This window comes from Rufibacter sp. JT20002 (genome assembly GCF_056491185.1).
Genome location: NZ_JBSZJY010000002.1, coordinates 403,701 through 461,371, shown reverse-complemented (window position 1 = coordinate 461,371; position 57,671 = coordinate 403,701). Strand labels below are relative to the sequence as shown.

Sequence of the window (57,671 nt, the reverse complement as noted above, 5' to 3'; positions counted from 1 at the left end):
ATTTCAAATGAAGGCTTGTCACTGATCCCAAAACCGATCAGCAGCGGATTTTTCAAACCTAGGTTTTTGACTTTGGAGAAATAGGCTTGTTGGGCTTCTCCGGTCTGTACTTGGCTACCGGTGGTGCTGGCGCTGGACACCATGTAAATAAAGGAGTTGGTGAGCGCGTCAATTTGCTTGATGCGGGCCTCAGAGGTTTGCGGCGTAATCAGGAAAATGAGGCTGAGCCCGTGTTTCTCCAGAATAGGTTTGTACTCTTCCTCGTACTCGGCAAAAGGCAGGTCTGGCAATATGAGGCCGTCTACCCCCACGCGGGCGGCATCTTCGCAGAAGCGCTCAAAGCCGTACTGCATCACCGGATTCAGGTAACCCATCAGAATAATAGGGAGTGTTACCCGGTTCCGTACCTCCGCCAATTGCTGCAATAACATCTTGATTGACATCCCGTTTTCCAGCGCTACTTGGTTGCTCGCTTGAATGGTAGGGCCATCGGCTAAGGGATCAGAGAAAGGCATGCCTATCTCCACCAGGTCTGCCCCGGCGGCTTCCAGTTCCTCCAGAATGGTGACGGTGTCTTCCAATTTTGGGTAACCGGCGGTGAAGTAGATATTGAGTAGATTTCCGCTTTTCTCCTGGAACAGGCGCGTGAGTCTATTTTGATGCATCTTGTTGTTCAAAGTAAGTGAGGATGGTATTAAGGTCTTTATCGCCGCGGCCCGAGAGGTTCAGGACCACCACGTCATTTGGGCCAGCTTGTATTTCTTTGAGAGCTGCCAAGGCATGGGAACTCTCAATAGCCGGAATAATCCCTTCCAAGCGACTCAGTTCCCGCAGGGCTTCCATGGCATCGGCATCGGTGATGGCGATGAAACGGGCACGACCGGTTTGGGCCAAATGCGCGTGCTGCGGACCTACCCCAGGGTAATCCAAGCCGGCAGAGATGGAATAAGGCTCCGTGATCTGGCCGTCTTCGGTTTGCATGAGCAGGGTTTTGCTGCCGTGGATGATCCCGGTTTTACCCAGCACGGAGGTGGCGGCTGAATGGCCGGAGTCTACCCCTAAGCCCGCCGCTTCTACGGCTATCAGTTTCACTTCTGGTTCATCCAGGAAATGGAAGAAGGCACCAGCGGCATTGGATCCACCGCCTACACAAGCCACCACGTAATCGGGTAACTCGCGTCCCTCCTTCTCCAGCATTTGTTTTCTGATCTCTTCTGAAATAACGGACTGAAAACGGGCAACCATGTCTGGGTATGGGTGCGGGCCCACCACCGATCCGATGATGTAGTGGGTGTCTTCTGGGTGGTTGATCCAGTCACGGATGGCCTCGTTGGTGGCGTCTTTAAGAGTCTGGGAACCGGAAGTCACCGGTACCACAGTAGCACCAAGCAAACGCATCTTCTCTACGTTGGGGCGTTGCCTCTCGGTGTCAATTTTGCCCATGTACACAATGCACTCCAAACCGGCCAATGCGCAAACAGTAGCGGTAGCGACCCCATGCTGACCAGCCCCGGTCTCTGCGATGATGCGTTTCTTGCCTAGGCGCTTTGCCAGAAGAATCTGCCCTACGGTGTTGTTGATTTTATGGGCACCGGTATGGTTCAGGTCCTCACGCTTGAGGTAGATCTTGGTGTTGTAGCGCTCAGACAAGCGCTTGGCATGATACAACGGGGTGGGCCGGCCCACATAGTCTCTGAGCAGTTCCTGCATCTCCTGCTGGAAGTCAGCCTCCTGAATGATGGACAAATATTTCTCCCGCAGTTCCTCTACGTTGGGGTACAGCATTTCAGGGATGAAAGCCCCGCCAAATTGGCCATAATAGCCGCGTTCATTTACTCCGTATTCCATTCCTTCAGTAGTAAAGTTAGGGGATGAACCAGAAAGGCTTACCCATGTAACCTGTTAAAAGCTAATACTTACGATTTAATATCTTCAATAAACTGTTTCAGTCGGGTGATGTCTTTCAAGCCAGGCTGAATCTCAAACTTGCTGTTCAAATCTACCCCATGCAGTTGCGGCAAATGAAGGGCTTTAATCTCTTCTATGTGCTCCAGGTCAATGCCACCGCTTAAGAAAAAAGGAACTTCAAGGGTATAGTTCTGCAGGAGTTCCCAGTTGAACCGCACCCCATTACCCCCAGGGTTAGCGCCACTGGCATCAAACAGGAAGTAGTCACAGCTTTGCGCGTAGGCCTGTAACTGGGCAAAATCAAAATCATTTCCAACCCTGAAGGCCTTCATCACCAGAAGCCCGGCGTCTTTCAACTCATGGCAAACCTGCGGCGATTCATGCCCGTGCAACTGCACCATTCCCAAGCCCAAATCGGTTACCTTCTGCAAAATCACATCTGCTGCCTCGTCTACAAACACGCCCACTTTTTTAGTCTCTTTCGGGAAAACGGCCGAGAAAACCGCCCACTGGGTGGAAATGTACCGGGGTGATTTCTCGTAGAAAATGAACCCTACATACTCTGGTTGAAGCAGCAGGAGTTCCTGAATGTTCTCGCTGTACTTCATGCCGCATACCTTTATTTTAAGGTGACTCTCTGGCATCCTGTGTTTTATTTATTTCTGGTCAGGAAGTGAAAAGTTTAACGCTTACCCCCTGTGTTCATTCTATGCAAATCTTTAGGCCGAAAAAGAAAGGCTTTTAACAGTTTGCAGTTTCTTCAGCTCCTCCACAAAGGCAGCGCAGGCTTTCTCCGGGCGGTTCTGGCGCATGAAGGTCTCTCCCATCAGGAAGCCTTCATAGCCGTGCTGCCGCAATTCCAGGATGCTGCTAGCCTCGCTCAACCCGCTTTCAGAAACCTTCACAAACTCATTAGGGATGTGCAAAGCCAAGTCAAAGGAAGTTTGCAGGCTAACGGAGAAATCATGCAGGTTGCGGTTATTCACCCCAATCAAGTCTACGTGCGGGGTGATGGTGCGCTCCAGTTCCTCCTGGTTATGTACCTCTAACAGTACCTCCAATCCAAAAGAATGGGCAAACTGCGCCAATTGGCTTACTTCCTCTTTAGACAACACGGCCGCAATCAGCAAAATGGCGTCGGCACCAATAGACTTGGCTTCCAGGATCTGGTACTCCTCCACCACGAAATCCTTCCGCAGAATTGGGCAGAAATTGAATTTACGGGCGGTTGTCAGGTCTTCATTTTTACCCCCGAAGAAGTTAGTGTCCGTCAGGATTGACAAGGCGGAGGCACCGGCCTGCATGTAGCCAATAGAGGTGCGCTCTACCGGGGCATAAGCATTGATGGTTCCTTTAGAGGGCGATTTCCGCTTGAATTCGGCAATAATTCCGGTCAGGTCAGGGCGCTGCACATACTTGCGGAGCGACACCGGCTGCGTAGGAAAATAAATGCTACGCTCCAGTAAGGCAGTTGGAACCAGGCTTTTGCGGTCGGCCACTTCCTGGCGTTTATGGGCGATGATCTTATCTAAGATGGTCGAAGATGACATATAATGTGTTAAGCTAAAAGCGTAGTAAATGTTTTCAGGGCTAAGCCGTTTTCAAGGGAATAACGGGCTTTCTGGATAGACTCCTGCAGGGAAAGCTTTTCATCAGCGCAGTAGATTCCTAATCCGGCATTCGCCACCACCGCATCTTGTTGGGCGCCAGTTCCCTGGCCTTGCAGGACATTCATAAAGATTTCAGCCGAGGCCTCTACGGTGCTGCCACCGGCCAGGTCACTTTCGTGGTAAGTAGGCAACCCTAAATCCGAAGGCTGGAGAATCTGCTCGCCTTGTGGTGTTACAATCTTGAACGGTCCGGTGAGGGAAACCTCATCATAACCATCCAATGCGTGCAACAGCACAAAGCGTTTGCCGGTTTGCTGGTACAGGTAGGTATAAAGGCGCAGCAACTCCAGGCTGAACACCCCCACCATCTGGAAATGCGGCTTGGCCGGGTTAATCATAGGTCCCAGCATGTTGAAGAAGGTTTTTACGCCCAGGTCCTTGCGGATAGGCGCTACTTCTTTCATAGCCGGGTGAAAAAGCGGCGCGTGCAGAAAGCAGATATTAGCAGCCTCTAGCTTTTGCCGAAGCACGGTGCTGTCGTTTGTAAAAGTATAGCCTAAATGCGCCATTACGTTGGAAGAGCCGCAGATAGAGGAAACGCCATTGTTGCCATGTTTGGCTACTTTATACCCGGCCCCTGCTACCACAAAAGAAGCCAGCGTGGAAATGTTGAAGGTGTCTTTTCCGTCTCCGCCGGTACCGCAAAGGTCAATCACTTGGTCAGTGCCTAGTTCTGGGAGCAGGCAAAGCTCCAACATGGCTTCCCTAAACCCTTCCAGTTCTTGGACGGTAATGTTGCGCATGAGGTAAACGGTCATGAACGCGGCCATCTGGCTGCTGTTGTACTGCCCCCTACCAATGTTGAGGAGTACTTGCTTGGCCGTTTCCTTGGAGAGCGCTTTGTGTTCAATGAGTTGCTGCAGTACCTGTTTCATAAGGCAAGGGAGGCAGCAAAAGTAGTCCATTGGTTTACAGGCTTGGTGGGATTCAGCAACCAATTCTGGAGCATTTCCTTGCCGAAATCGGTAAGGATGGATTCTGGGTGGAACTGTACGCCGCACACATCATATTTGCTATGGCGCAGGGCCAATACCTCCCCGGTTTCGTCTACCGCCGTGATGCGCAGATCAGCAGGCACCGACTCCGGAACCACAGTCCAGGAATGGTAACGGGCGACGTTGAAGGTAGCCGGCAATTGCTTGAACATAGGTTCTTTGTTATTCACCACCCGCAGCGTAGCCGACACGCCATGGAATACTTCTTTCAGGTTAGACAATTCGGCCCCAAAAGCCTCAGCAATGGCCTGATGCCCCAGGCAGACTCCCATGATGCGCTTGGTGGGCGCGTACTTTTTCAGCAAGGCGGGCATGATGCCGGCTTCACTGGGTACGCCTGGTCCCGGAGAAAGCAAGATTATATCGTATTTGTCTACCTCCTCCAGGCTGATCTGGTCATTGCGGTGTACTTCCAGTTTGTCTCCGTAGCCCAGCTCCCGAAGCAATTGCACTAGGTTGTAGGTAAAGGAATCGTAATTATCTAAGACAAGAATTTTCATGGCACTAAGGGTTTGTTGTCTGTCTGGGTCAGTTCTTCGTGTTGGTGTTTCTAGCTCCTTTTTGAGAAAACAGGCTTAAAAACAACTTTTACTTTAATTATATAGTGGCAGCTTTTTATATAGTGGCAGCTTTTTCCAAAGCTTTGCGCAAGGCTGCCAGTTTATGATGCACTTCATTGAGTTCGCTGTTGGTGTCTGACTTGGCCACTACCCCGGCGCCCGCCTGGAAATGCAATTTGTTCTGCACGCTCAGGAAAGACCGGATCATAATCGCGTGGTTAAAATCGCCGCCAAAGCCCAGGTACCCGATGCATCCGCCGTAATAACCCCGCCCGGTGGGCTCAAGTTCATCAATCAGGGTAAGGGCTCTGTGTTTTGGGGCACCAGAGAGGGTACCCGCCGGAAAGGTATCTGCCACCATCTGAACGGAGCCGTGCGCCTGGGGAAGGTTCGCGGTCACCTTTGACACCAAATGGATCACGTGGGAATAGTACTGCACCTCTTTGAAGACTTCTACTTTCACGTTATCTCCGTGGCGACTTAGGTCATTGCGAGCCAAGTCTACCAACATCACGTGCTCTGAGTTCTCTTTCGGGTCGTCGTAGAGTTTCTGGGCCAGCTCGGCATCAGCGGCATCATTGCCGGTGCGTTTGAACGTGCCCGCGATGGGGTAAATGGTGGCTACTTCGTTCTTAATAGTGAGCTGCGCCTCGGGCGAGGACCCGAAGATCTTGAAATTGCCGTAGTCAAAGTAGAACAGGTACGGTGAGGGATTGATGGAGCGCAAGGCCCGGTATACATTGAACTCATCGCCCTGAAAGGCCTGCGAAAACCGGCGGGAAAGGACAATCTGAAACACGTTGCCCAAATGGCAGTGGCGTTTTCCTTCTTCAATCACCCGCAGGAACTCCTCATCGGTTTGGTTGGTGACTTCCTCGCCGGTGGCGCTGAAATGGAATACCGGGAAGTTCTTGTTACGGATATGAGTCTCCAGTTCATCTAACCCACCGTTCTGGGGCTGATTTCCGAAAGAGTGCTCAAAGATGTAGAGCTCGTTTTTGAAGTGGTCAATAGCGATGACAAACCGGAAGGCCTGGTACAGGATCTCGGGCAGTTCTGGATGGGTGGTTTCTTTCTCGCGCAGGTCCAGGGTCTCATAATACTGCACCGCCTCAAAAGACATGTACCCAAACAACCCGTTCTGGATAAACCCAAACGGACCTTCCTCGGTCTTGAACGACTCACAATACGTTTGCAAAAGTTGAACCGCGTCCCGCTTCTGCTCCAACACCTGCTCATCTATGGTACCGTCTGGGTACGTACGCCGAAGCACATTGGCTTTCAATTTGAACTCCGCAATAGGCTCGCAGCAGATGTAGGTGAAACTGTTCTCGTGGCCATGGTAGTCAGAACTTTCCAACAGGAGGCAGTTGCGGTACTTGTCTCTGAGTTGCAGATAGATGCCCACCGGGGTAACCGTATCGGCGAGGAGTTGGCGGTATTGCGTTTGTAAGGTGTAGGTCTTCATAAAACGTATAAAAAAAGGCTTGCCGTTTTGGTTGAACAGCAAGCCTTTTAGAGTATTGGCAAGTTTAGTTTAGGCAATGGCCTGCTGTTCACATATCGTTAGATTGTGCCACCACCACTTCATTCCGCTAAACATTACTTTTTTCATTTTGCTTTTCTTTTGATTAAAACGCATTAAAACACCAAAGGCCCGGGTGAATCCGAGCCTTGTCAATTTAGCATTTCTGCACAGCAAGCGGTTCACCCATCAGTTTTGACGTGTGTGCCACCAGGCGATGTGCGTAAATTGCGTCTTGTTCATGTTGCAAATGTAGGGGCCAGAAAATGATTTGCAAGAAAAGCCTGAAAAAAAGATGCTTTTTTCTGCCTTGAGACAAAATGCAGGGCTTTCCGTACTTTTAACCCGTGCTGACCAGAACCATCTTCCGTTATTTTCTTTTTCTGCTGCTGACTTGTCGGTTGGGTTTTCTGCCTTTTGCCGCAAAGGCCCAGTCAACCTACGTCTATGAAACCGAGGACACCGCCGCCACTGAAAATCCCTTCAGCCGTCGTCTCCCCTACCTGGCAGCTGGAGGCGCCACCTTGTACGTTGGCGGATTGGTCCTGCTCAACCAGGCTTGGTACCAAGACAAGGAACAAACCCGTTTCCATTGGTTTAACGATGCCCATGAATGGAAGCAGTTAGACAAAGCCGGTCACCTGTGGGGGGCCTTCCATGAAAGCCGATTAGGGGTAGATTTGCTACGGAAAGCCGGAGTGCCCCAGAAAAAAGCAATTTGGTACGGAGGCGCACTGGGCTTTGTGCTGCAAACCCCCATAGAGTACTTTGACGGCCGATCCCCAGAGTACGGCGCCTCCCTGACAGACATTGCCGCAAATGCCGCCGGTTCCCTCGCCGTTATTGGGCAACAACTAGCCTGGGGCGAAATCAGGCTTACTCCTAAATACTCGTTCCACCGTACCCGCTACGCTGCCCTGCGCCCCAACGTGTTGGGCAAAGGTGCTTCTGAGGAGTTTTTGAAAGACTACAACGGACACACTTATTGGCTCACCCTAGATTTGGCAAAGTTCCTTTCAAAGGAGAGCAGGTTTCCCAAATGGCTCAACCCTTCCCTTGGTTATGGTGCCGAAGAAATGGTATACAATGACGCAGATGCAAACCGAGCCATCGAACTGGAGGCGTACCGGCAATATTATTTGAGCATTGACCTTAACTGGCAGGCCATTCCTACTCACAGCCAGTTTCTAAAGAGTGCCTTTTACGTATTATCCATCTTCAAATTTCCGGCCCCGGCCTTGGAGTACAATAAACGGCAGGGTTGGAAAATGCATGCCATTTATTTTTGACCTTAAAACGGTTTATTACTCCCTTATAAAATCTGGGCTTTCGGGAAAACCATTTTGAAGTCACTCAATGAAACCGTTGCCAAAGGCTTTAACCGTTGAACGGGCGGAAAGTACCGGGCATCACTGGTGATTTTGAACGTGGAGGCGAACTGGGCATGTCCATGGGCTTCGGGTTTGGTGTAAAGCAAATGCCCTTGTAGTTGCTGCACAATTCTGGTCAAAGGAAAAAGCCGGGTAGTGAAGGGCAACCTGGGGCTCCAAGGCTTCATCTGTGCCGAAAAGAAGGGATGGTCTCCTTTGCTTACCTCAACGGTTTTAGTGCCTTCCTTGAAATTAAGCCACCGGAAATCTGCCACCTCCTTGGGAATACCCCAATTAAAACGTCCGCTCAGGGCACTTGCCTCCGTGGAAACGTAAATCTTGGAAACGGAAAAAGTCAGCTTGCCCTTTATCCTGAATATAGATGGCAAATATAGTAGCTCCTGGTATGGCCCCACATCAGAGGTTTTGTAGTTCATGAGCATCACGGCCCCTATGCCACCTAGGTAAGAAGCAGTTTGATAGTCGGCTAAAAACGCCTGCTTGAGGTTGAACCACTTGGGGAAGGAATACAGCCAAACCACTCCGTCGCCGGTTAACTCCCAAGGGGCTGGGGTAATCTGATGAACGTTTGACATCTGCGTGAACAGTTTGGTCCTGGCTAATAGAACGGTTCCTTTTCCCCTCAGTTGCTATCTATCAAGAAAACAGAAGATGATCACTTCACTTTATAGAGGCAGGTATTGTGCTTACTTTGTTAAACCAAGCACAAAATGGGTCGTCCTGAACTCTTTCCTTTACTCCCCTTTCAATTCCGTATCTTTGTCCAAGGGCTTCCTTTTTTAAGCCTGAATTTTCCAAAACTGATCTAAACAAATATGAATATAGGAGACCGCGTGCGGTTGATGCACGGCAAAGAACAAGGCGTGATTACCCGTTTTCTGGACAATAATCTGGTAGAGGTGGCCATTGACAATGACTTTACCATTCCGGTGATGCGCCGCGAGGTGGTAGTGGTAGCCCCTGAGGAAGAACAGATGTTCCGGAATGCCCCGGCTCCAGAGCCGGTAAAGAAAAAAGAAGCTCCGGTGGTGCCATCCACCGCCGTGGCGGGCATTTACGTGGCGCTGGTACATCAAACCCCTGAGCTATTGGCCGTGCACATCGTGAACAACTCTGAATTTGACCTGCTGTTTACCTACGGCGAGGAAACGGAGAAAGGGTACCGCGCCCAGAACAACGACAAACTGACGCCTAAGAAAACTAAAGCGGTGGCCCACCTGCACCTCAATGACTTTGAGAAATGGCCCGATCTGGTGGTTCAGTATCTGCAGCATAAAACCAGCTCTAACACCCTGCTGGAGCCTGTTACCCGTAAGCTTAAGTTCAAGGCCTCTTCTTTCTACAAGAGCAAGAAAACAGCGCCGGTCCTACAGAAAGAAGGGTATGTTTTCCAACTGGATTCAAAACCGTCCCTCATCAACCCAGACCAGATTCAGGAGCAATTGGTAGAGTCTGCCGCTCAGGCCGAGAACATCAAGGTGGCGGTACCCAACCACGAGGTAGACCTGCACATTGAGAAATTGCTGCCCAACCAAGATCCCAAGCAGATGAGCAACTCTGAAATCCTGCGCCACCAATTAAGCGTTTTCCAGGACAATCTGGACCGGGCCATCGCGTCTAACATGCACGAGATCATCTTCATCCACGGAACTGGAAACGGGGTTCTGAAGAAGGAAATCCAGAAGGTACTGAGCCGTAACCCGCACATCAAGTTCTATGAAGACGCCCGGAAAGAGAAGTTTGGGTACGGAGCTACCAAGATTTCACTGAAGTAGATTCCTAAATCCAAGAGTGTTTTAAATTTTTAGAGAGAAGCGTTTGTAGGTTGGTTTATCAAAATCGCCCTATAAACGCTTCTCTTTTTTCCATGAAGTAAAGTTTTTCAAATAAGACTCTTCCAATATGCCCAAGAGATCCTTTCAGGATGACATATTTAATAGGCTGAAGTATGCAGAGTTAAAGGGGGAAAGCCTTACCGGACACAGAGAAGAAAAGTTAACCCTTTTCCCCTTTGGAGGTATGGAATGTTAAGCACAACTCACTCACTCATTTGACCATCCAGTTCTGACACGTGCAGCATTCTAAGCAGCGATGTTTTTTTGTATTGGTGTTCCTGCATGCGCTTCATGATATCATCCAGCACAGCGATTGATTTAAGGATGAAAGGGCCTTTGTTTAGCATGACGCAGTCGGCGCGTTGGGCCATGGCGGCATCGGTGATCTCGGCACGAGAGGGTCTGCCCTTCTTGGTGAGTTTCTCCAGTACCTGGGTGGCCCAAACCACGGGCAGGTGGGCGGCTTCGGTTATCCAGAGGATTTCTTCCTGCACCTCGGCCAAGCGTTTCCAGCCCAGCTCAACCGCTAAATCGCCGCGGGCGATCATAATACCGGCGGGGTGCTTGCGCATCAAAGTGAGCAGCAGGTGGGGTAAGTTGCTGAAGGCGGCCTTGGTTTCAATCTTGAGCATGATGCCAATGTGCCCGGCCCCGTGTTCTTCCAGCACCTGCTGCAGTTCTTCCACCATCTCGGGATGGCTTACAAAGGAAAGATTTACCACATCGGCGTGTTGAACTACAAAGGCAAGGTCTTCATGGTCTTTCTCGGTGAGTTGGTGCAGGTTTAAATCACTTTCGGGAAGATTGATGCCTTTGTCGGGCCGTAGTTTGCCTCCACCTTCATCGGCGGCGGTAATCCTTACCCGCAAGAAATCAGGGGTCACTTCTTCAATCACGCCTTCAATCTCGCCGTCATCAAACAAGATGGGCTCCCCTTTCTTTACCCTATTGAATACCTCAGGCAAGGTGCAGGAAATGTGGGCGGGTTTGGTTTCGTTTCCCTCTTTGTCATACTGGGCAGGTTCACCGGGGATGGATTCCCGGTTCAGGATTATTTCCTGGCCGTTTTTCAGGTTCAGGGGAGTAACCATAGGTGGCAACTCCCCAATGGTTTCGGCAAGGATTTCCCCGGAAGGCTGCACCAGATGAAGTTGGGTGCCGGTACTCACATACGCCGATTGCCGAAGGTGCACCAAGGCGCCCCCCTGCTTTACCTGCTCCACGGTGAATGTCCGTTTCCGGCGCCTTGTATCTTTGAAGGTAATCTCATCCCCTTTTTTCACTTGGGCAATCCATTCCTCTGACACCAGGAAAGAAGCCTTCACCGATTTTGGGACAGCCACTCCCTTGACGCCAAGCCACACCTTGGCGGGGGCTAGGATCTCGCCCAACTCGTTTATCTTCGGGTGAATAGGGATTACTTTGGGGCCAGGTTTCAATAATCCGGTGCGCAGTTTAGGGCCCATTAAATCAAAAAGGATGATGCACCGTCTTCCTACCTCCTGCTCAGCTTTCCTTATTTGCCGCACCATTTTCTCCCACACCGTTTTGTCATCATGGGCACAGTTGATGCGGGCGCAGTTCATGCCTCCTTTTAGAAGGTCCCTCACCATTTCATAGTCTTCGGCCAGGTCTGAGGGAAAGGTAATCATGATGCGGCCCTCCCTATTATTTGAGGCTTCTCCCAGCAAAGCGGTGATGTGGGATTTCAGGTTGGAGGTGGCCGAGGGAAAGGAAATATCTTCGGGCTTTGTGTTGGTGGTGTAGGCCAAAAGTAACTTCAGTTGGTTGCGGACGGCCGTCAAGGTAGCCTTCACATCGCTTTCGGCCTGACCCAAAGAAGTTAATCCCAACCCGGAAAGCTGCTTTTGAAGCGACCGAATGTCATGTTTCCGGAGACCCAGGTACCGCAGCAGGTTTCTACTGCCCTCCGCAAAAGCAGGGTGTACTTTCTTTAACGCTTGGGCATACCTTTCTTCTAAAGCCGAGCCTTCCTGCAGAAGCCCATCAATTTGATCTAACAGGTGCACCAAGGTACTTTCAGAAACATTTTCCATAGAAGTCGCTCTTTTCCTCCGTTTATAGTCTAACCAACCTCAACCTTTCCTCTCTTTTAACGCATCTTTTACATACGTGCACTTCGGTCTATAGGAACATGCCTACTGCTTTAGAAAGCTTCTTTATCAGAAGAAAAGGAAAGCTATTTCGCGTCTGATTTTTCCTAAACTGGCAAGAACTAAACATTTAAGAAGACGGAACTTGATAGTCCAAAACGGAGGAGAAAAGGAAAGTGATTACGCTTTAAGAGCTAAAAAAGGAGATTAAGGGTGGTAAGTAAATCTCGTCTCTAACTAATAATAGCTGCTTTTGTACTGTTTAAAGGAAAATGAGCCCAAACCAGGTGCCAGTTGTACCCCTGAATTGAGCAGAAAGCCCTACCTTTGTGGAAATCAGTGAGCCGGCTTATCGCTGCGCCTTTGGGCGGGGAGGAAAGTCCGGGCAACGCAGAGCATCCTGCTTCCTAACGGGAAGGCACCTGGCGGGCGACGGCCAGGTGACAGCCAGTGCCACAGAAAAGTACCGCCGGTTCTGCCGGTAAGGGTGAAAAGGTGCGGTAAGAGCGCACCAGCGGCTAGGCAACTAGTCCGGCTGGGTAAACCTCAGGAGTTGAAAGACCAAATAGGCTGACAGCGTCTCGCCTTCGGGTGGGGCTAAGGGCTGCTCGTCCGATGTCAGTGGGTAGGTTGATGGAGCCCCTCCGTGAGGACGGGCCTAGATAAATGATAAGCCATTTGCCTTCGGGCAGAGGACAAAACCCGGCTTACAGGCTCATTGATTTTTTATTTTTCTTCCTTCCTTTTCCTGTAACTGGCAGCGCCGAGGATCCACTGTCTTTTCCTGCAAGGCATCTCAAGACTGAACGTGGGCGTATAAACACGCATTTGAAAGTTTTAACACTTGTGGTTTAGCCGTTATTTTCCTGACGCGGTGACCCCACCTTCAAAGCGTTATCGTATGCTGCTGGAAAAAAGAATACCCCTCTCCTATATCTTCAATAAAGTAAAGGTTGACTTAGGAATTATCATTTTAATTGGCATTGTCGCGCATTATCTTTCCTACCTATTCAGAGAAAGAATTCCTGAAATGCCTGGTAACATTCCGGCGTTTTTAGGTACCGCCATCACTGTATTATTATCTTTTAAGATTAGCCAATCCTATGATCGTTGGTGGGAAGCAAGAAAGGTATGGGGGGCCATTGTTAACGACTCTAGAAGCTTTGTTATTCAGCTGCAATCTTTTCTCCCAGACGCCGCAAACTCTATTATTAGAACCCTGGCTTTCCGGCAAATTGCCTGGTGTTACGCACTGGGCCAATCTTTACGGGGACTAAACCCGTTGGAAGGTACGGAGGCTTTGTTGCCCCAAGAGGAGGTTCCTAGTTTAACCCAGCACAAAAACAAACCCTTGGCCATTATACAGCTGAATGCCTTAGATATCAAGCACCTGTACCAATCCAATGAAATAGATACTTTCAAGCATGTTCAATTAGATGCTACCTTGGTGCGCCTGGTTGACTCCATGGGAAAAGCAGAAAGAATTAACAGTACGGTGTTTCCTAAAACCTACCGGATGTTCCTGCATTTCGCCATCTATTTGTTTGTGATCACCCTTTCTATTTCTTTGAGAGAGATAGCCTTGATTTATGAATTGCCCCTTCTGATTGTTTTATCTTCTGTTTTTCTTTTACTGGAGAAATCGGCTTACCATTTGCAGGACCCGTTCCGGAATAGGCCTAGTGACACCTCTGTTACTGCCATTGCCAGAACCATTGAAATCAACATAAAGCAACTGTTGAATGAGCCCGAGATTCCTGAACCGGTGCAACCTAATGGCTTTTATTTGCTTTGATTTTTAAGGACCTTTTTAGCCATTAAACTATTTATCAAATAAGTTTTAAATGTAATTATAGCTGCTACGTTTAATGTATCTCGGATAGAAGGTAACAGTTGATCTAGTAACCCATGGAGCTAATAGGACATATTGCCATAGGAGTCTGAAGCCAAGATTGACTTTCTCTTATGCCACCAAAGGAAATCAGAACACTTTCTTACTGACTAAAGAACTCAAGGGCATTTATGGGGGGTTGCGGGTTAGAATGAACCTTAAAGTGGTTTAAGTACCTTTAAAAAAATAGACCCTAAACACCTATCCACAACCTACCTTTACTTTTTTAGAGCAAATCCTCTACAAGGCAAGGAATTTGCTCTTCACCAATCACATGAAAAATTCTCACTTAATACTGTTCCTGCTTCTCGTAGGAGTAATGTATAGCCCACTTACCCTTGCCCAGGCGAACTGGCAACTGCAAAAAAGCCAGGACGGCATTGAAGTGTACACCCGCCAACTGAAAAACAATTCCCTCAAAGAAATACGGGTGGTGTGCGAACTGCCGGGCACCGCTGGCAACCTGATCAATCTGTTGAAGGATGTGGAACACCACTCAGATTGGGTGTACCTGAACCGGAAAACTACTTTGATCAAGCGAAAAAGTGAAAACCGGCTCATTTATTACACCGAAGCCGATATGCCCTGGCCCCTCACCGACCGTGACATGGTGGTAGAAGCCGTTTTCACCCCGTTAACTAAAAACAGCCCTGCGCGGGTAGAAGTAAAAAGCATCAGCGGCCTCATACCGGCTAAGGAAGATTTTGTCAGGATTCCTTCTTCCCTGGCGATTTGGGATATCTACCCGCAACCTAAGGGGAACATCAAAATTGAGTACACCTTTAAAGTAAACCCCGGAGGCTCGGTCCCCGCCTGGTTGGTGAATGCCACCGTGGCCACGGGTCCGGTAAAGACCTTTCAAAACCTGCGGAGCCTTCTGGCCCAAAGGTCCATCACCCAATAACTCCCTGCTAAATAGGCCTATCTGGTTTAAAGCTGTTTTATTGAAAAGGCTCTTGAAACAAGGTTGGGTTCTTAAAAGTTACAAACAACTGTTTGCTTATACCGCAATTTTCTCAAACTAACAAGCGTTTTACAAACAATTTTCAATTATTTTAATGAAAACATTTGGAAGTAAACAGCAGACCCCGTATGTTTGAGCATCCTTACAGCAAGACAATGATTCAGCGCAATTCTTACTTTTATGGTTTTTACTTTTTTGGACCTCAGCCGGGGCTCAACAGGTAAGACTTTGCGTTAAGAAACAATAAGATAAACCCAAGAGCCCCGCCTAAAGCGGGGCTTTTTTCGTTATGAACAGAGCCTTAAAAATCGCCATTCAGGGAGGCCCCGCCTCTTTCCACGAAACAGCCGCGAAGGAGTTATTCCCGGCTACCGCCATCAGTACGCTTTCCTGCGCCTCGTTTCCTGAGCTGTGCGAAGCGCTGGAATCTGGCTTGGTAGATTTCGCGGTGATGGCCGTGCAGAATTCCCTGGCGGGTCCTTTGTTGCCAAACTATGGCATGATGGAACACTACGGGCTTTCTGTTACCGCTGAGCGCTGGTTGCTGTTAGACCAAACCCTAATGGCTGTACCGGGCCAAAAACTGGAGGATATTAAAGAGGTTTGGTCTCACCCAATTGCCCTGCTGCAATGCTGCGACTACCTTAACAGCCAGCCCCAGGTAAAAACCAAGGAAACCTCTGACACTGCCGATACGGCCCGAATCATAAAGGAAGGGCATATCACAGGAGTAGCTGCTATTGCCAGCCGCAAGGCTGCTGAATTGTATGGCTTAGAGGTGCTGCATCAAAACGTGGCCAATGACGTGGAGAACTACACCCGGTTTGTGGTGCTTTCCCGCGAAAAGCCCGCCAAAGCAGCCAACAAAGCCACCTTGCTTCTTCCTTACCCGGTGGTAAAGTTCTCTCTGGAAAATCTTTTGGAACAACTGAATCAGGGAAGCCTGGAGCTTACCATGCTGCAACCACTACCTTCTCAGAACCCTGGCCAACCCAAAGAGTGGGTGTTGGAGCTGGAAGGAGAACAAGCCGCCTGCATCACCCAAGCCTTGGCGGCGCTTACCACGGTAGCCCCTTCGCATAAAGTGCTGGGAGTGTATCCCAAGGCGGAGGCTCCGCTTCCGCAAGACCGATTGGCAGGCTGCCTTTCCTCTATTCTCACGACTCAACCTGAATTAGTATGATTATCTCCAGCGCCCAAAGATTAGAGCACGTGCAGGAGTACTACTTCTCCCGCAAATTAGCTGAGGTTCGTGCGCTGAATGCCCAGGGCCGTAACATCATCAACCTGGGCATCGGGGACCCAGACATGGCTCCCTCAGAGGAAACCATCAATGCCCTGGTAGGTACCAGCATGAGCCCCGGGGTACACGGGTACCAGCCGTACAATTCCATTGCACCGCTTAGACAGGCCATTGCCCGCTGGTACCAGCGCACCTACGCCGTTGACCTGGACCCTGATCAGGAAGTACTGCCCTTGATGGGTTCCAAAGAAGGAATCTTCCACGTTTCCATGGCCTTTCTTAACCCCGGCAATAAAGTGTTGGTCCCTAACCCAGGGTATCCGGCGTATGCCGCTGCCGCTAAGCTGGTAGGCGCTGTTCCGGTGTTCTACACCCTACGGGAAGAAAACAACTGGCTCCCAGATTTGCAGGAACTGGAAACCCTGCTGGCTCCCAGAGATGTGAAACTCATGTGGATCAATTACCCGCATATGCCAACGGGTGCCGAAGCCACGGCAGAAGTGTTGGAGAAACTGGTGCAACTAGCCCTGCAGCACAAATTCTTGCTGGCCAATGATAACCCCTACAGCCTGGTGCTCCCCAATGAAAAGCCGCTTAGTTTGCTTTCCCTGCCCCAAGCCAAAGAGTGCTGCCTGGAGTTTAACTCTTTAAGCAAATCGCATAACATGGCCGGTTGGCGGGTAGGCATGGTACTGGGCCGTCAGGATTATTTGCAATGTGTGCTGCGAGTGAAAAGCAACCTTGATTCTGGTATGTTTTTGCCAGTGCAGCACGCCGCCATCCAGGCCCTTTCTAACTTAGATACCTGGCATGAGGCAAGAAATGAGGTCTATGCCAAACGTCGGCAGAAAGTTTATGAACTGTTGGACCTCTTGGGGTGTTCCTACCAAAAAAATGCCGTGGGAATGTTTGTCTGGGCCCGGGTGCCCGAGAACGTGACCGATGTGGAAGCCTACTTAGACGAGATACTATACGAAGCCGGGGTTTTCCTTACCCCCGGAAAAATATTCGGGACCCAAGGCGAGCATTACCTCAGGATTTCCCTTTGCCTCCCCGAAAACAAGATTGAAGAAGCCACTAACAGAATTTCAAAACATTTAACCTCGGCCAAAACCGAAATCGCCTTATGAGTACGAAGCATTTAAACCTGTCTCCTAAAACCATTTTCAGACGCGCAGACGGACAACCTCTCATCATTGCTGGCCCTTGCAGCGCTGAAAGTGAAGAGCAGATGGTCGCCACCGCCAGGGGCTTACAATCGGTACCGGAAGTAACTATTTTCCGCGCCGGCATCTGGAAACCACGTACTCGTCCGGGAGCTTTCGAAGGAATTGGCAAAGTGGGTCTGAAGTGGCTGAAAACCGTAAAGGAAGAAACCGGTATGTTGACCGCCTGTGAGGTGGCCACCGCTGAGCACGTAAACGATGCCCTGAAACAAGGAGTAGATGTGCTGTGGGTGGGTGCCCGTACCACGGTGAACCCGTTCTCGGTGCAGGAAATTGCCGATGCTTTGGAAGGCGTAGATGTACCCGTTTTAGTAAAGAACCCTGTAAACCCAGACCTGCAACTTTGGTTGGGTGCCTTGGAGCGTTTGAACCGCGCCGGCATCACCGACCTAGCTGCTATTCACCGGGGCTTCTCGGCCTTTGACAGCCGTCCTTACCGCAATCACCCTAAATGGAACATGGCCTACGAGTTCAAGAAACTATTGCCAGAGATTCCGTTGATCTGCGATCCAAGCCATATTGCCGGGAAACGTTCTTTGCTTCAGCAAATTAGCCAGGAAGCCCTGAACCTGCAGGTAGACGGCCTAATGATTGAAACCCACTGCAACCCAGACGTAGCATTGAGTGATGCTGCTCAGCAAGTTACCCCTGAGGGCTTAAAGCAATTGTTAGCTTCCCTGGTGGTGGAACGTGTTACTTCAAATGCCACCCAAAACGAGGAGGAACTAAGCGAACTGCGTAACCTCATTGACTACCTGGACAACGAACTGATCAACGTTCTGGCCCGTCGTTCATCGGTAGCCAAGCAGATTGGTATTCTGAAGAAAGAAAACAAAATGAACCTATTGCAGACCGGCCGTTGGGAAGAAGTGATGGAGCATCGCCTGAAAGCAGCTTCGCGCGAAGGCCTGGAAGAGGTATTTGTAAAAGCGATCTTCCAGGAGATTCACCAGCACTCTTTGCACGTACAGGCAGCAGCTGAACCAGCCAAAATTGTGTTGTAAATCACCCCTAAAATAAGGCCGTTTTCTCTAAAATGGCTTCTAAACAGAAAACCCCGGCTTATCAGAGCCGGGGTTTTCTGTTTTACACTGTGAAGTACGGAACTGTACCAGGAAAACCCTAAAAAAGCAGCTAGAGACGTCCTGAGTGAGATTAAAAGGGCCTGATGTAGAATTGATGTAGTACCCTCTTAAACCTTGATGTAGTATTGTAGTAGACCAAAGTACCCCTTGGATCTACGGAGAAGAGTACTTTAGTGACGGTAAAGCTTGGCTCCTGGCCTGGCACATCATTCCCCTACCACCTTCAATTTCTTTTACATGGTTCAAAATTACAATACATCCTCTTATAAGAGTTCCCCACTTAAGAAAGCCATCTGCTCTTTGGGAATGCTGTTGGCCCTCTCCCCTTTCTCCCAAGCCCAAACCGTGGTATGGGAAGAGAACTTCAACGGAACCGCTATCAATGCTAATAACTGGACCTTTGAAGTGGGCGATGGCTGCAACCGGAATCTCTGCGGCTGGGGTAACGCCGAATTGCAGTATTACACAGACCGCCCGGAAAATGCGCGCATTGAAGACGGGAACCTGGTCATCGAAGCCCGCCGCGAGGCTTTCCAGACCCGGCAGTTTACTTCGGCCCGCCTCAAAACCGAAGGCAAAATGCAGTTTAAGTACGGCACCATTGAAGCTAGAATCAAGGTACCCGATCTGCAGAATGGTTTATGGCCCGCCCTTTGGACCTTAGGTGCCGTAGGAGGTATTTGGCCAGCCAACGGGGAGATTGACATCCTGGAGATGGGCATCAGGGAGGCTGTACAGGCAGGGCTGACCAACCGACGCGTAGGGGCTGCCGTGCACTGGGAGCATAGCAACAACCGCGCCGACCACGGGACCCATTATGACAATCCCACCAACCTCAACAACGATTACCACCTCTACAAAATGGTCTGGACCAGCCAGTCCATTCGGATTTACGTGGATGATCGGGAGTTCTTCTCTTTCAACATCGCCGGAGGGGCCGGAAGTGACCTGGAGGAGTTCCATAATCCCCATTTCCTGATTCTCAACCTGGCCGTGGGCGGCAATTACACCGGCATCAATAGTTCCACCGGAATCACCGCTCCCCTTCCTGCCAAGATGTATGTAGACTACATCAAGCTCTACCAAAACGACTCTGATGAGCTCTACACCGATCAGGGCCCCATCAATGCCTCGGGGAACTATGGCATCTACACCGAAACAACTCCAACCACCGCCAAACTCAGCTTTGAGGGAGACGGCCAACTGTACCTGTGGGAAGGAACCTTATCCGCGATCACCAACCCGGCACCCGTATCGTTTGAAGGAACCCAGGTGATCGCCGTGAAGGAAACCGGAAGCAAAGGCTGGTACGGTTTCGGGATTGCAAACCAACCCAAGAACCTGTCGGGGTTTGCCGCTACGGGCTCGCTTAAATTCCACATGAAAACTACTGCTACCGGTACCTTCAAGGTGGGCATCAAGAGCGGCGAAACCGAAAGCTGGGTCAACATCGCTGAAACCGGCGATCAATTTGGTTTGGTACGGGACGGCAACTGGCACCAGGTTACTATCCCTTTCTCCAGATTCATGACTACGTCTGGTTTCAACCTCAACAACGTAAACCAGTCTTTCATGATAGCTTCTGTCACGCCCCCACCAGCCGGAGCCGAGTTATTCTTTGACAACATTTACTACTCGCCAAGCCCGCTAGGCGTGAAAGAAGACGCTGAACTGAAAGCTAGTGTCAGGCTCTACCCTAACCCCAGCTCGGGCGACCTGTATTTCTCAGGTTCCAAAAGCCTGGAAGGAAGCAACGTGCAGATTTCAGATCTTACCGGGCGGGAAGTAATCAAAACCAAGCTAAAGGGAAACAAAGTGAACGTGCAAGCCCTATCTGCTGGCATGTACATGGTCACCCTGGAGCAGAACGGCAAAGTCACTTACAAACGGTTTGTGAAGCAATAATTTTAAGTAATAGGATTAGGTAAAAAGGAGGCTCCTCATGGGAGCCTTCTTTTTTGCTCTTTTTTCCAAAAGTCCTTAAAAACCCATAACCCTTCTGGAAAGCTTTACAACTTAGCTATTCGTCTATTTATCAGAAAGTAAACCGCGTCACCTTTCTCCTTCGCCCGAAACAATTCGTGTACCCCCTCGTTCTAAAAAGGCACTAATCAACCAAAATATATTGTAGGATTAAAGTGGAGGGAGCTATGGAAAACAGTTGGAATGAGCAGTCAAACAACAATTCAAGTACGATACAGGAAAAGCCAAAAGCGCCTTCTGCGGGCCAATACGACATTGCCCAGATTATGGGAGGTATTTACGGCGAAGGAATCATCGGGCACAAAGGGGCTTTCAGCCGGGAATGGGTACAGAGATTGCATGAAGACATCCTGGCCTTGTACGAGGATGCCCTGCAACGGCCAGGCGGGGCAGTAGGCCGAGGGCCCAAGCGGCACTACGTGGAGATCCACCCCGAGAACATCAGGGGCTTTATTGACCTGGTCACCCACCCGTGGGTAACCACCGTGTGCGAGGCGGTATTAGGCCCAGAATATAAGATCGTGGAGATCGGGTTTGACGTGCCCAACCCTGGAGCGGTAAACCAGCCCTGGCACCGCGACTTCCCGGCCCCGGATGACACCATCATCGGGCGGCGCCTAAATTCCCTGGCCTTTAACCTCACCACTGTAGATGTGTTTGAAGACATGGGGCCGTTTGAGATTGCCCCTGGCACGCAGTGGGATTTACCCGATGGCTTTGAGCACGGCATGTTCCCGCCAAAATCTTTTTATCCCCGCTACGAGGAACGAGCCCAACGCAAAATGCCCCAGATGGGAGATATTTCGGCCAGGTCTGCGCTTACCATTCACCGCGGAACCGCCAATCACTCAGACAAAGCCCGACCCGCCCTTGTCCTAGGGGTGGATGCCCCGGGCGGAATCAACGCGGAACGCCATGACCTGCAGGTTTCCCGGGCCTTTTATGAAAAACTACCTGAAAGCGTACGGCAGCACCTCACCTACCGCTTGGTAGACACCTTGGAACCAATCGTGCAGGCGCACACCATTGAAGGACTTATGATGGGCGAGGCCTAAGTTTCAGAAAATGAAAATCTGGTAGATGTAAAAGGCTATTGTTCTTCTTCAGGGCAATAGCCTTTTACTTTATATTTGGTACTATCACGTAAAACCCTGAGATGCCTACAAGGCAATGCATGGTTTCTTACCCGTTCTCCTAAGGGAGCCTTTAAACAGAAGTAGAACTTGATTGAAAAGCTGCTAAAGAGTTAAGCCTTACCTGTAAAACCCAAATGACCATGGTATATCACATCTTAAACGGAGACGCCCTTACGGACAGGTTCCTTTCCACCAACCTTCCGGGCGAGCTGGTAGTGGCCAGGGAGTGCCTGGTAGATGGTCCTTTAAAAGGCATTACCCTTGACGAGTTCTTCCAAACAAGGGCCAAATTCATCCAAGAGACATTCCAGCAGAGCAAAGAGCAGTATGAGGAGGCGGTAGTACGTGAGATAAATAAAATCACCACTGCGCCAGAAAACAGCGAGTTTAACTTGTGGTTTGGCTATGATTTGTTTTGCCAGGCTAATCTGTGGTTTCTCCTGTCACTTCTGCAGAATCTTCCAAGCGCCAAAGAAGTGTACGTGGTGTATCCGGCTTACCTGAAGAAAGAAGAGATTGGAGATGATTTTGGCGGAGCCAAGCCTGAGAACCTCCTCTACTGCTTTTCCCATCGGGTCAAATGCAGGCCAGCTGATCTGGCTTTAGGAAGTGACCTTTGGAAGGCGTTCAAAGCGCAAGATTTAGTGAAATTGGAACAGTTAGCGCCGCAGGAGTCTTCTGCCTTTCCTTACCTAAAAGAGGTAATGACCGCGCATCTGGAAAGATTTCCCGAAGGTGGAAATCCGGGCAGGCCGGAACGGGCCATTAGGGAAATTCTTCAAAGCGACCGGCAAGACTTTCCTTCTGTTTTCAAGGCGTTTTCTAAAAAAGAAGGCATTTACGGCTTTGGCGATACTTTGGTGAAACGAATCTACGATCACGTGCTGCTATCTCCTGGCTTAACCACTTCTACCTGAGATGAGGGTACCTTCTTCAAAAAAAGCTACGCTTTGGGAGAGTTCTATCAATAAAAAAAAGCCCGGCACAACTACTTGCCGGGCCTTCTTTTTTTAAAGATACGTATGCTACTTAAAACCTGTATCTAGCTTTATCAGCAATCAAGTGATAGAGAAGGTAAATGCAGGACAAAGAGCTCAGGACGGAAAACAGAAGCATGCAGAGGGCAGCGAATACCTCTTCGGGTTGCTCTACTTTCCAGGGGAATACTCTCCAGCTGAGATCCAAAATCAAAAGGTTGATGAGGCAGACAAGGCCACTCTTTACTTTTTCGTTTTTAGTATAGTGGGTATCTGTTTTCTCTTTTGGGTCAAAGCCGGCTACTACCAATAGAATCACTACCAGCAGCAGGAGGATGAGGGAGTAAATGAAGATTAGCTTTTCCATGCAGGAAGGTATAAAATACTTTCTCTGTGGGGGTTAAGGCAACATTATGCTTGCGTTACCTTTTTGAAGTCCAGGCGCCGGTAGTTCCTTTTTGGAATTCATTTCTGAAAACAGGCCCTTAACTCCATTCCTTTACCAAACTTAAATCACCGCATAATTCTGATGCCCCCTCCCCGGCCGCTCATGGGGTTAAGGTGCTTGTTTAGGCTATAGGAAAATTGCAGCAGAAAGTACCTACCCAAGGAGTTAAGCGTCTCCCTTTGCACGTAATTAGGTCCGGTGGTTTGGTTCACGCCCAGATTCTGGTCTAAAAGGTTGACCGCCGTAAGCCGTAACTCTCCGCTGTTGTTTTTGAAAAACTGCTTTGCCACAGAGGCATTAAGCAAAGGAATGCGCTGCCGGTAACCCAGCTGCTCATTGTTGTAAAACAGGTACTCCAGGGTAGAATTCAAGTGGAATTGGTGCGGCAGGTAGAGATTGGTTTCCCCGGTATAAGTCTGGTTTACAAACTGCTGGTTTTGGGCGTTCTCAGAACTGTAGGCCGTGGTTTGCAAGCTTAGGTCAGAGCGCAGACTTAAGTCAAACTTTTGGTCTATCCGATACTCGTACCGCAGGTTGCCGGAGAAAGTTCGGTTATCTACGGTGGTGGCAACGGCATCAATCAGGTTAATGCCCTTTTGTTCTCTGAAACTTAAACCGGCATTAAATCGGCTGTTCAGTTTACGGACCGGGTAGCCTAAGTTAAGGTTCAGGTTGGACATCCGGCTGTACTTCACGTTCACGGGTTGGGTGGTCCGGACCAGGTTCTGGTCATACCGAACCGAGTTGGTGATGGCGTGGGTGGTGTAGTTCATGTACCCGAAGACAAAGAAACTGATCATGGAGGTAGGATTGAACATGTTAAAGTTCACCCGCAGCTGGTGCTGGAAAGCGGGCCTCAGGTTAGGGTTGCCCACGTACACGTTTAACAGGTTACTGCTGTCGGGCAGAGGCTGTAATTGCCGCACGCTGGGTTCCTGAATAGACGTTTCGTAGTTGACTTCTACCCGGCGGTTATTGCTGAAATCATACTGAAAACGGGCACTGGGCAACACGTTGCTGAACGACTTGCGCACTGGCATGTTCTCTTTCTGGCGCACATAGCCCACCAATTCTGACCGCTGAAAACTGGGACCGAAAGCAAAGCTGAAGGCATCTCGGTTCACCCGGAAGTTCACTGAGGCCCTGTTGTACCTGAAATCACTGTTATAGCGGTTACTCTGGCTTTGATTCAGGACCTGATCACCGTCTCTAAAGTCGTAAACCCGTTGGTCAGATTCATTGTGGTTTTGTTGAAAGAGGTAAGAAGCCTCCAGGTAGCGGCGGTTGCCCAAAGGCTCGGTAGCTTGCAGGGTACCTCCATAGGTATAAGCTTGGGTAGCGTTCTCCCGGAACTGGTTCACCTCCTGCCGGGGTAGGTTGGCATACTCGTTCACCCCGGTTAGCCGGTTCTGGTTGTCATTGTTGTTCAGGCTGCCTTGCGTGGTGAGCGAAAGCGTCCGGCCTTTTTTCGGGAACTTGTGCCTGAACAAAAGGCTGGCATTTAGGTTCTGGCTGTCGCCGGAAGTGGTGCTGCTGCTCTCACTGCGGTTCTGAAAATCTTGCTCTTGGGTGAACGTCTCGCTAAAGGTCTTGCCCTCCCCTTCGGTTTTATTTATCCCCATGGAAGTAGTCAGCTTCACTGAGTTGGCCGAGTCTATCCTATGGTCCAGAGCCAGGGTAAGCCGCTGGTTGGTATTGGTGTTGTCCTGCGTTCCGGTTTGGGTAAACCGCAGATCACCGGTGGGCCTGACCTCGTCCCGCTCCAGGGTGCTGCGCACGTCATGGTTCAGGTGGTTCAGAAAATAATTGCCATTCACCTCGGTGTTCTTACCCAGGGACTGATTAAAGTTAAGGCCGCCGCCATAGGTGCTCATCTGGCCATTGGTGCGCGTGCCGTTGTTCAACGGAATCCCGGAGTTGCCGCCAATTTCAATCCGGAAAGCCCCACCTGAGGCCATCTGCTGCATCCCGCCCGAAAATGCCAGGTACTCCTCTATCCCGAAACCCTGGGTATTGACGTTGTTGCCCATGCCCAATACCGAAAACTGTTTTCCTTTTTGGAACCGGTTCAGGTTAAACTTGCTTTGAAAACGCCCATTGGTGCCCACCCCGGCCATGGCATTCCCAAACAAGTTGTTCTTGCGGTCTTCCTTCAGTTGCAGGTTAATAGTCTTGGTGCGCTGCCCATCGTCAATGCCCGAGAACTCGGCCTGGTCAGATTTCTTGTCGTAAACCTGCACTTTGCTCACCGCATCGGCGGGCAGGTTTTTAGTCGCGATTTTTGGATCATTGCCAAAAAACTCTTTTCCGTCTACCGTCAGGCGCTTGACCTTCTCCCCTTGCACCAACACGGTACCGTCTGTTTCTACCTGCACCCCGGGTAATTTCTTCAGGAGTTCTTCCACGGCGGCATTGGGTTGGGTTTGGAAGGAACCCGCATTGAATTCCACGGTGTCTTTCTTAATGGTAACCGGGCCTTGCTCGCCTTTCACCAGTACTTCCCCCAAGGTGGTACCCGCGGGTTGCAGATGCAGCGTTCCCACCTCCAGGATGCTGCCCCCTTCCGGTGCTTCCACGGTTTTGTAAAAGGCCTTATAACTCACAAAGGTGACTTTTAGCAGGTAAGTGGCCTTGTTCAGGTTCTTGAGTTCAAACGCCCCTTGCGCATCTGAAGAGGCAAAGGCCACCAGGGTAGAATCTTTTGGCTGCAAGAGCAACACCGTGGCCGAGGGTAATGGACTGGCTTTTTCGTCCACCACTTTTCCGGTGATGGTAAATTTTTGAGCAAACGCAGCCGGGCCAACCAAAAGGAAGGCAAAAAGTAGAAGTCTTTTCATTGCGAAGGAAGGGTTCTTAAGAAAGGAATGCTTAGTTCCGGATGATCATGTTGCCTCCGTTTTGGCGCATGCGTTCCATCTGCTCGTTCATCATAGCCTGGAACTGCTTCTCGGTGATCTTCTCTCCTTTGGCGGGCTCCACCAACTCCCCTTTCTTCAGGGGCCTTAAGTCTACCTGAAGGGCTTTGATCACGCGCTCCCCTTGGTTCACGTCAATCTCCAGCACCGCGCCCGGAAGTGAGGCATAGGAATCGGGTCCCAGAAAAGGTCTGAGTTTATCGGTGTACCAGGCTACCACTGTTTGTTTCCGTTTTTCGTCAAAATAAGAAGCTTGTTTGCAAGTGTACCCCGCTACCGATTTCGTTCCTTCGCTAAATTTCCAGGGCAAGGTGTTTAAGCTATCCTGGATAAGGTACTTCTTCCCGTTAAACTCCCGTAACGCCACCCGTTTCGACTCGGCAGGTTGCAGGTACAATTCGCCAGACGACATCCTGAACCGCACCGACATCCCGTTTGAACCGGCCATGGCCTCTTCCTCTTCATCCACCAGGCGCTTGTACAAAGAAGCCTGCGGATTAAAATACAAGGCTTGCTTGCTCACGTTGTACTCGGGAATCATGCTTTTCATGGCCTCCCGTTCTTTGGGCAGCGAGCGGTGCATGTTCATTTTCACCTCATAGACAATCACCCCTTCCTGGGCAAACGCCAAGGCCGAAGTGAACAGAAAAAAAAGCAAAGCGAAGGTAGATTTTAGGGTTTTCATAGGTCGGCTGTTTTTTTGAGGTAAAGATAGCCGGGCCCTAAATGCCAAGGTGTTAAGGCCTACCTAATGAAAAGTTAAAGTATTGTTAAACTCTTCCGCTTTGAAATCCTTCAGGTTTGGCTGCTCTTAACTGCCATTTCCTATTGGCACCTGGCATCAGTTTACAGGCTAATTTGTAGAAAACAAGCGGTAAACAGATTCAGGGTCTGGTTCCCAAACCTACGGTGCCCGTGTGCTGAATAGAGTTAGAAAACAAAGGCTTTAAGTAGTTAGGGAGTAAAGCGGCGAGGCTTGGTTTGGCTTTTTTCTTCCTTTGAAAAGAGCAAATGAATTGCCCTTAGCTTCAGGAAGATAGAAATCATTGGCAGTCCCACTTACTAAAAAGCAGTTTGCCCGCGTTTCTTTTGAAGTTTACTTTGCTAAACCGGCTTAAAAGCGTTTTGCCTCATGCCAGTTGATAGCCGGTTCTAAACTTGTTTCCAAACCCACGTATATACATAGAATTTATACGTACTAAACCATCATTCTTCCATGCACTTAATACGGATATCCGCTTCTTGTCTGCTCCTGGGAGTTTTACTGTCGGGCTGTGAGGCACCGGCAAACAAGGAGGCTGGCACCTCCGCCAACGCTGCCTTGGGCAAAGTGAACTTGCCCGCACCAGATACCACCCAGAAGGTGAAGAACTACAGCGAGGTGATTGGCTGGCGAGGCAAGACGCCCCAGGCTCCACCGGCGTTTACCGTCAGCAAGTTTGCCGATAACCTTCAGAATCCCCGTTGGCTTTATGTAGGTCCTAACGGAGATATTTTCGTGGCCGAGGCTACCTCTGAGAAAAAAGGCAAAGAAAGAAAAGAGGCCATCAAATCTGGGCAAGCCAAGTCACAGAACATAGGCCGCAGCCCCAACCGCATCACTCTGCTGCGCGACGAAAACCAGGACGGCGTACCAGAGCAGCAGTTTGTTTTCCTCCGGGGCCTTAACCAACCTCTGGGCATGCTCATCCTGAACAACTACTTCTACGTGGCCAACACCGATGGCTTGTGGCGGTACCCCTACAAACCGGGACAGAATCAGATCACCTCTAGGGGCGAAAAAATCCTGGAACTACCCGCGGGCGGCTACAACAATCACTGGACCCGTAATCTCATTTCCAGTCCAGACGGTTCTAAAATCTACGTAGCGGTGGGCTCGGGCAGCAACAACGGTGAGAACGGGATGGAAAACGAAGTACGTCGCGCCAACATCCTGGAAATAAATCCCGATGGCTCCGGCGAGCGCATTTACGCCAGCGGCCTGCGCAACCCCGTGGGCATGGACTGGGCACCCGGAGGCAAAGTCCTCTGGACCGCCGTCAATGAGCGCGATGAACTAGGCGATGACTTGGTCCCCGATTACCTCACCAGCGTGAAAGAAGGCGGCTTCTATGGTTGGCCTTATGCCTATTTCGGACCAAACGAAGATCCCAGAATGAAAGGCCAGCGTCCCGACCTGGTAAAGAAAACCTTGGTACCCGAGGTGCCGCTGGGCGCCCACACCGCCTCTTTAGGGTTAGCCTTCTACAACCGGGCCGAATTTCCGGGCAAGTATCGGGGCGGGGCTTTCATTGGCCAGCACGGCTCCTGGAACCGATCAGAGCTGTCGGGGTACAAGGTGGTGTTTGTGCCTTTCCAAGACGGGAAACCCAGCGGTCCACCCGAAGATTTCCTGACCGGTTTTGTGTCTGACCTGAATACCAGAAAGGTGCACGGCCGACCGGTTGGAGTGGCCGTCTTACGGGATGGCTCCCTACTGGTCGCCGATGATGCGAGCGGCACCCTTTGGCGGGTGGCTGCCAAATAGCTTTCCGCCTCCTTTTCTTGAAGGCACCTAAAAGGAGTAAAGGAACGTTTCGCTTTATAGCCTCTTTGCGTAAAAGAAGAGGAATACGCCCGGTGCGTACTTACTTTTTTCAACACTTACCTTACCATGAAGTACCTCAGAATTCCCCTGATTCTTATTTTCCTGCTTAGTACCTTTTACGCGCAGGCGCAGTCAAAAGCCTTAGACGCAGAACTAACCAACTATACCTACCCTTTTCCAGTGGCGTTTCACCCGGTGAAGGTGCAGCAGCAATCCTTTAAAATGGCCTTCATGGATGTGAAGCCGCAAAAGCCCAATGGCAAGATCGTGGTGCTGCTGCACGGGAAAAACTTCAACGGCGCCTATTGGGAACAAACCGCCAGTGACCTATCTAAAAATGGCTATCGGGTGATCATTCCAGACCAGATAGGGTTTGGAAAATCATCTAAGCCGCAGAACATCCAGTACTCGTTTCAGATGCTGGCCCAGAACACAAAGGGCTTGCTGGATAGCCTGGGGGTGAAGAAAGCGGCGGTGCTGGGCCATTCCATGGGCGGCATGGTGGCTACCCGTTTCGCGCTCATGTTCCCTGATTTCACCGAGAAACTGATCCTGGAAAACCCCATTGGTCTAGAGGATTGGAAGCGCTGGGTGCCTTACCAGAGCGTAGAGAAATGGTATGCCGGGGAGTTGAAACAAACCCAGGAAGGCATCAAGAAATACCAACTGGATAATTACTACGGTGGCCAATGGAAACCCGAGTACGACCAGTGGGTGAACCTGCTGGCCGGCTGGACCATCAGCCCAGACTACCCCAAGATTGCCTGGAACGCCGCCCTCACCTATGACATGATCTTCACGCAGCCGGTAGTCTATGAGTTTGACCAATTGAAGATGCCTACCCTACTGGTTATCGGGCAGCGCGACCGCACAGCGCTGGGCAAAGCAAACGCGCCGGCCGCCGCCCGTGAGAAGTTGGGTAACTATCCCGCACTGGGCAAAGAAACGGCCAAGAAAATCCCGAACTCAAAGTTGGTGGAGTTGGACAACGTGGGCCACTTGCCGCACATTGAGGCGTATGATCGGTTCATTCAACCTCTACTGGCCTTTTTGAAAGCCTAAAGAGTTCCTTACCAAAGAGAAGTAATTCTCCTTTTGCTTCTTGCGTTCCTCATCTGCTTTAAAGCCGGTTTAGTCAAACTGGCTCTAAAGCAGATTTTTTTTGCCTGTATTAAACCAAGTCCTCTGGTAATGGTCTAAATCGAAACTATGAGGCAATGAGAAAAATACCTTTACTCTTTTTATTTCTTTTAATCTCTTTTCTAGGCTACAGCCAGACTACCTCCGTGAGGGGCCAGGCCGTGGGCGGCGGCTCTCCGCTTATCGGGGCCACGGTGGCGCTTTTGAACGCGCAGGACTCTTCGGTCTATAAGGGCGCCGCTACCGATGTGGAAGGTCGCTTTGAAATTGCCGGAATCCAGAACGGCCGCTTCGTGCTGAAGATTTCTTACCTGGGCTTCGGGACGTTATACCGCTCAGTGACGGCCACGGGCGCTCCCATCCAATTGGGCACGCTTACCCTTAGCTCCGGCGCCACTACCCTGCGCGAGGTGGAAGTGGTAGGTCGGGCTGCTACGGTGATCCAGAAACAAGATACAGCTGAGATGAACTCCGCGGCCTTCAAGGTGAACCGTGATGCCAACGTAGAGAACCTCATCCAGAAAATGCCGGGTATCACCATCCAGAACGGACAGGTGCAGGCCCAGGGCGAGCGGGTGCAGCGCGTGCTGGTTGACGGCAAAGAATTCTTCGGGGAAGACCCCAGCGCGGTACTGAAAAACCTGCCCGCCGAGGTGATCTCCAAAATACAGGTGTTTGACCGCCAGAGCGACCAGGCACAGTTTACCGGCTTCAATGACGGAAACGAGCAGAAAACGATCAACATCGTGACCAAGCCTGAGTTCAGAACCGGCCGTTTCGGGCGCATCAGCGCGGGTGCCGGCACCGACGGACGCTACAGAATCAGCGGGAACATCAATCAGTTTGAGGGCGACCGCCGCATCTCAATTGTAGGCCTGAGCAACAACGTGAACGAGCAGAACTTCTCCTCAGAAGACCTGGTGGGCGTGGCCAGTGCCTCTAGCCGGGGCGGCGGAAACCGCGGCGGTGGCGGTGGTCCCCGTGGTGGTGGCGGTGGACCTGGCGGCGGAGGCTGGGGCGGCGGTAACAACACCGGTGATTTCCTGGTGAACTCAAATAACGGAATTGCCCGTACCAACGCCATCGGGTTGAACTACCTGGACAAATGGGGCAAGAAAGTAGACGTGCAGGGCAGTTACTTCTTCAACCACTCCAACACGGGTGCTAACTATTCCCTTTTTCGCCAGTATGGAATTGACGGCTCAGAGGAAAGCACCTACGGCCAGAACGGCAACTCAGACACCAGGAACATGAACCACCGCGCCAACCTGCGGTTGACCTACAACATTGACTCAGCCAACTCCATAATCATCCGGCCCAGATTGAGCTTTCAAAGCAACAAGGGCACCAGCTTTGACCGGGGCGCTACCCTGGCAGGATCTCCTTTCACCAGCCTGCTGAACAACTTCGGGTCTGACCTGGACGGGATGAACTTCAACAACAACATCCTGTACCGCCACAGCTTCCCTAAAAGAGGCCGCACTATCAGTTTGGATGTGACCACGGGTTACAACCAGAACAAAGGCAACAGCCAGCTGTATTCAGAAACGGTAACCGATGAGGATATCCAGATCCAGGACCAGATCTCGGTGCTGGACAACAAAGGCCTGAACCTGGGCGCCAACCTGAACTACACCGAGCCTCTGACCAAAAATACGCAGTTGCAGCTGACCTACACCACCAACTACAGCAACTCAGACGGAGACAAGCGCACCTATGAGCGCGCCGAGAACAGCGAGGTGTATGACAACCTGCTGGCCAGCCAGTCCAGCACGGTGGAGAACAGAACCATGACCCAGGAGTTTGGCACCGGCTGGCGCTACAACACCAAAGATTTTCAGGTGATGCTGAACGCCCGCTACCAATTCCTGAACATGCAAACCGACCAATTGTACCCTACTCCTATCAATCCCGAGTACAACTACCACAATGTGTTGCCGTTTGCCATGATCCGTTACAACTTCAACCAGGACCGTAACATCAGACTCTTCTACAACGGCCGCTCCCAGACACCTAACGTAGAGCAGCTGCAGAGCGCGATTGACAAGTCAAACTCCTTGATCTGGAGCATGGGTAACCCGGGCTTGGGCCAGAGCTTCAACCATAACTTCAACATGCGCTACTCGTCTGCCAACCCTGGCCGGTCTTCTTCTTTCTTCTTTGTGCTGGGTGGCTCAAAGGCCCAGAACTACATAGGCAGACAGACCATCACCGCCAGAAGAGGTGAAGTGGTGGTTTCTCCCGGCGATACCCTGAGAGGAAACCAACAGCTGAACAGACCCGTGAACCTGGATGGCCAATACTCTTTGCGGTCCTTCCTGACGTATGGTCTGCCCCTGCCGTTCATCAAGTCTAACTTGAACCTGAACCTGAACGCCACCTATAACCAAACTCCGGGTTTAATTGATAACGCGGAGAACAACACCACCACGGCCAACGTGGGCGGTGGCGTGGTTATCAGCTCTAACATCAGTGAGAACTTTGACTTCCTGATCTCCACCAACGCTACCTACAACGAGGCCACATACTCATTACGCAAGGAGCAGAACAACAACTACTACAACCAGAGCAGCCAATTCAGACTGAACTGGATTTTGTGGAAAGGCCTGACCCTGACTTCTGAATTGAACCACCAGTACAACGGCGGTTTGTCTGAGGGGATTGACCCCACGTTCATGCTCTGGAACGGCAGCATCGGGTATAAATTCCTGAAAGACCGTCAGGCTGAGATCCGGTTATCTGCGTTTGACATTCTGGGTGAGAACACCAGCATCCAGCGGAACATTGCCAATGCCTACATTGAAGACGTACAGACCACCGTATTGCAGCGCTACTTCATGCTGAGCTTCAACTACAACCTGCGCATGTTTGGTGGAAGCGGTGCTCGTCCTAACAATGACATGAACCGTCCGGGAGGTGGGTACCCAGGCGGCGGAAGAGGATTTTAAGTTTATTAGTATATCCCCCAATTGGCAGAAAGCCGTTTCTGGGCCTGTTTTTAGAAGAACAGCCCGAAACGGCTTTTTTGTTTTCAAGCCTTATCTTAGCAACCTACCTATAAATCCATTGCCATGCCCATCATCCGGCTGCAGACCATCATCCAGGCGCCCATAGATTGCTGCTTTGACCTCTCCCGCAGCATTGACCTGCACACCCTTTCGACGCACCAGACAGATGAAAAAGCAGTGGCCGGCGTAGTAGCGGGATTGATTGACCTGCATGATACCGTCACCTGGGAAGCCACCCACTTTGGCATAAGGCAGAAACTCACGAGCAGCATCACGGTAATGGAAAGGCCGCACCGGTTTGTAGACGAAATGGTAAAAGGAGCCTTTCAACGCATCTGGCACGAACACTGCTTTGAAGCACTTACCGCGGAGGAAACCCGTATGATAGACACCTTCGACTACACCTCACCTCTAGGCCTCATAGGGAAATTAGCCGATGTCCTGTTTCTGGAAAACTACATGAAGCGCCTGCTCCTGACGCGCAACCAGGTGATCAAGGAAGTTGCAGAATCAAGCCAATGGAAAGCGCTTCTGCAACGGGGAAAGATTTCCAAGTAGCAGCGCTTGCGGAAAGAGGTTCAAGTGTTTTTGCTTTGTTTTTAGATAATGGGGCAGGAAACGATTTTGGCAGATTCTTTCCTCCTGTATCAGATAAATTCAACATAGTCCTTTCCTAATTTTTGAGTATCATTAAGCCAAAAATAGCCTACTCCTCACCTGCCCTTAGCCATGGACAAACTGACCACCTACAACCAAAGACTTTTAGCCATTATCGGGACCCTGATAGTAGGCGGCTTATTGGTTTTAGTCCTTATCGGCGCTTTTCTTTTAGGGGCAGAACTGTTCAGTTCCCGTAGGTCATCAGATAGCGACGATTCGCTAAGGGAATCTATTAGCCTGAGACCTTCCGGAGACCGAAAAGAAGACGTGAACAAAAAAGAGCCGGGCCTTACCTTTGAGTCTCCTGACTTAATGGACACGTTGAAGCAACTTTACCTGATCCCGGTGTCATTGACCAACCCTGAGTTGGAGGATGAAAGTTATTCCCATGATGCCATCACCGAAACCTTTATCCGTTCTTCTGAAAGAGCAGCGTATTTTGACTACCAAGGCACCTACCGCAACATCATTGTGTACAACCAATTAGCGGGCAATAGTCAGATGGTGTTCAAGAAGCCTGTCCAAATCCATGGCTTCAGGAATCACCCTTATAAAGGCAAACAATACCTCCTGATCAAAGCCACTGTCCGGGACACGGACAAAAATGGTCGCCTGAACAACAATGACCTGCAAGCCTTCTTTGTCTACGATGTAGAAGCAAACCAGCTCCAGGAAATCAGCTTCCCAAACATGGGCTTGCAGGAATACACCATCCTGCACAACTCAGACGAAATTGCCCTCATCTATGGCGTGGACCAGAACCAGAACGGCAAACTTCGTGACGAGCCTACCGTGCTCAAGAAGTACTCACTTTCTAGCCGCCGCGCCGCGGATCTCCTAGACAAAAGGTTGGTCAACCAATTGCAGCAAATTGGCAAATAAACTCTCCTGATTGATCCTGTTTCGGGTCTGTTATGCTCAAATCAGCCGTAAAACCTACTGCAAACTTCTCCTTTGAAATAGTAGAGCGCCGCATTTCTCTTTTTGAGTTTCCCGCCTGCTGCCTTACATTAGGGATTCTTGTTTCAGGAAGGCCTATACCCTCTTCTTTGCCCTGTTTGACGTGCAGAAAAGGAACCGTCCTAAACAAGTTTGCGCGTTAGCCAATTAACCCGGTAGAAGGAATTTGGGAAAATACCCCTGGTTCCTGAACCCGATGAAAGTACATGAGACCAGAGAAATTACTACACCTCGCCCATAAATTAGAAGGAGAACTTCATTACGACAACACCATGCGGACGTTGTACGCCACCGATGCCTCGGCGTACCGCGAGAAACCGTTGGCGGTGGCGTTTCCGGCTTCCATCCAGGATCTGAAAACGCTCATCTTATTTGCGAAGCTGGAGGGCACCTCCCTGATTCCCCGGACGGCGGGTACGTCGTTAGCGGGTCAGGTAGTGGGCAGCGGCATTGTGGTGGATGTATCCAGAACCTTCACCAAGATTCTGGAGGTGAACCCAGAGGAAAGTTGGGTACGGGTGCAGCCGGGCGTGATCAGAGACGAGCTGAACATGTTCCTGCGGCAGCACGGCCTGTACTTCGGGCCGGAGACGTCTACAGCCAACCGGGCCATGATTGGCGGTATGGTGGGTAACAACTCCTGCGGCTCCAACTCCATTGTGTACGGCAGCGCCCGCGAGCACCTGCTGAGCGTGAAAGCCATTCTGAGCGATGGCACTGAGGCTGAGTTCGGAGCCTTGACGCGAGAGGAATTTGAGGCGAAATGCCGGGGCGAGAATACTTCGGGTGATCTGGAGACCCGCATCTACCAGGCCACCAAAGCCATGCTGAGCCATCCGCAGACGCAGGAGAACATTAGGGCCGAGTTCCCCAAACCCAGCATTCAACGCCGCAACACCGGCTACGCCATTGACCTGCTCTTGGAAACCGAACCGTTCACCGAGACCGAGGAACGCTTCAACTTCTGTAAGCTCATTGCCGGTTCTGAGGGTACGCTGGCGTTCCTGACCGAAATTAAGCTGCACGTAAACCAGCTTCCGCCTAAGGAGATTGGCTTGCTGTGCGTGCACTGCCAGAGCGTGGATGAATCTTTGAGGGCAAACCTGGTGGCCTTGCTGCACAACCCCAGCGCCAGTGAGTTGATGGACCACTATGTGCTGGAGTGTACCAAAACCAACATTGAGCAGAGTCAGAACCGCTTCTTCGTGCAGGGCGATCCCGGGGCTATCCTGGTGGTGGAACTCACCGATCATTCTGTGGCCAACATTGAAGCCCGGGCGCAGGCACTAATCCAGGACCTGAAACAGAACAACCTGGGTTACCACTACCCACTGGTGACCGGCGCTGATACCAAAAAAGTCTGGAACCTGCGCAAAGCGGGCCTCGGGCTGCTGTCTAACATTCCCGGCGATGCCAAGCCGGTAGCAGTCATTGAAGACACGGCCGTGGATGTGAACGACCTGCCCGAGTTCATAAGGGAGTTCAACCTCATTCTGGAGCAATATGACCTGTACTGTGTGCACTACGCCCACGCGGGTACCGGGGAGCTGCACCTGCGCCCCATCATCAACCTGAAGACCGAGGAAGGCAACCAGCTGTTCCGCTCCATCGCCACGGAGATTGCCACACTGGTAAAGAAATACCGCGGCTCCCTAAGCGGCGAGCACGGCGACGGCCGTTTGCGCGGCGAGTTCATTCCGTTCATGATTGGCGAGGAGAACTACAAGCTGCTGGAAGAAGTGAAGCGCGTGTGGGACCCGGGCAACATCTTTAACCCGGGTAAGATTGTGAACACGCCCTCCATGAACACCTTCCTGCGCTACGAGCCGGGCCAGGAAACACCCGAGTTTGACACCGTGTTCAAGTTCAAAGACGCGGGGGGTGTGCTGCGGGCCGCGGAGCTTTGCAACGGATCCGGTGACTGCCGTAAAACGCACCTCACCGGCGGTACCATGTGCCCCAGTTACATGGTGACCCGCCACGAGCGCGATACAACCCGCGGACGGGCCAACACCGTGCGCGAGTTCCTGACCCGCTCTACCAAAGCCAACCGCTTCGACCACGAAGAAATCAAAGAGGCCATGGACCTGTGCCTCTCCTGCAAAGGCTGTAAGTCTGAGTGCCCTTCTAACGTAGACGTGGCCAAACTCAAAGCCGAGTTCCTGCAGCACTACTATGATGCCAACGGCATTCCGTTACGTACGCGCCTCATCAGCAACTTCAATAACGCGAACAAACTGGCGGCACTGTTGCCGGGGGCCTACAATTTGCTGTTTAAGAACTCTTTTACCGCAAACGCCTTCAAAAAGGCCGTGGGCTTCGCGCCCAAACGCTCACTCCCGCTCCTGCACAAAACCACGCTGCGCAGCTGGTTTAAAAAGCACCAGGCCGAGAAAGTGAAGGAATGCGCCACGCCCAAGAAGAAAGTGTACCTGTTCTGCGACGAGTTCACCAACTACAATGACACGCCTATTGGTATCAAAGCGGTGCTGCTGCTGGAGAAACTGGGCTATGAGGTGGTAATACCGGAGCACGAAGAAAGCGGCCGTACCTACCTGTCTAAAGGGCTGGTGCGCGAGGCCAAGAAACTGGCCCAGAAGAACGTAGCCATGCTGCACAAACTAATCTCTTCTGAGACGCCGCTCATAGGCATTGAACCCAGCTGTATCCTCTCCTTCCGTGATGAGTACCTTGATTTGGTAGACGAAGACCAACAGGAAGATGCCAAAAAGCTTTCTATCCACTGCCTTCAGTTTGATGAGTTTATTGCGCGTGAAATCCTGAACAAGAACATTGAGAAGAATATCTTCAAAGACGAGACCCGCCTGATTAAACTGCACGGCCACTGCCACCAAAAGGCGCTATCCAGCGTGCTGTACACCCAGCAGATGTTGAGCTTACCGACCAACTACAAGGTGGAAGTCATTCCATCGGGTTGCTGCGGTATGGCTGGCTCCTTCGGGTATGAAGCCGAGCATTACGAGGTCTCTATGAAAGTGGGCGAACTGGTGCTCTTCCCTACCGTCCGCCAACAACCCGCCGATGTCATCATTGCCGCTCCCGGCACCAGCTGCCGCCACCAAATTCACGACGGAACCGGCAGAGACGCCCAACACCCGATTGAGGTGTTGTATGAGGCGTTGAGGTAAGTATAATTTCCAAGGTACTTTTAAAGAATAAAGCCTCTAAGTATATTTATTGCAGATGTTAAATCTAACAACTTATTATAAAGCTATTATAGTCTAACATGAAACTATATGAAAGAAACACATCAGTTAACAGAGAATATTCCCATAATAAAAAACAATATTACATTAACTACATATAATTTTTTTTCAATATTATTAACGGATTTATCTAGAGCATACTCCAAAAAACCTTCAAAAGTTTCTTTCAATTTATTTGAGAATGGTGACAATGATATCCACACATCTTCATATAGGATTGACCCAATCACCATTCCTCTCCTATTGAGCTTATTTGAACAGCTAAGTAAATTCCATAATAGCAAAATTGATTTATCATTATATAATAACACAGCAACAATAGAAGTTTTGGAATTCTTATATAAATCAGACTTCTTCCACATATGCGGAGAAAACAAGAATCCAACATTTCCAAAAGGTAGAAATATCATATCATACAATGAAAGTTATCTTGGAGCTTTCAAGGGAAAGAACCAAAGAAAGGAACATAGAGTTAGAGCATACTCTATGGAAGATGACAACTTACGTATTGAAATTAAAAAGTATGATACAGAAGAAAACCAACGAGACTATCTGATATCACATTACACATATAAAGTAAGGGAACATTTTGAAGAGCTTCTTTTTGATAACGAATATACAATTTCCCTACATAATATATACATTGATATACTTTCTGAGTTAATCACAAATGGTGTTTTGCACTCAAAATCAAACACATTTGCATTAATGTTTGTCAACAAGTTTAATACTAAATTTTCAATATCAGATAATGGAATTGGCCTTGGCTCTTCTATGGAAACCAAATCTCCAAGTTTATATTACACACCAAAATCCCTTACTAATACTTTATCAAACCAAAATATAATAACAAATATATCAGAAAAAATTCTACTAAATCTTTATACTATTTTTGAGACATTGTACTATTCTTCATTAAAAGACAGAAGAGGTATATTTGATTTAATGATTAATGTTGTATTACATAGCAAAGGATACTTTAGATTACATACAGAAAATTGTCAAGTAATAATTTCCAATAGCATGATGAATGAACTTATATTATTGGAGAGAATAAGAAAACAAATATATGATATACAAAATAGCTATTTATTAAATAAAATTAACAGAGAAGAATACAACTCTACTTTATTAAAACAATCTAAATTAATTAAAGACGCTTTTGTTAAATTTTTCAACAAAGCAGCAGAAAAATATAACAATGATATAAAATATTCTTCTTTAAGATTCTTTAGAGTAAAATTCAAAGGTGTACATATTGAGGTAGAAATTCCAAATTCAAAGCCTTTATGATCATATCTAAAATCATCACAGAAGACTTTAGCTACTTCAACTTGCATGCAGAAGAAGTAATTACCTCTAATTTTATTGAAGACAACAACATAGGTATATATGGAGATCGGCTACAAATAACTACTATTAATAGAGTTATCGAATTTATTAATAGCAAAGCAGGTAGTATTAAAAATATTGTTTTTGATTTTAAATACATTGAAGCCTGTCAACCTAACACAAACAAACTTTTTTTTGATTTAAAAAGCAATGGTTATAAATTATTATTCATAAATATCAATGATAACGTATGTGAAGAACTAGCATTGCACTCGATTAAAAACCCTAAAAACACCTTACAAAACAGAGTTTACAAAACTTTTTATCTATTTGAAGATTCTACTGATTCGTTTACAAACATACAAATCAAACCATCTAATTTATTCTATGAAATCTTCAAAAATAAGATAAAAGAATATATTGATCCACACGTCAAGCCACATACATCTTCATTTATTTATCTAACATCTTATGTTGACATAAAAAAATTCATGAGTTATGAAAAAGAACTTTTACTTTATTCATTATATTTATTAGCAATCAAAATAAAAAGTGAATGGGGTGAAGAAATAATTAAAGAACCAATTCTGGTATGTCAAAGCATGAACAGCTCGTATATTGTCTCTATACTTTCAAATTTACTAAAACTTGATTTGCTAATATTAGATAAAATAGGGCCTGTTAATAAACTTTATAATAGAATTGGAAATAATATTTCTGACAAAAGAAAATATATAGTTGTTTCAGATTTGGTTTGCCTAGGAACAGAAGTCAAGATCGTTAAAAACTTGATTCAATTTACTGGAGGAAAGTACTTAGGCAATGTTGCACTTATCAAAACTGAAACTTTAAACAAAAAGGATATTAAAAAAGAAGATGCAACTTTAGCTACTTTTTCCATTAACAAATCTAATAACAAAGAATTAAAATATAATATAACCACAAATTTACAATCCTTACAAGATGAATAAAGCACTCATTCATATTTCTGATTTACATATCACATTACACAAAAAAAGTAATGGAAATTTAAATAAGTGCGATTCTTATTTAACTACGAATGAAAATACATCAGAATCATTATTTTTTGTAGAAACATTCATAGCCAAGATAAACAAGGACTACAAAGATTATGAACTATTTCTTATAATTACAGGAGATATATCTAATGCTGGAGAAATTAAAGAATTTGACTTTTCTAAGTTATTTATAAGTACGATAATTGAAAGATTAAAAATTAAGATTGAGAATTGCTTAATCATTCCAGGTGATCACGATGTTCATAGAAGGTCGATCGAAAACGAACTTGATTTAAACCCTACAGATGAATCACATTTATTACAAGAGGTTAAATTCAGAAATTTTTCATTTTTTTATAAACATATTAAAGGAACTGATTTTCAATATGACAATATTATTTTCGATCATATAAATATTGACAATAAGATTATAATCTTTGGTGTTAATTCAAATTATATGATTAACAATGAAGGCGGGCTAGGCTTTATTCCTATAACAAAGTTTAGAGAAGAAGTAGAAGCACTTAAAAATAAATTCAATAATAACAATTTAAACTATATCGCTTGTTGGCATCATAACTTTAGTGCTGGCTATGAAAATTCTAACAGCGGCCAATGGGATATACAGAATAGAGTGCACTTATTAGCAGAGCTACAGAGCCTCAACATAAAGTTTGTTTTTACAGGCAATGAGCACACTTCAAATTGCAAGAGCATATACCTAGACACTATTCTAACTAGTGATTGTGGAACTTTAACCTCTAAGAACTATGATGCCTCTTTCAAAGTTTATCCAATCCTTATAGATGACAATATCAAACTTCAAAACAAGATATATGGTTTACAAAAAACAAATGGCAACGACATCCCCTATTTTTGGAATATAAGAGAGAATATTGAAGCAAAACAATTAGAAACATTTGATTTACACATCAAAAACACACAATCTATTGATGATATAAATGACTATCTCCCTTCAACTGACTACAAGGAAGGTACTGATAATTTTATAGCTTTAGAAACTTTATTCGATAAAGTAGTTTATAACAACTCAGTTATATCTGAAAAACTTTATAATCTTATTAGAGACAAAAAACTTTTCCATTCTGGTCATTTCCATTGGAGTGAAACATCCAGAGCTCATAACTGGATAGATGTATCCAAACTATTAGAAGACAAAGAAGATTTATACTTTATACAAAATTCAATTATAAATGTAATTGACACATTCAATTTAAACGATAATTGTGACTTATTGATAGGGTTAGGATACGAAGGAAATATTATTTCAAGCAAAGCTTCTATAAAATTTAATATACCTTATACAGCACTTCCTTATTCATATAGATACGATGACCATCATGATTATGAAACAAAGTTAAACTTTGATAACATTAATGAAGTATATAAAAAAGTTATCATAATAACAGATGTTGTAAATGATGGAAGGACTATTAGAAAATTAGTCAAAAAACGTGAAAATGATTTTTTCAAAAATGTAAATAAAATTATAGTTGTTTCCCTTTTCTACACAGGACATCAACAAGTCAACACTGATATTTTAAACTACAACAAATTGCCCCATGATTATGATTTTGAAAATGATCATGAAGTTAACAATATTGAATTTTATACGATCAAAGCACTTAGAGTTGAGAAGTGTCCTTATGGCAAGAACTACAGAGAAGAATGCTTTATTCACAAAGACAAGCTCAGTACAATACACTTATTTTATGATGAAAAACAATAATATAACAAATTCATCAAACTTTATTATTAGTAAATTAAGTAATTGACTTTAGTGCTTTCTAAAAATGAAAGTATTTTTACATCTTCCTTACGAAAACATTTACAATAATTTAGCTCTTTTAAATATTACCCTGATTAGGCTTATACTACTTGTTCCTTCATAAAATTTTGGGAGCATAGCTTTGAATTTTGAATCGCACCTAGTTTCAAATGCGCAAATAGGTGAACGCTATCAATGATTAGTAGCAGGTTTAATGGAATTAGGAAACTCCGTCACATGGGAAGCAAAAACCTGGGCGTTCGGCAAAAGTTGAGCAGTCACATTACGGCATTTGAGCGGCCTTATTTCTTTGCAGATGAAATGCTCACCGGCGCTTTCAAAAGCTTCCGCCATGAGCATAGGTTTGAAGCTTTACTTGGGGAGGCTACCCGCATGACAGATGTATTCCACTATACCTCGCCTTTGTGTGTGCTAGGCAAGCTGGCAAATTACCTGTTTTTAAAGCAATACATGACGCGCCTGCTTTTGGAGCGAAACCGGATAATCAAAGAAATGGTGGAAAGCGGCAGGAGGTGCCGTTTAACCTAATCATTGTGTAACATTTTAAGCTATCAAACCTCCCTTTAAAATTGACTAACAGAAGACTTCATTACCTATCTGGCCTCATATTAGCTCTATTTACAGGGCTTCATTTTTTCAACCACCTCTACAGTATTGCAGGAGCTGACCAGCATATAGAGGTCATGAAAAGCCTGCGCCTTGTGTACCGCAACATTCTTGTGGAGACCATTATACTGATGGCCGTGCTTTTACAAATAGTGTCGGGCATAACGCTCTTCAAGAAAAGCCGGAAGGCAGCTGTCAGCAACATTGATAAACTGCATCGTTGGACAGGACTTTACCTGGCAGCTTTCTTTGCCATTCACGTAGGCTCTGTGTTAGTGGGACGGACTGTTTTGAACCTGGACACCAACTTTTATTATGGCGTGGCAGGATTGAACACTTTCCCATTCAACCTGTTCTTTATTCCTTATTACGGGCTTGCCACTATCTCCTTTTTCGGGCATATGGCAGCGATTCACAGCAAGAAAATGAAACAGGCTGTTTTTGGCTGGACACCACAAAGGCAGGCAAAAGCAATATTGGGCGTAGGTATTATCCTGACAGCCTTTCTGTTCTATGGCTTGACCAACCGTTTTAAAGGAGTGGAAGTCCCAAACGAGTACAATGTTCTTATTGGGAAATAAAACGAACGCGCACCACCGTATTGCCACTATGCTCAGGGGCTGCTCTCCTTCTTAAAAAAATTGATAATTATACGGATAAGGCAGCAAGCTTTTTGCAACATGGTTCATCAGCACACTGGCAATACATCTCACGTTAGCCGTCTCCTTCCCAAAGGTTAGAACTAAAAGATAGAGGGGATAGCAGAATCCCTGACAACCTCACAGGAATTTAACGGTAACAGTTTCTAGAATTACTATCTAAAACCAAAGTAACACACACTATGAAAGCAATTGGATTTAAAACGTCATTACCCATTGGGGAAGCAGATAGCTTTCTTGAGTTTGAAAAAGAAATACCAACTGCGCAAGGAAAAGACATTCTGGTAAAGGTGGAAGCCATATCGGTTAACCCGGTAGATTATAAAATAAGAAGAAACAGCCTCAAAGACAAGCAACAGGATACGCCTAAGGTCATTGGTTGGGATGCGATAGGTACCGTAGAAGCTACCGGGGAGGAGGTGACCCTCTTCCAGAAAGGTGACCGAGTATTTTATGCAGGAGACCTTACCAGAGAAGGCTCTAACCAGGAATATCAGTTAGTGGATGAGCGCATTGTAGGGTTCGCCCCGAAGAACATCCCCATGGAACAAGCTGCCGCCATGCCGCTTACTTCCCTTACGGCCTATGAACTGTTCTTTGACCATTTTCAATTGAGCAAAGAGAAAGATGCCGGCAAAACCCTTCTTATTATTGGTGGTGCAGGAGGTGTTGGTTCCGTTGCCATTCAACTGGCTAAAAAGTTGCTGGGGTTAACCGTGATTGCCACTGCATCCAGAGACGTTACCATTGATTGGTGCAGAAAAATGGGCGCAGACCATGTAGTCAACCACACCAACCTGGTGCATGAGGTAAAAAACATTGGCATTGAACAGGTAGACTTTATTGTAGACTTTGTAGACCTGAATCAATATTGGGAGGCCATGGTAGAACTCATTAAACCATTTGGAAAGGTAGGCTCTATCAGTGACCCTACAGAACCTGTAAAATTGAATCAGCTAAAAAGAAAGAGTGTCAGCTTTTATTGGGAGCTGATGTTTACGCGATCTATGTACCAAACAGAAGACATGGTAGAGCAGCATCACATTCTAAACAAAATTGCGCAACTGCTGGATGAGGGCCTCTTACAACCAACTCTTAACACCACCCTTCATGGCTTAACTGCCGAAAACCTGAAAGAAGCGCACCTTCTATTAGAAAGCGGCAGAACCATTGGAAAAGTGGTAGTGACCTTTTAAAAAGTGGTAGTGACCTTTCAAAGAAATAACCACAAATAAGTCCTTCAAGCTGGCGCAACCAAATCCACGACAGTACCTGCAGGAATTTGAGCCTACAGTTCCGGTTATCAAGCTACCGTGGGGTGTATAAACGGAAGTTTGGCTCTGTTCAAGGTGTCAATAACCGGAACTGCTCTATATGCACAGTAGTTGGCGGTAAATTTGAAACATAGATGAAATTATTATTAACCATTCTAATAGGTCTTCTACCAGTTCTCTTTGGAGGAGAGGTAAATAATATTCATCAATTTGCAAGAACACAAAACGATTTTCAGGTAGTAAAAGCTTTTAAAGCAGGGTACTTTGTGAATTCTATTGAAAACCATGGACTTCATAAACAGAAGCTAGAAACCTTCTTAAAAGCTAAAAAAAACCATTCAAACCAAAACAGTTACGGCAAGACTGTCTACACCCGTATTCAAATGTGGCAATTTGACTTTGCGACAGAAGAAAAGTGCCGACAAGCTAAAGATTCACTATTGTATTGCTTCCCGAATGATTGCGCTAAAATTAAGCGACAAATAAGCCAACCGATAAAGGTTACACCATCAATTTTTATATTAGGAACTAAACGGATTGTGATAGCAAGCACTGCCTGCGAGCAGGTTGATAAAAAATGGGCGACTTTCAAAAAGAAGTTAGTTGACTCCTTTGCCGACAGTGATTCAGAAATCATCGTTAACTCTTGCGGCAAACTCACTTGGACTACAAAAGAAGAAATAAATAACTTACCCTAACACTGTATAAAAAACATGTTACGGCTGACGGCCTCGCCGTCGTTTACACAAATACGTTGTGGGTAATTAATATAAAATAGAATAGAGAAAAATGATGACAGACGAGCAGATTAAAGAATATTTTGAGAAGGTGGATAATAATATCAATGAGTCAGGCTATCACCTTACAAATGTTTTTGCCACAGAAGAAACTCCCTCTTTTTGCTACTCGACTGGAATTTTCAAAAGCTTTAACATCCCAGAAGTATTCATCTCATCTTTACCTCCAGGGCTTTGTTCAGAAATAATTGAAAACTATGTGGAAGCTTTCAAAGAGAATAAAGAGGTAAAACTCAATCAGCGCCTCGACTTCTTATCGGAAAGATTTCCTGTTTACCTTATCGACGTCCCAGTGGCTAGTTTGAAGAATTATATTCTGTCCAGTATTAGAATCTACGAAAATGAGGAATATAAATACTTACAGGTAATCTATCCTGACACAAAAGGAAACTTCCCCAATGACGCAGGTTATGATTATGACCAAGAAATCATGGGAGAGTTTAAAAACTAAAAATCACTCCGCACAACAACACCTAAGCGCTAGTCTCCGCTGACAACCTCGCCCCCGTTTAGCCTAAAACATTGTAAAACATTTGAAATTTGGTTTCAAGGTAAGGTAAGCTGAAAAATAGTATAATCGAGAGTAGCAGAAACGACATTAACCTACCATACAAACAGTAAAAAAACAGAAGTAATTAATTGCTTTAGCAAAAGTTATAAGAAACTCAGACCTGAATGAAGAAACTGAACATCACCTTTTTACTTCTTACTGGACTATTTATAGGCATCTCCTACAAAATCAAAGATGATTACTTTCATTTACCTTACCCAAATGCCATTGAGTATGTGTTGGTTTTGCTAATCCTGCTATTCACAGCAGTAGTTTTAATCTGGAAGAAGAATCGGAGAAAGAAATTGTTTCTTGGGTTAGCATCAGCAGCCACTTTATTAATAGTAGTCAATACCATGAACTACTTTTTGGAATGGCATCCGCTTAATCTTTCATTGCCCTTTACAACTTCACAATCTTTTGAAGTCAGTTATGAGCCTTACAAATGGCAAACGGGCACTCCAGTAAGTGCAGGTTATAATCAGGAAGATATAGAGCAATATTTTAAGGAAATTGAAGATTGGGAAAGGCTAAGAGGGCTAATAGTGGTCAAAGATGGTAAGTTAGTGGTAGAAAAGTACCAGAAAGGAGCCACCAAGTACAGTGCTTTCAACGTCCATTCTGTCACCAAAAGCATCACATCAGCCTTGATTGGCCTATCAATGCAGAAAGGGGATCTAAAGTCTGAAAACGATTATGTGATTCCCTTCTTCCCAGAGTACCAGAAGAGTGAACAGAATCTGCATAAGGAAAAATTAACAGTAGCTCATTTGTTGTCAATGCGAGGTGGATTTACAGGTTGGGATGGGCCACAGAATGTTGAGCAAGTGATGCTAAATGAAGAAGTTTCTGAGAACAAATTGGGACAAGAGTTTAAATACTTCACAGGCTCCCAGATGGTTCTTTCTGCTTTAATCACGAAGGGTTCTAAAACAACTACCAAAGAATTTGCCCAGGAAAATCTGTTCAAACCACTCGGTATCCAATGCGGCTTTTGGCGGAAAGTGGACGGCTACTATGCTGGCGGAGACGAGACTTATTTCACGGCAAGAGACCTCGCCAGATTCGGGGAGTTATACCTCAATAAAGGAAGAGTCAATGGTGTACAGCTTCTGGACTCTTCATGGGTGGATAAGAGCTTCACCAACTATACAAGTGAAAGTAAAGCTTTCAGAACTTTAGACTGTTATCAGGAAGTGGGGTATGGCTACTCATGGTGGCTTCTAAACTATAACGGTAAACTAGTATACACTGCCAGAGGTAAAGGGGGACAACACATTTTAATTCTGCCAGAAGACAATGTTGTAGCTGTTATTTTGCAGGAATGGAATCTGCAGAAAGATGTAGTAAAGGAAAACGCTTATTTATGCAAGTTGCTCTCTATTTTAACTAAAGAAAACAAAAGGACTGCTTACAACACAGAACATAGGTAAAACCGCAAACAGGCCTTGATCTGAGCATGTAAAAGCCTGTTAGTGCATATCTTCCGACAATGCCCTTAGAAAGTAGCAGAAGTTCTAGAAGAGGAACTGATGCAAAATATCTGCAAAGATTTAACCAGCAATACTAGAAAACCGCCGGGTACAAATTGGGTTTTCTGTATTAATTCCTGAAAACAAGCCGAAAACAAAAAAATAGAAAAAAGCTCGGTGGGCTATGCAGTAAAACAAACTCGCCACAACCTACTTTTGTTAACGCCAGTTTCGGCTGAGGGCCTCTCCGCAGTTAACAAAAGTACGTTGTACACAATATAAAACCTTGATGCCGGACTTCACAACTATCGAATATCTTAAATATGGCAATAAGCGTCAGCAACAAGCCTATACAGAACTGACTAAACTTTTCATCTTTGAGGATTTGCAAGCTTACAGTCCACTATTGACAGGAACTATACCAATTGGAATTGACCTACCAGAAAGTGATTTAGATATTATTTGTGAATGTTCAAATCACCAGGAATTTGCAGAAACACTCACTCGTTTGTACTCAAACAAAGACAAATTTGAAATTCGGACAAATACCTGGAATAACTTATTATCAACAATCGCAACCTTTCAAGCAGGAGAATTTGAAGTAGAGGTTTTTGGACAGAATTACCCGACAAAAGAGCAAAATGCATACAGGCATATGCTAGTGGAACATAAAATCTTGAATTTAAAAGATGATAAGTTCAGAACTGAAATCATACGACTTAAAAAAGAAGGACTTAAGACAGAGCCAGCTTTTGCAAAATTATTGGGTTTGGTTGGAGACCCTTATTTAGAACTGTTGAGATTTGAAATATAAAACCGTGTACAACGTCTAGTATAAAAGTCAGCTTCGGCCGATGGCCTCCCCGTTTTTTAAACTAGACGTTGGTGGTTATTTTGTGATACAAATTCTACCCAGATGATCAAATACCAAAAAGTAGTATTCAAATGAGCGAGACCAATAAAGCAATTTTACAAAAGGCAAACGCAGCGATTATCAAGGGTGACAATGAAGGTTTTCTTTCTTATTGCACTGAAGACACCAAATGGGTATTTATAGGCGATAAGACTTTGCAGGGCAAGGACGCCGTTCGACACTACATGGCAACGGCTTATAAGGAACCTCCAAGGTTTAAAGTTGTAAACTTAATTGCTGAAGGTGATTTTCTTACAGCTGTCGGTACCATCACAATGAAAAACGAACAAGGCCTACTAGTTGATTATTCTTACTGTGACGTATGGCGATTTAGAGATGGTAAGATGGCTGAATTGAAAGCCTTTGTCATTGAAACCAAGTCAAAATGAACATTACAAGTTGTGACAAATGGCTGAAAGCTCGAACTCTAACTGATTGCTAGTTGAAGAGTCTATATATTCCATCCATCAACAGTTGTTAATTCATACTTTTAGATCCGGTTTAAATCAGCAAGAAACTAACGTCGACAGTGCATTGCAGCAAGTGTTGCCTGATGTTCTACTATTGGGCTGACGAACAACACGGCATCTAGTTCTCTTTACTCAACTGCACTGCTGCCAATGCTACCCCTGACAGCAATGCGTTAACGTCATCGTTTGTATTAGGCACCTGAATTCAAAAGGAAAAAAGGGCATGTATTCAATTCTATATAGCTTAACCTAAGATTGACCAAATTAGATTTTAAACTGGTATATAGCTCACTTTAAAGCACACGATCAAAATTCCATCCGGAAAAGCAGGGAGAAATTACCAGGTTAGATGCACTGTAGGACTTTGATGCTCTTTTCCAGCACATCATGTTCGCTCCTTATCCTGTTTGGCTTACGTTTCCATAAGTAACCCTTGCAACTTCTTCCTTAAAAGGAAATGATCATATACCTTCTTCTAGCCATAATCATAGGTTACCTGGTTTTTGTAGCCATCCGGATAGGCCTTCATCAACGTCTTCCGCTTGCTTTAGGCCCTATTTCTCTGGAGTTGATTCCTGATAGAGCAGCAACTAAATATGGGGAAAGGCCTCTCTTCACAATAGATAAACCCTGCCAATGGGAGATCGAAGCGTTCAAACCTCGGTATAAAGACCCCTTGGCCTGGAGCGCAAAACGTATTCAATCCACTGCAGGGATGCTTGCCTCCCTCCTACAGCATCAATTCATTCTCCAATATGGTGAGCGCGTTGCCATCTATAAGCAGAACCACTTTGATATTCATCTTTTTACGATGTCCATTATCCGGGCCGGAGGCATTGCATGTCCTGTAAATGGAAAACTCGCCATAAATGATTTTGAGCCTTATTTGGCAAATTTATCGGCTACTATCCTCATTACAGATAGTGCGGCAATCCTCAGGTTCCTACAGAGCGGTTTTGATTTTGGATGCTGTAGGAAGCTAATCATTGCAGAAAAAAGAGCCCTAGATTCAGAGATCGAGTCTAGGGCGTTAGAGGAGCAAATGGCGTGTAGGTTTCCAGATATCCAGATCTACTGGTTAGAGGAGGCGCTTTTGTCTGTACACAAAGAAAGTCCTGCCGTTCCCAGGGGAAAGGATGATCCCTTGTATCTGGTCCATTCATCCGGGACAACAGGTTTTCCCAAAGCGGTTATTCTAAAAAATGGCCCTCAAGCCCATGCCGTTCGCGGATGGCTTTGTTATGTGCACCTGTCCCGCACCTGGGATAAAGGGTTTGGAGCCGTACCCAATAACCATCAGGCGGTCATTCTTTCATTTAACAGCCTGCTTTTGCTAGGATTCCCTGCCCATTGGAGCAGTAGCTATGACCATCTGGATTTCAATGCGGAGGAAGTGATGCGAACCTTGGCCGAAGGGAAGTATACAGGGTATTTTGGATTCCCAGTTACCTACACCCAACTTAAAGAAGTTCCCGCAGAAAAGTATGATTTAAGTGCCATGCGGATTTGGGGCTCTACCGCTGATGCTAGCCATGAAGTGATTCAGCGTAAGTTTGTCTCTATCGGGAATGCATTCAAAGCTTTTGGTATTCCCTTGAAGGGTTCCATTTATTTAGATGCACAGGGATCCAGTGAAGTAGGCACACCCTCTGTGATTCGGTATATCACCAGGTACACAAAGAAATTTGACCGCAGAATTGGACGGATTGGCTCCACTCCTTTTGGCCCCAAAATAAGAATTGTAAAGGAAAACGGAGAGAAAGTAAAAAGAGGAGAAGTTGGTAAACTGGAGGTAAAAGGAAAAATTGTATTTGCTGGCTATTGGAACAACCACGCATTAACGTATCAGGCTATCCATGACAATTGGTTTTTTACCGGAGATGTAGTCCGTTTAGACAAAGATGGACACCTTATCCAATTAGACCGGTTAGTAGATGTCATTCACACCCGCGATGGAGAGGTGTACAGTCTGCCTATTGAGGAAAAATTACACAAGCATCCTGCTGTCTATGATGTTTGTGTATATGCTCACCAGCAGCCAGACGGTACCTATCTGCCTGCGGTAGCTGCTGCCCTTAAAGTGAAGAATAGCATAAGCAATAGTCTCCTTCTACATGAATTCAATCAGATGCTAGAAGAGAAAGAAAAATTATGTCGCTGTGAAATCATGGAGTGGTCTGAGTTTCCCATTGGCGTGACTGGGAAAACATTAAAAAGAGTATTCCGGAATAGAAGTGAGCAGATGATGAATTGATCTTTTGTAAAGAATCATACGGTAAATGCAATCTGTTTACAAGCATTTAAATGCCCACGCTATATAAAAACAAGTTCTGACACTTTTGTACATAGTGCAAATAACCGTATGTTCACGTATATACGCTAGTTGGGCAACATTAATAAATACATGAATGATAAGAGTATTTCTAATCCTATCATTGTTTACAATAACAAGTTGCAATTCGGAGCAAAATTTAGAATCTAAGAAAATTGAGCCTCAAAGATGGATTACTATAACCCTTGAGACTGGGGACGGAGAATTCACACTCTACAATGATGGGGATTCGATAGTACATAAGGATTGGAATTATGAACTACTGAAATCAAATAGCAATAATAAATGGGTCAAAGATTATAAGAAAGTAAACGAAAGAGTTGAAAGAAGTAAATTGTCGGGAGCAGAAAAAGACAGCGTTTATTTTTGGACAAATAAATTAGTGAGCACTCCAGCCAGTCCTTTACATGTTTGTACTGATTATGTAGGGCATTTCAAAGCAGAGATAAAGCTGGACAACTACCCCGAAATAAAACAAACCTGTGAATATCATTCCATATGCGAATGGAAAATAATAAGTTCTGAAACTAAGAGTCTTCACAAGTTTTTTCTGAGCAAATTTTCGGGAATAAAAAAATAACGATGCCCAACAACACCTAAACGCGAGTCTTCGGCCGACGGCCTCGCCCGCTGTTTAGCCTAACCGTTGTGCGTAACTAATAAATTATCAAAGTGTTTAATTTCACAAAAAAGCTAACTATCGAAGATGTTCATCTTTGGATGGACGGAGGAACGGTAACTCTGGTTATGCAAGACCAAAGTTCTCAAACTTGCGAGATAGAGTTTGTTCAGAAAGTAGTTTTAAAAAGAAATGATAATCTACCCCGGCCAGGAGGCCTTCTGCTAAACAGAAACGAAGTTGAAGTAAGGTCAGACCTTGAAAAATAAATCTTGATTGCAATTCAACATGCAGAATGGGGAAATGGAGTAGCTCAAAAAGAAAAAGACATTCTAAAAGGGGACAATAGAAGACTGTATTGATTTTATTAAATCAATACACTACCTAAAATTAGCCAAATCATTTAAATGAAATACATTTAAAAACCCCTACTATTGAAAGTCTCGGGGTTTGAGTGTGATGAATTAGATAAGATAAAAGAATTCAGTAATTATTAAAATTATGGCAAATATCAACCCACACATTAATTTTAACGGCAATGCAGAGGAAGCATTCAACTTTTATAGGTCAGTATTTGGCGGAGAGTTCGCAAGAATAATGCGGTTCAAAGATTTAGCTAGTGCTGAATTTCCGGTAGCAGATCATGAAGCTAATAAAATCATGCACATTGCTTTACCAATCGGTAAAAGTATTTTAATGGCTAATGATGTACCTGAGATACTGGGACGTACAAACGAAAATGAGAACAGAAGCAAAATTGTAATAAGTGCTGAAAGCAAAGAAGAAGCAGACAAACTGTTTCATGGGCTTTCAGCAGGCGGACAAATCGAAATGCCCATTTCTGATAGTCCTTGGGGTTCCTATTTTGGAATGTTCAGAGACAAATATGGCATTGAGTGGATGGTAGACTTTGACCCAAATTTTAAAGGGCCAATGTAACTGAAGTAAAACAACGAACCGCCAACCGAACCTACACGCAAGTTGGGTTTCGTGTTTAGAATAGGAAAAGAGAATACAAAATCTCCGGTTCTAAGCTTCTTAGGAAATGCAGTACTAAAAATCACTGCATGAGTGTACTTGCATACCGTTAACTTGAATTACCACTTTCTTCATATGCATTCAAAAATAAGACCTTGCCTTTTCCCTTTATATTTGTTGGTTCTTTTTGCTTCCTTCAATTCATTTTCGCAACAGGTCAATTCACGTACGGTGGAAGACGGAGGTACAGGAAAATACAGTGCCGTCATGATGACAGAAGCCTCACTATCCACGCATACCATCTTTAGGCCAAAGAATATAAGTCCTTTTGGCAAAAAAGATAAGATGCCTATTATCGCTTGGGGTAATGGCGGCTGTTTTAACTCACCCTGGGAGCATGTAAACTTTTTAAACGAAATAGCCTCTCACGGCTTTCTTGTCATTGCCATTGGAACAATGCCAAAGGATTCAAGCGATAAAGTAAGAGATCCATCCAAAGCATCCCTTTTGGTAGATGCTGTTGATTGGGCCATTGCACAGAACAAGAATAAAAATAGCCCTTATTACGGGAAATTAGACATTACAAAAATTGCCGTCAGCGGGATGTCATGCGGTGGTTTGCAAACGCTAGAGGTTGCCGGTGATCCTAGAATCAGCACTATTGGTGTGTTTAACAGTGGGATTTTCAACCAATCAAGAGATGGCATGCCCGTGCTGCCCAGGATAACAAAAGAGCAACTCAAGAAAATACACACCCCTACTCTTTATCTGTTGGGCGGCCCTTCTGATATAGCCTATAACAATGGCATGGATGATTTTAAGCAGATCAACCATGTGCCGGTATTTGTAGGAAACCTTGATGTGGGGCATGGGGGTACTTACGCCCAACCACACGGGGGTGATTTTGCCAGAGTAGCAACGGCCTGGTACAAATGGCAATTGAAAGGAGACCAAGAAGCGGGTAAATTATTTACAGGCAACCCACCAAGCCTTTCTCAATTACCAGGATGGACGGTAGAGAAAAAGAACATGCGGTAAGCGGCTAACACCCCATTGCTACAGAAGGTGATGGTGAATAAATGCACATAACCCTCTTTAGATATAAAGGCAAGTAGGGGATTTCATTATACACCTACTCACAGCAACACCCCTACCTAATGGGTGACGCAAATTCTTGAAAGTGCAAGAACATAAATCTGTAGACGTCAAAAGGGCTAGGTTGTAAATAGATTCATTGCAAAAACACCAGTTGAAAGGAAAACCGAAAAGATTGCACGAGCATGAAACGTACCCCAGAGCACGATGCCAGAATGGCCAGCATGACCTTCTCCTCGGTTTACCCGCACTATGTTACCAAAGTGGAGCGCAAAGGCCGCACCAAAGAAGAACTGCACCAAGTGATTACCTGGCTCACAGGGTATGATGACCTAAAACTTCAGAAACTGGTTAACGAAAAAGTGACGTTTGAGACCTTCTTCCGAGGGGCCAACCTGAACCCCAACGCCCACCTGATCACCGGCACCATCTGCGGCTATAAAATTGAAGAAATTGAGAATCCTTTAACCCAGCAAGTTAGGTTCCTGGATAAGTTGGTAGACGAACTGGCCAAAGGCAAGAAAATGGAAAAGATTCTGCGAAAGGGATAAAAGGAAGGGGTTGAAGTTGATGCACGTTTCTTCTATCTTCAAGCCTTTGAGATGGGCAACAGGGGCTACCAGGAAGCCAAAAAGGTAATCGTCAGGAAAGAGAACCTGCACCCCGCCTATATTGACCTTTAAACCAAGCTTAGCCGAAGCCCAAGCGCAATGAGCTTAACCCAGCGTTGATCCATTATACCTGAAACAAGACCTTACCTAGATGGAAGCAAGAGAAAAGATCATCCGGAAGTACCTAGATGCTTACAATGCCTTTGACATTGATAAAATGCTCCTTGACCTTTCCCCGGACATAAGGTTTGAGAACATCTCCAACGGCGAAACCAACCTCACCCTGAACGGTCTGCCTGCCTTTAGGGCACAAGCCGAAGCCGCGAAGGACCTGTTCTCAGAAAGAACGCAGACCGTAAAATCCTTTACCCATCATGCAGACACCACCGAAGTAGCTATAGAGTACAAGGGCATTTTAGCAGTAGATTTTCCAAACGGCCTCCAAAAAGGCGATGCTCTCCAACTCGCAGGAAAATCCATTTTCCGGTTTTCAGGGGAGAAAATCATCCAGTTAACGGATATCAGTTAAGTGTAAAAGAGATTCAGAAGAATCTAACCACTGGAAAACAACAAAGCCTTTACCACATATTTAAAAGAAGCTTATTACCTCTTCTTTTATAAGCAGGAAACATCGTAGCAGAAGTGGCATTGCCATTATTCGCCAGATTCAACTGGGTTCAATTGAAGTCTTACCGGAAAATAATCCCTAACAAAGTTTCCACTTCCATAGAGTAAAAGGGTTTGACTCTAAAGTTGCTTTACCCTCTATTTTTCCTCATCAAAACCATCTATATAAACTAGGCTCTTCTCCTTCCTTCAATCAAAGCCCCTTTCTTAAACCTTATTCTTCCTTGTTTTACCCCTAAGGTTAGTTTACTCTTGATCAGGCGTGTTCTTTTAGAATTTACTTTTATTTATTGTTTTTCAATAAATTTTTATTGTAATTCATATTATACTTAAATAACTGAAAGCCATGAAGACCAAAACTAATCTGATCCTCTCTTTCGTGAATGTTTTGTTTTGGATTGTTTTCCTTGGTTTATGCATTAAAACCGGGGCAATCATGATCTCCTTTTTTGTGAGCTTGTATGTGAATCCTCAGGCTGCTCATGATTTACACCTAGGATTGAACCTTGCTGACTTACAGAGTTTCAGTACACGATATTACATATCCATAGTATCGTTGATCATCGCGTTGGGTGCCTTGAAAGCGTACATGGCTTATTTGGTCCTTCAGGTTTTTATGAAAATCAATCCAAACCACCCCTTCAACCTGACAGCGTCTAACCTCATTGCCAAGATCAGCGAAGTGGCCCTGGGAACTGGTATTTTGGCCATCTTAAGTTCTGCCTATGCCAAATGGCTACGCAAAATGCCCGTGGACCTACAGAACCTCAATCAATATCTGGATAACGGAGGCGAAATCTTGTTTTTGGCGGGAATCATTTTTGTTATTGCCCAGATCTTTAAAAAAGGAGTTGAAATCCAATCTGAAAATGAGCTGACCATCTAAACCATGCCGATAGTTGTAAACCTTGACGTCATCATGGCAAAACGAAAAATTTCACTAAATGAGCTATCAGAGAAGGTGGGCTTAACCTTGGCTAACTTGTCCATCCTGAAAACTGGTAAAGCGAAAGCCATCCGGTTCAGCACCCTGGAAGCTATTTGCGAAGTATTGCAATGCCAACCTGCCGACATTCTAGAATATAGAGAAAATGCGCATTAAAAAAGCTTTTCAAAGGAAACAGAACCCTTGTAAATAAAAGCCAACTCTCTACTTCTAAACCGAAACGCCCGGTGGAAACGATTTGCTAGTCGTTTCCACCGGGCGTTTCGGTTTAGGATAGGTTAGAAGAAAGTACCCTCTAAACAACCCGTTATCTAAACTCCACTTTCTGCACGCTTCGTTTATCTGCGTATTCTAACACCAGCAGGTAGGTGCCCGGTGCCAGTTTTCCCTTAGGGATAGACAAGGTGTGCTTCCCGGCTTTGTATTTTTCTTTCAGGACTCTGGTTTTCTTTTTACGGTCCAGGGTGTACAGATCAGCAGCCACTTTTGATTTCTTCTTCAAGACGATGTCAATAGAGACTTTTCCATTTACGGAGGTAATCAGCCCCTCTGGAGAAGTAGTACTTGGCTCTTCTCCCTCGGTGCTTAGCCCCGGAAGTTGATCTCCTCTTAGCCCTGGGGTTACTTCCTGCTGCGCGAGCACCGGAACGCCGCTGCCGGTGACCACCACATTGCTTAACTCGCTTTCCTGGTTTGCGGGGTTTATTTCAGAAACAGCCCAAAAAGAGGTGGGCGACGGCACCTCGCTTGCTGGGATGGTGACCGTCTCGGAAGAGGTGAACGCCCTAACCGATCCGTCGGGGATAAGGGTACCAGTGGCGGGCATGGCGGTGGTGGTATACAGCAGGTAGCGCTTGAAGGAGTGGCTGTTCTCGAGGCTTCTGGTCCATCGCACTTCATAAAGGCCGGTGGCTTCGTTCAGGCTTACCGTTAAACCCGTTGGGGCCGCGGGGGCTTTCCCGGGCAACCAGTTCATGGCAGGCGGGGCAGCCGGCAACCGGAAGGTAGCCGCTTTAAAGGAAGTGGTGATCAGGTTGGAGTTGTTCATCAGGTTGGCCGCCCTGAAGATGACACTGCCTAGTGCATTATTGGCTTGGTTTGAGCGCGAAATCTCAATCTGGTGGGGTACTTCCTCGGTAGTGAAACCGGTCTGCACCACAATGTGACCCGGGTATAAATGTCTTGAGGCATTGGCCGCTTTGTCTGACCACCAGTACAACAGTTTGCGGTAATCCTGACGGCCCCCAATAGCCCAGTACAATTGAGGCGTGAGGTAATCTACGTAATGGTTATTTACCCAGTGCACCGCATCGGCGTAGATGGCATTATAGGCATCCATTCCGGAGATGCCCGCCGGCTCCCCGTTTTTCCAGATACCAAAGGGGCTTACCCCAAACCGCACTTGGGGCTTCAAATTCTTAATTTCGGCGTTCACCAGGCGCATGGTCTCGTTCACGTTATAGCGGCGCCATTCTTTGATGCTGGAAAACCCAGATCCGTACTGCTGAAAGGTTTGGGCGTCTTCGTTGGCAATTCCCAGGAACGTTCCTTCTGGGTAGGGGTAGAAATAATCGTCAAAATGCACCCCGTCAATGGCGTAGTTCTGGGTTACTTCCTTGATGATAGAGGCAATGTATTGGCGCACCTCGGGCAAGCCAGGGTTTAAGATCTTTTTCCCGTTAGGGAAACTCAGCAACCACTCGGGCTTCGCCTTGGACACGTGCTGGGCATTGTACACCGCGGGGTTGGGCACTGTGCTCACCCGGTATGGGTTAAACCAAGCATGCAATTCAAGGCCGCGGGCATGCGCTTCTTCAATGGCAAAAGCCAGGGGATCATACCCTGGATCTTTCCCCTGCGTGCCGGTCAAAAACCTGGACCAAGGCTCTTTGCTGGATTTGTAGAAAGCATCGCACTCCGTCCTGATCTGGAAAAAGACCACATTCAGGTTCGCTTCCTTTATCTTGTCGAACATAAGACGCAAGGCCGCTTTCTGACTCTCTGCTGATGCTCCGCGTACGGGCCAGTCCAGGTTGGCTACCGTGGCCACCCAGACCCCTCTGAACTCGCGGTTGGGTAGTTCCTGGGCAGAAACCCGGGTAAAAGATAAAAG

At 46.7% G+C, this 57,671-nt stretch carries 48 protein-coding genes and 1 other RNA gene (2 of these 49 cut by a window edge); 36 read left to right on the top strand and 13 right to left on the bottom strand.

From position 1 onward, the window contains the following. From trpA to ACW9SV_RS11405, 7 genes are all read right to left on the bottom strand, one after another. Window positions 1–665: the 5' portion of a tryptophan synthase subunit alpha gene (trpA, locus tag ACW9SV_RS11435; RefSeq protein WP_479556898.1), read on the bottom strand. 112 nt of this gene lie to the left of the window's left edge; only the first 665 of its 777 coding nucleotides appear in the window; the start codon lies at window positions 663–665; the stop codon falls past the left edge of the window. Further along, the gene (gene trpB, locus ACW9SV_RS11430; protein ID WP_479556897.1) at window positions 652–1,848 is read right to left on the bottom strand and encodes a tryptophan synthase subunit beta; all 1,197 of its coding nucleotides are present in this window, start codon (window positions 1,846–1,848) and stop codon (window positions 652–654) included. The genes trpA and trpB overlap by 14 nt, the downstream gene beginning before the upstream one ends. A 68-nt stretch (window positions 1,849–1,916) precedes the next feature. After that, on the bottom strand, window positions 1,917–2,552 hold the full coding sequence (locus ACW9SV_RS11425) for a phosphoribosylanthranilate isomerase (RefSeq protein WP_479556896.1): 636 nt from the start codon (window positions 2,550–2,552) through the stop codon (window positions 1,917–1,919). Window positions 2,553–2,627: 75 nt separating this feature from the next. After that, complete coding sequence (gene trpC, locus ACW9SV_RS11420) at window positions 2,628–3,458, bottom strand: indole-3-glycerol phosphate synthase TrpC (protein ID WP_479556895.1); 831 nt, start codon at window positions 3,456–3,458, stop codon at window positions 2,628–2,630. Window positions 3,459–3,466: 8 nt separating this feature from the next. Next, on the bottom strand, window positions 3,467–4,453 hold the full coding sequence (gene trpD, locus ACW9SV_RS11415) for an anthranilate phosphoribosyltransferase (protein WP_479556894.1): 987 nt from the start codon (window positions 4,451–4,453) through the stop codon (window positions 3,467–3,469). Then, entirely contained in the window at window positions 4,450–5,073 is a 624-nt protein-coding gene (locus tag ACW9SV_RS11410) for an anthranilate synthase component II (protein ID WP_479556893.1), read from the bottom strand. The genes trpD and ACW9SV_RS11410 overlap by 4 nt, the downstream gene beginning before the upstream one ends. Window positions 5,074–5,188: 115 nt before the next feature. Beyond that, complete coding sequence (locus ACW9SV_RS11405) at window positions 5,189–6,601, bottom strand: anthranilate synthase component I family protein (RefSeq protein ID WP_479556892.1); 1,413 nt, start codon at window positions 6,599–6,601, stop codon at window positions 5,189–5,191. A 404-nt stretch (window positions 6,602–7,005) separates the two neighbouring features. Between ACW9SV_RS11405 and ACW9SV_RS11400 the strand changes: the two genes are divergently transcribed. Next, complete coding sequence (locus ACW9SV_RS11400) at window positions 7,006–7,947, top strand: DUF2279 domain-containing protein (RefSeq protein WP_479556891.1); 942 nt, start codon at window positions 7,006–7,008, stop codon at window positions 7,945–7,947. 23 nt (window positions 7,948–7,970) lie between these two features. Here the strand turns inward: ACW9SV_RS11400 and ACW9SV_RS11395 are convergent, their stop codons facing one another. Continuing rightward, window positions 7,971–8,624 carry an acetoacetate decarboxylase family protein gene (locus ACW9SV_RS11395; protein WP_479556890.1) on the bottom strand — a complete coding sequence of 218 codons (654 nt, stop codon included), beginning with the start codon at window positions 8,622–8,624 and terminating at the stop codon, window positions 7,971–7,973. A 240-nt stretch (window positions 8,625–8,864) separates the two neighbouring features. Between ACW9SV_RS11395 and ACW9SV_RS11390 the strand changes: the two genes are divergently transcribed. Continuing rightward, window positions 8,865–9,824, top strand: coding sequence for a Smr/MutS family protein (locus tag ACW9SV_RS11390; protein WP_479556889.1), 960 nt, complete (start codon window positions 8,865–8,867; stop codon window positions 9,822–9,824). A 263-nt stretch (window positions 9,825–10,087) separates the two neighbouring features. Here ACW9SV_RS11390 and ACW9SV_RS11385 read toward each other — a convergent pair whose 3' ends face one another. Continuing rightward, window positions 10,088–11,941 carry a pyruvate kinase gene (locus ACW9SV_RS11385; RefSeq protein WP_479556888.1) on the bottom strand — a complete coding sequence of 618 codons (1,854 nt, stop codon included), beginning with the start codon at window positions 11,939–11,941 and terminating at the stop codon, window positions 10,088–10,090. A 393-nt stretch (window positions 11,942–12,334) separates the two neighbouring features. Here ACW9SV_RS11385 and rnpB point away from each other — a divergent pair. From rnpB to ACW9SV_RS11340, 9 genes are all read left to right on the top strand, one after another. Then, window positions 12,335–12,724, top strand: an RNA gene (gene rnpB, locus ACW9SV_RS11380) — RNase P RNA component class A. Window positions 12,725–12,899: 175 nt separating this feature from the next. Continuing rightward, window positions 12,900–13,793, top strand: coding sequence for a bestrophin family protein (locus tag ACW9SV_RS11375; RefSeq protein WP_479556887.1), 894 nt, complete (start codon window positions 12,900–12,902; stop codon window positions 13,791–13,793). Between the two features lie 370 nt (window positions 13,794–14,163). Next, window positions 14,164–14,793, top strand: coding sequence for an START domain-containing protein (locus tag ACW9SV_RS11370; protein ID WP_479556886.1), 630 nt, complete (start codon window positions 14,164–14,166; stop codon window positions 14,791–14,793). A 349-nt stretch (window positions 14,794–15,142) separates the two neighbouring features. After that, window positions 15,143–16,036, top strand: a complete 894-nt coding sequence (locus ACW9SV_RS11365) for a prephenate dehydratase (RefSeq protein WP_479556885.1) — start codon at window positions 15,143–15,145, stop codon at window positions 16,034–16,036. Continuing rightward, a complete protein-coding gene (locus ACW9SV_RS11360) occupies window positions 16,033–17,226 on the top strand; it encodes a pyridoxal phosphate-dependent aminotransferase (RefSeq protein WP_479556884.1) in 1,194 nt (397 codons plus the stop codon). The genes ACW9SV_RS11365 and ACW9SV_RS11360 overlap by 4 nt, the downstream gene beginning before the upstream one ends. Next, complete coding sequence (locus tag ACW9SV_RS11355; protein ID WP_479556883.1) at window positions 17,223–18,326, top strand: chorismate mutase; 1,104 nt, start codon at window positions 17,223–17,225, stop codon at window positions 18,324–18,326. Before ACW9SV_RS11360 ends, ACW9SV_RS11355 begins: the two co-directional genes overlap by 4 nt. Before the next feature lie 318 nt (window positions 18,327–18,644). Continuing rightward, window positions 18,645–20,312, top strand: coding sequence for a family 16 glycosylhydrolase (locus ACW9SV_RS11350; RefSeq protein ID WP_479556882.1), 1,668 nt, complete (start codon window positions 18,645–18,647; stop codon window positions 20,310–20,312). Between the two features lie 245 nt (window positions 20,313–20,557). Beyond that, the gene (locus ACW9SV_RS11345; RefSeq protein ID WP_479556881.1) at window positions 20,558–21,445 is read left to right on the top strand and encodes a phytanoyl-CoA dioxygenase family protein; all 888 of its coding nucleotides are present in this window, start codon (window positions 20,558–20,560) and stop codon (window positions 21,443–21,445) included. A gap of 215 nt (window positions 21,446–21,660) precedes the next feature. After that, entirely contained in the window at window positions 21,661–22,443 is a 783-nt protein-coding gene (locus ACW9SV_RS11340; RefSeq protein WP_479556880.1) for a DUF1835 domain-containing protein, read from the top strand. A 112-nt stretch (window positions 22,444–22,555) separates the two neighbouring features. Here the strand turns inward: ACW9SV_RS11340 and ACW9SV_RS11335 are convergent, their stop codons facing one another. The 3 genes from ACW9SV_RS11335 to ACW9SV_RS11325 all read right to left on the bottom strand — a co-directional run bounded on the left by ACW9SV_RS11335 (window position 22,556) and on the right by ACW9SV_RS11325 (window position 26,551). Continuing rightward, the gene (locus ACW9SV_RS11335; protein ID WP_479556879.1) at window positions 22,556–22,870 is read right to left on the bottom strand and encodes a hypothetical protein; all 315 of its coding nucleotides are present in this window, start codon (window positions 22,868–22,870) and stop codon (window positions 22,556–22,558) included. A gap of 146 nt (window positions 22,871–23,016) precedes the next feature. Next, window positions 23,017–25,788: an outer membrane beta-barrel protein gene (locus tag ACW9SV_RS11330; protein WP_479556878.1), complete on the bottom strand. Its 2,772-nt coding sequence runs from the start codon at window positions 25,786–25,788 to the stop codon at window positions 23,017–23,019. Window positions 25,789–25,819: 31 nt separating this feature from the next. Then, window positions 25,820–26,551, bottom strand: a complete 732-nt coding sequence (locus tag ACW9SV_RS11325; RefSeq protein ID WP_479556877.1) for a GLPGLI family protein — start codon at window positions 26,549–26,551, stop codon at window positions 25,820–25,822. A 531-nt stretch (window positions 26,552–27,082) separates the two neighbouring features. On the opposite strand from ACW9SV_RS11325, the gene ACW9SV_RS11320 reads away from it, so the two are divergent. The 25 genes from ACW9SV_RS11320 (at window position 27,083) to ACW9SV_RS11200 (ending at window position 55,714) form a co-directional block, all read left to right on the top strand. After that, on the top strand, window positions 27,083–28,393 hold the full coding sequence (locus ACW9SV_RS11320; protein WP_479556876.1) for a PQQ-dependent sugar dehydrogenase: 1,311 nt from the start codon (window positions 27,083–27,085) through the stop codon (window positions 28,391–28,393). Between the two features lie 126 nt (window positions 28,394–28,519). After that, window positions 28,520–29,515, top strand: a complete 996-nt coding sequence (locus tag ACW9SV_RS11315; RefSeq protein ID WP_479556875.1) for an alpha/beta fold hydrolase — start codon at window positions 28,520–28,522, stop codon at window positions 29,513–29,515. A 155-nt stretch (window positions 29,516–29,670) separates the two neighbouring features. Further along, on the top strand, window positions 29,671–32,541 hold the full coding sequence (locus tag ACW9SV_RS11310) for an outer membrane beta-barrel protein (protein ID WP_479556874.1): 2,871 nt from the start codon (window positions 29,671–29,673) through the stop codon (window positions 32,539–32,541). A gap of 123 nt (window positions 32,542–32,664) precedes the next feature. After that, the gene (locus tag ACW9SV_RS11305; RefSeq protein ID WP_479556873.1) at window positions 32,665–33,159 is read left to right on the top strand and encodes an SRPBCC family protein; all 495 of its coding nucleotides are present in this window, start codon (window positions 32,665–32,667) and stop codon (window positions 33,157–33,159) included. Between the two features lie 171 nt (window positions 33,160–33,330). Next, window positions 33,331–34,143, top strand: a complete 813-nt coding sequence (locus ACW9SV_RS11300; RefSeq protein ID WP_479556872.1) for a hypothetical protein — start codon at window positions 33,331–33,333, stop codon at window positions 34,141–34,143. 284 nt (window positions 34,144–34,427) lie between these two features. After that, entirely contained in the window at window positions 34,428–37,370 is a 2,943-nt protein-coding gene (locus ACW9SV_RS11295) for an FAD-binding and (Fe-S)-binding domain-containing protein (RefSeq protein ID WP_479556871.1), read from the top strand. A 108-nt stretch (window positions 37,371–37,478) separates the two neighbouring features. Further along, a complete protein-coding gene (locus ACW9SV_RS11290; protein WP_479556870.1) occupies window positions 37,479–38,741 on the top strand; it encodes a hypothetical protein in 1,263 nt (420 codons plus the stop codon). Further along, window positions 38,738–39,751 carry a hypothetical protein gene (locus ACW9SV_RS11285; protein WP_479556869.1) on the top strand — a complete coding sequence of 338 codons (1,014 nt, stop codon included), beginning with the start codon at window positions 38,738–38,740 and terminating at the stop codon, window positions 39,749–39,751. Before ACW9SV_RS11290 ends, ACW9SV_RS11285 begins: the two co-directional genes overlap by 4 nt. Then, on the top strand, window positions 39,744–41,549 hold the full coding sequence (locus tag ACW9SV_RS11280; RefSeq protein ID WP_479556868.1) for a hypothetical protein: 1,806 nt from the start codon (window positions 39,744–39,746) through the stop codon (window positions 41,547–41,549). Before ACW9SV_RS11285 ends, ACW9SV_RS11280 begins: the two co-directional genes overlap by 8 nt. A 276-nt stretch (window positions 41,550–41,825) precedes the next feature. After that, the gene (locus tag ACW9SV_RS11275) at window positions 41,826–42,137 is read left to right on the top strand and encodes an SRPBCC family protein (RefSeq protein ID WP_479556867.1); all 312 of its coding nucleotides are present in this window, start codon (window positions 41,826–41,828) and stop codon (window positions 42,135–42,137) included. A 155-nt stretch (window positions 42,138–42,292) separates the two neighbouring features. Further along, a complete protein-coding gene (locus ACW9SV_RS11270; RefSeq protein ID WP_479556866.1) occupies window positions 42,293–42,796 on the top strand; it encodes a hypothetical protein in 504 nt (167 codons plus the stop codon). Window positions 42,797–43,056: 260 nt separating this feature from the next. Further along, window positions 43,057–44,070, top strand: a complete 1,014-nt coding sequence (locus ACW9SV_RS11265) for a zinc-binding alcohol dehydrogenase family protein (protein WP_479556865.1) — start codon at window positions 43,057–43,059, stop codon at window positions 44,068–44,070. 212 nt (window positions 44,071–44,282) lie between these two features. Then, window positions 44,283–44,846: a hypothetical protein gene (locus ACW9SV_RS11260; protein ID WP_479556864.1), complete on the top strand. Its 564-nt coding sequence runs from the start codon at window positions 44,283–44,285 to the stop codon at window positions 44,844–44,846. Window positions 44,847–44,937: 91 nt separating this feature from the next. Continuing rightward, on the top strand, window positions 44,938–45,396 hold the full coding sequence (locus tag ACW9SV_RS11255; RefSeq protein ID WP_479556863.1) for a DUF4262 domain-containing protein: 459 nt from the start codon (window positions 44,938–44,940) through the stop codon (window positions 45,394–45,396). A gap of 224 nt (window positions 45,397–45,620) precedes the next feature. Then, window positions 45,621–46,928: a serine hydrolase domain-containing protein gene (locus tag ACW9SV_RS11250; RefSeq protein ID WP_479556862.1), complete on the top strand. Its 1,308-nt coding sequence runs from the start codon at window positions 45,621–45,623 to the stop codon at window positions 46,926–46,928. A 328-nt stretch (window positions 46,929–47,256) separates the two neighbouring features. Further along, window positions 47,257–47,781: a DUF4269 domain-containing protein gene (locus ACW9SV_RS11245; protein ID WP_479556861.1), complete on the top strand. Its 525-nt coding sequence runs from the start codon at window positions 47,257–47,259 to the stop codon at window positions 47,779–47,781. Between the two features lie 131 nt (window positions 47,782–47,912). Continuing rightward, a complete protein-coding gene (locus tag ACW9SV_RS11240; protein ID WP_479556860.1) occupies window positions 47,913–48,269 on the top strand; it encodes a nuclear transport factor 2 family protein in 357 nt (118 codons plus the stop codon). A 538-nt stretch (window positions 48,270–48,807) separates the two neighbouring features. Beyond that, window positions 48,808–50,604: an ANL family adenylate-forming protein gene (locus ACW9SV_RS11235; protein WP_479556859.1), complete on the top strand. Its 1,797-nt coding sequence runs from the start codon at window positions 48,808–48,810 to the stop codon at window positions 50,602–50,604. Between the two features lie 154 nt (window positions 50,605–50,758). Continuing rightward, window positions 50,759–51,262, top strand: coding sequence for a hypothetical protein (locus ACW9SV_RS11230; RefSeq protein ID WP_479556858.1), 504 nt, complete (start codon window positions 50,759–50,761; stop codon window positions 51,260–51,262). Between the two features lie 540 nt (window positions 51,263–51,802). After that, window positions 51,803–52,240, top strand: a complete 438-nt coding sequence (locus ACW9SV_RS11225; RefSeq protein WP_479556857.1) for a VOC family protein — start codon at window positions 51,803–51,805, stop codon at window positions 52,238–52,240. Between the two features lie 174 nt (window positions 52,241–52,414). Next, window positions 52,415–53,317, top strand: coding sequence for a poly(ethylene terephthalate) hydrolase family protein (locus ACW9SV_RS11220; protein ID WP_479556856.1), 903 nt, complete (start codon window positions 52,415–52,417; stop codon window positions 53,315–53,317). 242 nt (window positions 53,318–53,559) lie between these two features. Further along, on the top strand, window positions 53,560–53,925 hold the full coding sequence (locus ACW9SV_RS11215; protein WP_479556855.1) for a DUF2200 domain-containing protein: 366 nt from the start codon (window positions 53,560–53,562) through the stop codon (window positions 53,923–53,925). 211 nt (window positions 53,926–54,136) lie between these two features. Continuing rightward, window positions 54,137–54,514, top strand: a complete 378-nt coding sequence (locus ACW9SV_RS11210; RefSeq protein ID WP_479556854.1) for a nuclear transport factor 2 family protein — start codon at window positions 54,137–54,139, stop codon at window positions 54,512–54,514. Window positions 54,515–55,048: 534 nt separating this feature from the next. Further along, window positions 55,049–55,498 carry a DUF2975 domain-containing protein gene (locus ACW9SV_RS11205; protein WP_479556853.1) on the top strand — a complete coding sequence of 150 codons (450 nt, stop codon included), beginning with the start codon at window positions 55,049–55,051 and terminating at the stop codon, window positions 55,496–55,498. A gap of 3 nt (window positions 55,499–55,501) precedes the next feature. Continuing rightward, window positions 55,502–55,714, top strand: coding sequence for a helix-turn-helix domain-containing protein (locus tag ACW9SV_RS11200; RefSeq protein WP_479556852.1), 213 nt, complete (start codon window positions 55,502–55,504; stop codon window positions 55,712–55,714). Window positions 55,715–55,865: 151 nt separating this feature from the next. On the opposite strand, the gene ACW9SV_RS11195 is transcribed toward ACW9SV_RS11200, so the two are convergent. After that, window positions 55,866–57,671, bottom strand: the 3' portion of a protein-coding gene (locus tag ACW9SV_RS11195; protein WP_479556851.1) for a glycoside hydrolase family 10-like protein. The gene runs 39 nt beyond the window's last position; 1,806 of the gene's 1,845 nt are visible here — the last part of the coding sequence; its start codon lies off the right edge, out of view; it ends in the stop codon at window positions 55,866–55,868.

Excerpts from the sequence above, each read along its gene's own strand:
- trpB (WP_479556897.1), bottom strand. The coding sequence starts at position 1,848 with ATGGAATACGGAGTAAATGAACGCGGCTATTATGGCCAATTTGGCGGG.
- ACW9SV_RS11425 (WP_479556896.1), bottom strand. The coding sequence starts at position 2,552 with ATGCCAGAGAGTCACCTTAAAATAAAGGTATGCGGCATGAAGTACAGC.
- trpC (WP_479556895.1), bottom strand. The coding sequence starts at position 3,458 with ATGTCATCTTCGACCATCTTAGATAAGATCATCGCCCATAAACGCCAG.
- trpD (WP_479556894.1), bottom strand. The coding sequence starts at position 4,453 with ATGAAACAGGTACTGCAGCAACTCATTGAACACAAAGCGCTCTCCAAG.
- ACW9SV_RS11410 (WP_479556893.1), bottom strand. The coding sequence starts at position 5,073 with ATGAAAATTCTTGTCTTAGATAATTACGATTCCTTTACCTACAACCTA.
- ACW9SV_RS11405 (WP_479556892.1), bottom strand. The coding sequence starts at position 6,601 with ATGAAGACCTACACCTTACAAACGCAATACCGCCAACTCCTCGCCGAT.
- ACW9SV_RS11395 (WP_479556890.1), bottom strand. The coding sequence starts at position 8,624 with ATGTCAAACGTTCATCAGATTACCCCAGCCCCTTGGGAGTTAACCGGC.
- ACW9SV_RS11390 (WP_479556889.1), top strand. The coding sequence starts at position 8,865 with ATGAATATAGGAGACCGCGTGCGGTTGATGCACGGCAAAGAACAAGGC.
- ACW9SV_RS11385 (WP_479556888.1), bottom strand. The coding sequence starts at position 11,941 with ATGGAAAATGTTTCTGAAAGTACCTTGGTGCACCTGTTAGATCAAATT.
- ACW9SV_RS11375 (WP_479556887.1), top strand. The coding sequence starts at position 12,900 with ATGCTGCTGGAAAAAAGAATACCCCTCTCCTATATCTTCAATAAAGTA.
- ACW9SV_RS11370 (WP_479556886.1), top strand. The coding sequence starts at position 14,164 with ATGAAAAATTCTCACTTAATACTGTTCCTGCTTCTCGTAGGAGTAATG.
- ACW9SV_RS11365 (WP_479556885.1), top strand. The coding sequence starts at position 15,143 with ATGAACAGAGCCTTAAAAATCGCCATTCAGGGAGGCCCCGCCTCTTTC.
- ACW9SV_RS11360 (WP_479556884.1), top strand. The coding sequence starts at position 16,033 with ATGATTATCTCCAGCGCCCAAAGATTAGAGCACGTGCAGGAGTACTAC.
- ACW9SV_RS11355 (WP_479556883.1), top strand. The coding sequence starts at position 17,223 with ATGAGTACGAAGCATTTAAACCTGTCTCCTAAAACCATTTTCAGACGC.
- ACW9SV_RS11350 (WP_479556882.1), top strand. The coding sequence starts at position 18,645 with ATGGTTCAAAATTACAATACATCCTCTTATAAGAGTTCCCCACTTAAG.
- ACW9SV_RS11345 (WP_479556881.1), top strand. The coding sequence starts at position 20,558 with ATGGAAAACAGTTGGAATGAGCAGTCAAACAACAATTCAAGTACGATA.
- ACW9SV_RS11340 (WP_479556880.1), top strand. The coding sequence starts at position 21,661 with ATGACCATGGTATATCACATCTTAAACGGAGACGCCCTTACGGACAGG.
- ACW9SV_RS11335 (WP_479556879.1), bottom strand. The coding sequence starts at position 22,870 with ATGGAAAAGCTAATCTTCATTTACTCCCTCATCCTCCTGCTGCTGGTA.
- ACW9SV_RS11330 (WP_479556878.1), bottom strand. The coding sequence starts at position 25,788 with ATGAAAAGACTTCTACTTTTTGCCTTCCTTTTGGTTGGCCCGGCTGCG.
- ACW9SV_RS11325 (WP_479556877.1), bottom strand. The coding sequence starts at position 26,551 with ATGAAAACCCTAAAATCTACCTTCGCTTTGCTTTTTTTTCTGTTCACT.
- ACW9SV_RS11320 (WP_479556876.1), top strand. The coding sequence starts at position 27,083 with ATGCACTTAATACGGATATCCGCTTCTTGTCTGCTCCTGGGAGTTTTA.
- ACW9SV_RS11315 (WP_479556875.1), top strand. The coding sequence starts at position 28,520 with ATGAAGTACCTCAGAATTCCCCTGATTCTTATTTTCCTGCTTAGTACC.
- ACW9SV_RS11310 (WP_479556874.1), top strand. The coding sequence starts at position 29,671 with ATGAGAAAAATACCTTTACTCTTTTTATTTCTTTTAATCTCTTTTCTA.
- ACW9SV_RS11305 (WP_479556873.1), top strand. The coding sequence starts at position 32,665 with ATGCCCATCATCCGGCTGCAGACCATCATCCAGGCGCCCATAGATTGC.
- ACW9SV_RS11300 (WP_479556872.1), top strand. The coding sequence starts at position 33,331 with ATGGACAAACTGACCACCTACAACCAAAGACTTTTAGCCATTATCGGG.
- ACW9SV_RS11295 (WP_479556871.1), top strand. The coding sequence starts at position 34,428 with ATGAGACCAGAGAAATTACTACACCTCGCCCATAAATTAGAAGGAGAA.
- ACW9SV_RS11290 (WP_479556870.1), top strand. The coding sequence starts at position 37,479 with ATGAAAGAAACACATCAGTTAACAGAGAATATTCCCATAATAAAAAAC.
- ACW9SV_RS11285 (WP_479556869.1), top strand. The coding sequence starts at position 38,738 with ATGATCATATCTAAAATCATCACAGAAGACTTTAGCTACTTCAACTTG.
- ACW9SV_RS11280 (WP_479556868.1), top strand. The coding sequence starts at position 39,744 with ATGAATAAAGCACTCATTCATATTTCTGATTTACATATCACATTACAC.
- ACW9SV_RS11275 (WP_479556867.1), top strand. The coding sequence starts at position 41,826 with ATGGGAAGCAAAAACCTGGGCGTTCGGCAAAAGTTGAGCAGTCACATT.
- ACW9SV_RS11270 (WP_479556866.1), top strand. The coding sequence starts at position 42,293 with ATGAAAAGCCTGCGCCTTGTGTACCGCAACATTCTTGTGGAGACCATT.
- ACW9SV_RS11265 (WP_479556865.1), top strand. The coding sequence starts at position 43,057 with ATGAAAGCAATTGGATTTAAAACGTCATTACCCATTGGGGAAGCAGAT.
- ACW9SV_RS11260 (WP_479556864.1), top strand. The coding sequence starts at position 44,283 with ATGAAATTATTATTAACCATTCTAATAGGTCTTCTACCAGTTCTCTTT.
- ACW9SV_RS11255 (WP_479556863.1), top strand. The coding sequence starts at position 44,938 with ATGATGACAGACGAGCAGATTAAAGAATATTTTGAGAAGGTGGATAAT.
- ACW9SV_RS11250 (WP_479556862.1), top strand. The coding sequence starts at position 45,621 with ATGAAGAAACTGAACATCACCTTTTTACTTCTTACTGGACTATTTATA.
- ACW9SV_RS11245 (WP_479556861.1), top strand. The coding sequence starts at position 47,257 with ATGCCGGACTTCACAACTATCGAATATCTTAAATATGGCAATAAGCGT.
- ACW9SV_RS11240 (WP_479556860.1), top strand. The coding sequence starts at position 47,913 with ATGAGCGAGACCAATAAAGCAATTTTACAAAAGGCAAACGCAGCGATT.
- ACW9SV_RS11235 (WP_479556859.1), top strand. The coding sequence starts at position 48,808 with ATGATCATATACCTTCTTCTAGCCATAATCATAGGTTACCTGGTTTTT.
- ACW9SV_RS11230 (WP_479556858.1), top strand. The coding sequence starts at position 50,759 with ATGATAAGAGTATTTCTAATCCTATCATTGTTTACAATAACAAGTTGC.
- ACW9SV_RS11225 (WP_479556857.1), top strand. The coding sequence starts at position 51,803 with ATGGCAAATATCAACCCACACATTAATTTTAACGGCAATGCAGAGGAA.
- ACW9SV_RS11220 (WP_479556856.1), top strand. The coding sequence starts at position 52,415 with ATGCATTCAAAAATAAGACCTTGCCTTTTCCCTTTATATTTGTTGGTT.
- ACW9SV_RS11215 (WP_479556855.1), top strand. The coding sequence starts at position 53,560 with ATGAAACGTACCCCAGAGCACGATGCCAGAATGGCCAGCATGACCTTC.
- ACW9SV_RS11210 (WP_479556854.1), top strand. The coding sequence starts at position 54,137 with ATGGAAGCAAGAGAAAAGATCATCCGGAAGTACCTAGATGCTTACAAT.
- ACW9SV_RS11205 (WP_479556853.1), top strand. The coding sequence starts at position 55,049 with ATGATCTCCTTTTTTGTGAGCTTGTATGTGAATCCTCAGGCTGCTCAT.
- ACW9SV_RS11200 (WP_479556852.1), top strand. The coding sequence starts at position 55,502 with ATGCCGATAGTTGTAAACCTTGACGTCATCATGGCAAAACGAAAAATT.